This window comes from Ferrovum sp., from assembly GCF_027317285.1.
Classification (GTDB): domain Bacteria; phylum Pseudomonadota; class Gammaproteobacteria; order Burkholderiales; family Ferrovaceae; genus Ferrovum.
The window spans coordinates 1-57,164 of the sequence record NZ_DAHVHV010000007.1 but is presented as its reverse complement, the minus strand read 5'-3'; the positions used below and the strand labels follow the sequence as shown (position 1 = coordinate 57,164).

Sequence of the window (57,164 nt, the reverse complement as noted above, 5' to 3'; positions counted from 1 at the left end):
TGGTTACAGGATCGCCGCAATCTCGAGAAAGATTGTTGCATTTACACAACAAACCGCCAACCAATGAAAAGAAATGAAACACGGACCAGGACCATCCACCAACCCGCTAATTATGGGTTTCAGTCCTACGCAATGCCAGGGCATCCCGATCAAGAATCCTCACCCGTCGCCCCCGTACTTCCAGCACACCTTCATCATGAAAGCGCGAAAGAAGACGGCTGACCGTTTCCAGTTTAAGCCCCAGGTAACTGCCAATGTCCTCCCGCGTCATGCGCAGGGTCATTTCCACGGAGGACTGGTGACGCTCGGCATGGCGATCTGCCAGATCGATGAGAAAATTGGCCAGACGCTCCTCTGAACGCATGCTCCCCAGCAACATCATGACATGGTGTTCGCGGACGATTTCCCGGGACAAATCCTTGTTGAACCGGTGCCGGAGGTTGGTCATGACCTGTCCCAACTGTTCAAACTGGTCAAAAGGAATGGCGCACACGGCACTGTCTTCCAGCGCGATGGCGTCACAGACATGATGGTCGCTATGAATGGCTTCCAAGCCCAGCAACTCCCCCATCATCTGAAATCCGGTGATCTGCCCCCGACCATCCTCATGAAGCAATACCGTCTTGAAAAAACCGGAACTGACGGCAAAGAGCGAACGGAAAGGATCACCGACGCGGTAAAGGTATTCACCCTTGGGCACGGCCTGACGATGATTCATATGCTGGTCGAGCAGATGAACCTCCTCATCGCTCAACCCGGCGGGAAGACACAACTCCCGGATGGTGCAATGACCGCATACAGATTTCAAGTCATGAAGATTCATAAGAGAAATAGCACCTGATCCAAAAAATTATTGAAAACCCACCACAGGATTTTGACTTATGTCATTGTACCCTTCCCGCTCTTTGAAAGGGAAAGCTTTTATGCCATCCTGTCGCAGAATCCACCTGGACTTTCCACCACAAAACACTTGCATCGATGGTTGCAAACCTTTATATTGTACGTATTCGTACTATCTACCCTCAGGAGACAATTCATGAAAAAAGCACGACTCATTCTCGCCCTGCTCGCCCCCCTTTCCGCATCCGTTCAAGCGGCCATGGATACCTATGTCACCGACCCCCATCACACCTTTGCCCGTTTCTCCTATAACCACCTCGGATTCAGCACCCAGTTGAGCCGCTTTGACAAGGTATCCGGAACGATCATGCTGGATACGGTAGCCAGGAAAGGTGCGGCCGACATCACGATCGATACCCGTTCTGTGAGTACCGGTTCCGATCATTTCAACGAGCATATTCAGGAAGCCGATTTCCTGGATACCGAGAAATTCCCCACCGCCACTTTCAAGGGAGATTCTGTCAAATTCACCGGGGATACGCCCACTGAAATCGATGGAATTCTGACCTTGAAAGGCATCAGTCACCCAGTGGCACTCAAGATCACTTCGTTCAAGTGCATGCTTCACCCCCTCCTGCACAAGGATGCCTGTGGCGGCGATGCAGAAACCCATGTCAAACGTTCCGACTTTGGCATGAGCAAATACGTGCCCTACGTGGGTGACGATGTCACCATCACGGTTTCCGTTGAAGCAATCAAAAAATAAAGGCAAGATTCCCCCCTGGAGTTGGCTCCCCAGGGGGGATTCAAAATAGACCCTCATGAATCAATGTGGTCTCGTCCGTACAGCCCAGAGCATAGCGACGACCATCACGGCCACTGCACCCCAGACCACATAAATCCAGGCAGAACGTTCTTCCTCGGCAAAAGGATCGGTCAGCGTCCGTTCCGCGTTCGGTGGGAGTTGGGCCAGTTGGGTCAGGGAAGCCCCAAAGCGCAGGTTGATTTTTGCCCGGGCATTGATCGCCCACCCGTTGGCATCGAGGATCGGACCCAGGGTACGAGAACGCAACTTGAACCATGCCAGCAGAAGGGATGGCCCGGAAATCAGGAGCAAAACGCCCAGAAGAACAAACGGAATCTGCCAGAACGCCAGGGAAAACAACCCGACCGCCACCGATGCCAGGGCAGTGCCGATGGCCCCCACCGCCATGCCGATGGCCGCAAAAATACCCGCGAACTTGCCCACGTCAAAAGCCTGCTGAGCCGCAGCAGAAGGTCCTCCTGCCCCTTTTTGAAGCGCAGGGACCGCAGAACCAACCCATAGATCATCGGCAGCCTTGGCTCTACTGGAAGCAAATTTCTCGAACTGATCGCTGATGGTGCGTACCATCTTCTTGTAAGGCGACCAGAATGCCTGACGCAGACTGATGGGTTGCTCGATGATACGCGTAATGGTGGCATCCCAATCCTGTCCTTTGGCATCATAGAACACACCGTTTCGCCCCACCCGCAACTGATCGGAATCTCCATCGGTGAAAGCAGCCGCAATGGTGATCTTCTGACCAGCGCGCGCACAATCGCAATAAACCAGGCAAATATTCGACAAATTGGCCAATACTGCATGCCTGGCCGCGTCATTCACCGTGACACACAGTTCACAGGAGCGACTGTCCAGATAAAGCGTTCCCGCTTGAAAAATGGCTTGACCCGTACGCGTATAAAAAGCCCTGAACGAAACGAAATTGTTCGCCAGAATCATGAGGTCTCGCACCAGTCGGACCAGTTTTTCCAGATCCCGAACCGTTTCATTCTCTATCTCCACAGGACAAGCCCCTTGCCAGGCCGCGAATTCCGCAAAGATACCCTTGAGTTGTACCCATTCACGCTCACTCAGCATGGCGCACCCGCCCAGAAGTGGAACGACCACCTGGGTCCGAAAAGAAGCCATGGCTTCTGCCCAGGCAGGATTGATTCCTTCGATCAGAGGCAGACGCCCCGAACTGTCGATAGGTGCCAGAGGCCATTCCAGCAAAGCCTCCCTGGTCACACTGGATGAAGAGAAAACCGCCTGATGTTGCGCCTCCGTGACGACCTCGCCACTCTGTCTTCCTTCAAAGGCCAGAATACGACAGCGCAAGTAATAATCATCCAGTTTATCTGCCACCTTTCTCAGGATCAGGTACCCATCCGGAGTTCTTTCACCGAGCGGCAAGTTGGCGGGGCAAGCCTCCTCCCAGGCCGTTCGGAGTCGGGCCGTGAAACGCACCTGTGCCTGCTCGACATCAGCGACCGTCAGCGACTCGGACTCGGTCTTGCCCAAATCCGCGAGCAACTGACGCGCCTGTTCGGCCAGTGCGCGGCCTTTCTCATCCTCGCGCAGATGGCTCAGTCTCAGGCCCTCTGGGGACTCTGCCAGAATTTCCGGGGTAATCAGCCGATCCGTCGCCCAGTCGATGGCCGCCAAAAGTTCAGGAGCCCGCACGCGCCCATCCTGATCCGTATCGATCAGATTCAGTGTGCGTTCATCAAATTGCAGTCCCTTGACCGGACAGGACAAGGCAACCCATAACTTTTGGTCCAATTGCCTGAGTTCAAGCAAATCCGAGGCAGTTTCGATCTTGACCTGATCAAACCCGCCCGCCCGAAAAAAACGCCAAACTTTGGAAACCCCCGCCATACCCGCCTCCACTTTCATTCCGACCGGTCCAAAGATTGAGGCATGCTCCGGAATCCCGATCAGTTCTGTCCCATAGAGGGATGTTTGTCACGCACCATCCGGGCCAGCAAGTTCATCACATCCAGACTGGCTTGTTCGGCTTTTTCCATGAACAGAATGATGCGGTCATGGATATCGGGATCTTCCAACCATTTACCCGTCATCAGACGACAAACTTCATGAACATTGTCATGAACTTTGGCATGCGGGGTTTCCAACAGGCGAAAAGACTGGAGGGAACCAAAGTCTTTCTGGCCGATGCCTTCATACCACTGCCCCAGGCGGCAATGGTGATGATCCACCGCCACCGCCTGGGCTGCCGTTGGATCCTCAGTCTGATTGAGCATGACGTAGGCCCGTTGTTTGTAAATGAGGTGGTCCACCTTGATCAAGGAAGTAAAACTCAAATCATGGGCGTAGGTTGCATCGCTCAATGTCTTGTTGGCGGAATCATTGAAGGAGGCGAAACGCTCGGCCATCTGACCGATGACCTGTAGCGATTGCACCGCATTCGAACGCATTTCTTCGGAATCCGCCTGCATCTCGTGGGTTTCCTGCTGCAATGTTTCCATGATCTGGCCGATGGACCTCGAAGCATGTTTGGTATTCTCGGCCAATTTTCTCACTTCATCCGCCACCACCGCGAACCCCCTCCCAGCCTCACCCGCCCGAGCCGCTTCGATCGCCGCATTGAGCGCCAGCAGATTGGTTTGATCGGCAATGGAGGTGATGAGTGCGACTGCCTGACGAATGTCCGTACTGCGTGAATTCAATTGCAATAAAGTCTGGTTGGCAGAATCCACCCGACGGGCTATATCATCCAGGCGCTGAACGACTTCCGCCACGAGCGACTTCCCGACATCCGCATCGGTACAGGTTTGGGTGGCCTGGTCCGTAACCGCGCGCATGCGCTCCGTGATCAGGCGCATGTCCTCCTGGGTAGAGGCCAGGTTCGGAAGCAAATTACGCGTACTGAGGTCGTGAGCCCGCGAAATGAGCCCATGATAAATTGAGCGGCGCTTCTGATCTGCCATGGCAGCCAGCAAAACATTCTGGTTTTCCAATCCCTTTCGAAATCCCCCGTGCAACCCCGTGGAAAGAGTCGTACGGTAGTATTTACCTTCGAGGTTGGCCCGGAAGGTCGTTTCCTGCTCACGAAAAAACGCGCCCAACTGGTCGAGCATATCATTGATATTCCAGCACAGCCCGCCCAGTTCCCCCTTATCATCCACCCCCAGGATACGATTATTGAAACGTCCCTGGGCGGCCTCACGCACCACCGCATTGAGTTTGTCGAGCGGTCCCATCCATCGGGTCAGAATGCGCAACGAAAGCCAGGGCAAAAACAACATGGGGAGCAGGAATCCCCACAACCAGGGAGAAACCACCCCCAGGCCCGCCGTCAACACCACCATCAGGCCCATCAAGACAGCCTGTATCGAGTAAATCAAGGTCATCCTGCCAATCAAGGAGTGGGTCATGGTCCGAGATATCCCCAAAAATTTAGAATGCTTTTACTTTTAAAGGATCAGATCGAGAGAACGAACTCGTCATAACCCATTCCCTTATCCGCCAATATCTTCAACAGAACCTGAGTGGAGGCATCGATGGCATCCCGTGCGCCCGCCTTTCGTTCGATATCCAGCAACATCTGGTACAGGCCTGCCATCACCTTGACCCCTTCGGCCTTGGGTTTTCGCCGCACGGAAAAATATCCCTCGATTTGACCTGACGGATCAAAGAGTGGGGTAACGTTGGCAAAAACCCAATAAAAACTTCCGTCCTTGGCCAGATTTTTAACGTAGGCGTGGCATTCATTTCCTTCGGAAATGACATCCCACAGCAGTTTGAACACGCATCGAGGCATATCCGGATGACGAATGATGTTATGCTGCACGCCAACCAGTTCCTGCCAGGTGTAGCCGGAAAACTCGATGAAGATCCGGTTCCCGTAGGTAATGCGTCCCTTGATGTCGGTCATCGAAACGATAAAGTCATTATCACGCATGACTTTTTCCACCTGGGTTGGCGATAATTTGTTTTTCATGAATCAACCTCTGGCTGGCATGAAAGATTCTGGGTCGAGCGTACAGTCCGTGTGAATTCTAGCACGGTCTTTTTGATACAAACGCCGGATCAGAGCAGATTTTCCTGATTATTTTCTGCTATCCTGAGCGCTCATCGTGAACGCGATTTGAAAGTGTCTTTCCATCCTTGCCGGGTCAGTGTCCCATGCGCTTCAAAAATATTCTTGGTTTCAAGGGTCGCATCCTGAGAATTTACGGTTCCATGATCGACCTCATCGTCGTGTTCCTGATCATGGTAATGCTGATCACCTTGGGGGTGGCTCTGTTCAGCGTTCTGGTAGACCTCTATGACGCACTGCGCAACCTGCGCCACGAAATCGCCATTCAAACCCTGGTGGAGTCCATTCTGTCCGTCTTCGTCCTGATCGAACTGTTTCGCAGTTTTACCGATTATCTGGAGTTTCACCGCTTGCGTCTGCGCGTCATTTCGGAAGTCGCCATCGTCTTCGTGCTGCGCGATGTGTTCATAGGACTCTACAGCCACAGCCTGGAATGGCGCGACATTCTGGCGCTGAGTCTGCTGATCGCCGTTCTGGTGGGCACCCGGGTCGCCTCCCTCTTTTTCCCACCGCCCCAGGAGTGAGCATGGCATCGTCGTTTCGTTGGCTGGGACGTTCCCTGTACTGGATCTGGCGTGGATTGATGGGCTTGGGTCAATTGGGCGTCAGCCTCGTATTCGTGATTCTCCTGTCCGCCGGCCTGACGACCTATTTGAGCAATCGCATTCCGGCCCCCAAATCAAAAACCACTCTGGTCATCGATCTGAACGCTCACCTGGTAGAGCAGGCGGCCCCCCGCACCGATAACCTTCTGAGTGCCAGCCTGTTGCATCAGAACGATTCTGGAGATATCGAGTTGCGCGACGTTCTCGAAGCCCTGGATGCGGCGGCTCAGGATCCCGCCATCGACCGCGTGCTGCTCAAGACCGATGGCCTTCAAGTGTCGGGAATCGCCATCCTGCACGAAGTTGCCCACGCGTTGGACCGTTTCAGAAAAACCGGGAAACCTGTCATCGCCTGGGCAGACCACTACGATCAACGCCAATATTTTCTGGCGGCCCATGCCGACCGTCTCTACCTCGACCCCCTGGGGCAAGTGCTCTTCCAGGGTTTCGGACATTACCGCAACTATTACCGTGATGCCCTCGATCGCCTCGGGATCAAGGTCAACCTGATCCGGGTGGGCACCTACAAAAGTTTCGGCGAACCTTTTGTAGCCAATGGTCCATCGCCAGCCGCTCTGGAGGCGGATCAAACCCTCTACCACGCACTTTGGGCGGATTTTGATCGCTCCATCGAAAATGCGCGTCACCAACCCGCCGGCATGATCGACCAGTCCATCGATCACCTTCCCCAGGATCTCGTCACCATGCAAGGCAATGCCGCCAAACTGGCGCTTGCCCAGCATTGGGTCGATGCCCTGGTTACCCCCGACGAACTGACCAATTTGCTGAAAAAAAATGGTCACGAGGAGGACAACGCCAAGGATTTTCGCCAGATTTCCCTGGATGATTATGTCTCCCGGCTTCCTGATCCCAAAAGCGGCAATAGCGTTGCCGTGATCGTCGCCGAGGGAGAGATACAGGATGGGGAAGCGCCGGCCGGAACGATTGGAGGGGTCACTACTGCGGAATTGATCCGGACGGCGCGGGAGGATGAACAGGTCAAGGCCGTGGTACTGCGCGTCGATTCACCTGGGGGCAGTGCCCATGCCTCGGAACTGATTCGGCGCGAACTGGCCCTCACCCGGGCAGCGGGAAAGCCGGTAGTGGTATCCATGGGCAATCTGGCGGCCTCCGGAGGGTACTGGCTGTCCTTATCCGCCGATGAAGTCATTGCCGACCCGGATACAGTGACGGGCTCCATCGGCGTATTTGCCTTGATCCCCACCGCCGATGGCCTCATGAACAAGGCTGGCATTCATACAGGGGGGGTCACCACGACCTGGCTGAGCGATGCCGACAACCTGTTGCGCCCCCTCGATCCGCGCTTCACCCAGATTCTGCAAAGCAGCGTGAATCACCTCTACCAGGACTTCATCCAGCGCACTGCCAGCGCCCGCCACCTTTCTCCCCAAGCCGTCGATACCGTCGCCCAGGGCCGGGTGTGGACCGGAACGCAGGCCTTGGACTACCATCTGATCGATCATCTCGGCCTGTTTCAGGACGCCCTGAAAAGCGCCCGTCTGCGGGCACATCTCGCGGAAAACGCCCCCGTTCACTATTACGATCCCAACCCCAGTCCATGGCAACGGTGGCTCAACCTGATCGGACAAAGCCTGTTGCCCAATCCTCTGGTGGCCTGGTTATCCCGAGGAACCTCCGCCCTGCCCCTCGCCTCGTCTTTCCAAATGCGGACCGACCTGGGAGTCCTGGTCAGCCCGCTGCTGAAAGGAACCGCCTCTTTCGTTCCCCTCACGCACTGTTTCTGTCAAGTTCCCTGAGCCATGTCCCCGCATCGTAACGTCAGGGAATTTAACGAGTTTCATGTCACCGACCAATGGAACTGACCGTTGAATATGGCCCTCCCATCCTGAGCGAAATGCGCAGGATGCCCGCTGCGACTTACCGCTCATTTCACGTATTGGTCCAGCATTCGGATTCTCCGCTGTTTCTGCCCATCCGTGCCCTGCAGGTATTGGCCATCCTCGAACACCATGAAATCACCTTCCTCCATCAGGATAATAAACAACGTGCGCTTCTGCGCTGGTTTCACTTCCGCCCACAAGACCGTCTGGACCTTCTGGCCCCCGTTCCTTTCGAGGCGCATTACTATCACCGTCAGGGGCTGGAATTGAAGGTACGACTCCCGGCAGAATTCGAGCGGGCCCTGGCTCTGTTCGAAGAAAAAAATCCCACCCGCCCCCTCACCTCTCCTGTCTCGTCATTCCCCCTGAAAAAATAGCGTTTGATGCGCCATATTCCATAAAAACTGTTATACTTGCGGGATTGATAACCCTGCTGATTGAATCCGAGGTCTGAATGCCGAACATCCGCGTCAAGGAAAACGAACCTTTTGATGTTGCCATGCGCCGCTTCAAGCGCGCCGTTGAAAAAACTGGGCTGTTAACCGAATTACGCGCCCGCGAATTCTACGAAAAACCCACTGCCGAACGCAAACGCAAACTGGCCGCTGCCATCAAGCGCCGTTACAAGCGCCTGCGCAGCCAGATGTTACCCCCAAAGTTGTACTAAGGGACTCTCAATCATCTGATTTCTCCCATCTCGCCCACCGGCGGGACGGGTAACAGGGACGCGAATGATCCCCAACGATTTCATTCAAACCCTGTTGGATCGAACGGATATCGTCGATCTGATCGGGCAATCGGTTCCGCTCAAAAAGTCGGGCGTCAATTACGTTGCCCGTTGTCCCTTTCATCAAGAAAAAACCCCCTCTTTTTCAGTCAACCCCCAACGTCAGTTTTTTCACTGCTTTGGTTGTGGCGCCAGTGGCAATGCCCTGGGTTTCGTGATGCAACATACGGGAGCCGGTTTCGTGGAAGCGGTCCAGCACCTGGCAGACCAAGCCGGACTGACCGTTCCCTCGAGCACGGAACCTGTCCGTCAGGCCCCCTCCAGAAGCGGCCTCGACCTGTTGCAACAGGTTGCCCTCCTTTACCAGGAAAAACTGGCCCAGACCCCCCACGCCCTGGAATACCTCAGGAGACGCGAGGTAACACCGGAGACTGCACAACATTTTGGTTTGGGCTATGCCCCCGGCGCGTGGCATGGACTGGAAGAAAAATTCCCCCAGGTCACCATCGACACCTGGCTGGCCCTGGGAATGATGGTCCGCAACGAAAACGGCAAGTGTTACGACCGTTTTCGCGATCGCCTCATGTTCCCCATCCATGACCATAAAGGACAGGTCATCGGCTTTGGCGGACGGGTCCTCGATTCCGGAGAACCCAAGTACCTGAATTCGCCGGAAACCGAACTATTTGAAAAAGGCAAGGAATTATACGGCTGGCCCCAGGCCCGTCAGGCACTGCGGCAGAACAACCAGATTCTCGTGGTCGAAGGGTACATGGATGTCGTCAGCCTGTCCCAGGCGGGGATCGGCAATGTCGTCGCCACCCTGGGGACAGCCACCACTGCCGATCAGGCAAGACGTTTATTGCGCAGTACGGACCGGATCCTTTTTGCCTTTGACGGCGACAAAGCCGGTCGCAAAGCCGCCGAACGTGCCCTGCACCTGATTTTGCCCATTTTCGAAGAAGGCAAGGAAATCGGCTTCCTGTTTTTCCCGGAAGGCGAAGATCCGGACAGTTTCGTGCGCCAGAATGGCCCTGCTGCACTGCACGCCAAAATTTCCACGGCCCTCCCGCTCTCCAACTTTGTCATGGAACGGCTGACCCAGGGACTGATACGCAGCCAACCCGAGCATCAGGGTCAATTTCTGCGTCAGGCACGGGAACTCCTGGCCACGCTGACGTCCCCCTGGCTCACCTTCTCACTGAAGCGATTGATGGCCGCATGGCTGGAAATTACCCCGGACCAGTTGAATTCGTTTCTCGGAACCACCGCTGCTCCCGTGGTTCAATCCCCTCAAGCGCGGTCACGCGCCCCCCTTCGTCCGCGTCAGGCGCCCAGTTCCATTGCCCATCAGTTGATGGCCTGTCTGCTGGTCGAACCCGCCTTTGCCCAGCAGGTCGGCATTCCCGACCAGGATACCCAAACCCCGCTCCTTCCTGAGGCACGGGCTCTACACCATTTGGCCAGTTATCTGCGCCACCAGGACCCCGTTCCCAATCTATCGCACATTCTCGAACATTTCCGCGCCCAGGATGAAGAAAAGTTGATAGAAGCCGTACTGAAAAGGGAATTTTTGACCCTGCAGGATACTCCAACGGAGGAATTGGTCCTGGTCTATCAGGATGGCCTGAAACGCTGGCAGAGTATGGGGCGCCAACAGGAGGCCAAGATTCTGCTCCAGTTGGCGCAGAGTCGCCCTCTGAATCAACAGGAAAAGGAACGATTGCAATGGTTGACGCTCAATCGTCTGGCACAGTGACTGGAAGGGTTCCTGATAATGGGCTATAATCCTCTGTTATTTTAACGATTCTGCCTGACAGGAGTACGATCGCCTATGGCTGCAGATAAACCCGAAGCGCGACAGTCCGACGTCGACGCGCAACGCACCCGGCTCAAAAATCTCATCGTACTGGGAAAAGACCGAGGATTTCTCACCTACGCTGAAATCAACGATCATCTTCCCGATGAGATGCTCGACTCGGATCAGATCGAGTCCGTCATCGGCATGATCAACGATATGGGTATTGCGGTGTATGACGAAGCGCCAGACAGCGAGCAACTGCTCATGTCGGAGGCGCCTCCGCCCATGGCCGACGAGGATGTGGTGGAAGAAGCCGAGGCCGCATTGTCCACGGTGGATTCGGATTTTGGCCGGACCACGGATCCTGTGCGGATGTACATGCGCGAAATGGGCTCAGTGGAATTGCTGACCCGAGAGGGGGAGATCGAGATCGCCAAGCGCATCGAAGATGGCCTCAAGCACATGATCCAGGCAATCTCTTCCTGCCCTTCCACCATCGATGAAATCCTGGCCCTGGTGGACTCCGTGGTTGCGGGAACGTTGCGAATCGACGAGGTCATCGACGGGCTGATCGACAGCGATGGCGCCCTCCTTTCGGACGAAGAACTGACCGAAGATGCCGAGATCGACCTCACTCAGGATGAAGATGAAGAGGCAGACGAAGATGCCAATGCATCCAATGCCAATCTCGAACACCTGAAAACTGAAGCCCTGATCCGCTTTTCCCGAGTCCGGGAACTCAATCGGCAATTGCAGCAGACCCTTGCCAGCGCAGGACATGCCAGCGAAGAATACAGATCATTACAGCAATCCGTCTCGACGGAACTCATGGCCATCCGTTTCACAGCCAAACAGGTGGAATTTTTGTGCAGTAGCCTGCGCCGGTTGGTGGACAGGGTCCGGGCCCACGAACGCAACATCATGCACCTCTGCGTCAGTTCTGCGGGGATGCCACGCAACTACTTCATCAAATCCTTTCCCGGGAATGAGGTCAACCTGCATTGGCTGAGTGATGAAATCAGCGCCAAGCGGAGTCACAGCGCGGCCCTGGAGCGTTTCAAGTATGCGATCGTTGAAGAACAGGAACGAATCCTTGCGCTGCAAAGGGAAGTGGGCATCCCCATCCGCGACCTCAAGGAGATAGCGCGCCAGATGTCCACCGGAGAGGCTCGTGCGCGCCGCGCCAAGCGTGAAATGATCGAAGCCAACCTGCGTCTGGTCATTTCCATTGCCAAAAAATACACCAATCGCGGCTTGCAATTCCTTGACCTGATCCAGGAGGGGAATATCGGTCTGATGAAGGCAGTGGACAAATTTGAATACCGGCGTGGCTACAAGTTCTCCACTTATGCCACCTGGTGGATCCGTCAGGCCATTACCCGGTCCATCGCCGATCAGGCCCGCACCATCCGGATTCCGGTGCACATGATTGAAACCATCAACAAGATGAACCGCATCTCCCGCCAGATTCTGCAGGAAACCGGACTGGAACCGGACGCCTCCGAACTGGCACGAAAAATGGAAATGCCCGAGGACAAGATTCGCAAGATCCTCAAAATTTCCAAAGAACCCATTTCGATGGAAACGCCCATTGGAGATGACGACGACTCCCATCTGGGTGATTTCATCGAAGACAATGCGACCGTCGCGCCGGCCGACTCTGCCCTCTATGCCAGTTTGCGCGATGCCACCAAGGACGTTCTGGACTCTCTGACGCAACGGGAAGCCAAGGTGCTGAGAATGCGTTTTGGCATCGAAATGAGTACGGACCATACGCTGGAAGAGGTGGGCAAACAATTTGATGTGACGCGGGAACGCATCCGTCAGATTGAGGCCAAGGCCCTGCGCAAGTTACGTCACCCCTCGCGTTCGGAACGACTGCGTAGTTTCATAGAAAATTCGGAAAGTTGAGTTAACCGGGCCCCTAGCTCATGCCTGGTTAGAGCAGCGGACTCATAATCCGTTGGTGCTCGGTTCGACTCCGAGGGGGCCCACCATCTTTAGCGATGCAACCGGGACAATGAATCCTGAAATTCATCGATCGGTACGGGCTTGCCAAACAGGTAACCCTGGTGTGCATAGCAGCCATTGCGTTCGAGGAAATCGCGCTGCTTTTCCGTCTCTACGCCTTCGGCAATGACTTTCAGTCCAAGATTATTGGCCATCCCGATGATGGTTTGAACAATCGCTGAATCATGGGCATCAGTGGCGACGCCGCGCACAAAACTCTGGTCGATCTTGATCTGGTCCAGCGGCAGGCGCTTGAGATAGGACAAGGAAGATTGCCCCGTGCCGAAATCATCCAGCGAGAAACGGATCCCGACATCGCGCAGCGCCTGCATTTTCTCGATGCTGTCTGTAATGTCATACAACATCAGAGACTCGGTCAGTTCAAGTTCAAGTCCAAGTTTAAGCGGATCAACGCCAACTTTTTTCAGCACACCAAGCACCTGTGTGACAAAGTCGGGTTGACGGAACTGCCGCGCGCTGACATTGACAGCGAGGTGTAACTGATGGGCAAGTGGATCAGCCTGCCATGCCTTGAGTTGGGTACAAGCCATTTGCAACACCCATTCCCCGATCGGTACAATGAGACCCGTTTCCTCGGCGAGCGGAATGAATTCCACAGGAGAAACCAGCCCCCGCCTGGGGTGCTGCCAGCGCAGCAGCACTTCGGCACCCATCACACCATGTTCGTTGACCTGTACCTGATAGTAGAGTTCGAATTGCTGATGTGAGAGCGCCTGGCGTAGGTCCGCCTCCATCACAGCGCGCAATTCCAGTTCGGTCTGCATGGCAGGATCGAAAAATCGCAAGGTGTTGCGTCCCGAGGTCTTGGCCTGATACATCGCGGTATCGGCATATTTGAGCAGGTCGTCCAGACCAACACCATCGCCGCAAAACAGGCTGATGCCGATGCTGGATGAACTGTGATATTCGACCCCTTGAAGAACAAAGGGCTGGTTGATGGCTGCGAGTATTTTCTCCCCGACATCCCGTGCCGCCGCCGCCGCATGCTGGACATCTTCGTTCAGATCCTCGAGCAGGACGACGAACTCGTCCCCCCCCTGGCGGACAACCGTATCATCGCTGCGCACACAATTCTGGAGACATTTGGCGACCTCAACCAACAGTAAATCGCCGACATCGTGTCCTCGAGTATCGTTGAGTATCTTGAAATTATCCAGATCGATGAACAAAATTGCGCCATGGCTCTTGTGGCGTGCGCTGAACCCCAGCGCCTGCTGCAAACGGTCCCGCAACAAACGACGGTTGGGCAGCATGGTGAGCGGATCGTAGAAGGCAAGTTGGTAGATTTTTTCATCTGCCTCCCTGTGGCGCGTAATGTCTGAAAATACCCCGACATAATGCGTCACCTCTTCATTTTCATCGATCACGGCAGTAATGGTCAGCCACTCCAGGTAAATCTCACCATCCTTGCGCCGGTTCCAGATTTCCCCCTGCCAGTATTTGTCGCGAATGAGAGTTTCCCACAGACTGCGATAAAAAGCCGCATCCTGCCGCCCAGACTTGAGCATGGCCGGTGTCTGGCCTATCGCCTCAGTGTCGCTGTAGCCAGTCAAACGGGTGAAGGCGCGATTGACACGGATGATACGGTTGTTCCGATCCGTAATCACGATACCTTCCTGGGTGTCGAAAGCCGTAGCGGCGATATGCAGTTCCTGCTCGGCTCGCTTGCGCTCGTTTTCCCGATCGAAACTATCCAGCGCAAATGAGATATCGCGCGACATTTCATCGATAACCCCGGTCATTTCAGCGTCGAATGCGCTGGCATGGGAATGGTAAACGGTGAATACCGCGAACGGTTTTCCAGAGCGTGGAATCGGAAAGGAGCCACTCGACCCCCAGCCGTAGTGCAACGCGCGCGCGCACCATGGTGCCGAGATATCGTCCAACTTGAAGTCGTTGACGACCACATTGCGATTTTCTCGAAATGCAATGGCAGATGGTCCGCGCCCTTCAGGCCGATCCTCCTTCGAGGAAATCACGAGACCGTTCAGGTATTCGGCCTCCCCATAACTCACCACCGGCTCGATCACCCCATTGGCTTCATTCAATTGTCCAATCCAGGCCATCTTCATGCCACCAAAATCCACCGCCATCCTGCACACCAGCGGGAACAGGGAGGCCTCTTCATCCATCCGAACAATGGCCTGATTGACTTCGCTGATTGCCTTGTAAAATTTCGTCAGACGTTCGTTGCGCGCTTCCAGCATTCTTCGCGCACGGGCTCCCTGCTCTGCCAGCAACGCCCGCTGGACGGCAGGAGCCAGTCTGGCCAGTCGGTCTTTCAGCACATAATCCTTGGCACCGGCATGGATCAACTCCACCGCCTCGATGTCGGAAAGCGCACCGGTAACCATGACCACCGGCACTTCAGGATGACTGAACTGCACGATCTCCAGTGCTGCCATGCCATTGAAATTGGGCAGGTTGTAATCCGACAGGATAACGTCCGGATGGAATTCATCGAGCGCCCGAATGAATGCATCCCTCGTTTCCACACGCATCGAAGTAAAAACAATACCGGCCTTGCGCAGTTCACGCCCGGCCAATTCCGCGTCGGCAGGTGTGTCTTCCAGCATCAAGACATGCAACTCGCGGGTCATGTCCCCCACCTCCATGACTACTTCGTAACCGGCGGGTGATTTACCAGCAGCCAGTAAAGCCCCAACTCGGCTACCGTCTTGGCGAATTCGTTGAACTCCACTGGTTTGCTGATGTAACTGTTGACGCCGAGTTGATAACTCTCTGCCACATCCCTGTCTTCCTTGGACGAGGTGAGTACCACCACAGGAATCGTTTTGGTCCGCTCATCATCCTTGACCCGGCGCAGCACTTCCATGCCATCCACCTTTGGCAACCGCAAATCCAACATGATGACCTTGGGGCCATTCGCCACCTGACGCCCGCTATAGGCTCCAGTCGCAAAGAGGAAATCCAGCGCCTCCGCGCCATCCTTGACCCACACCAGTTTGTTGGTGAGATTTTTTTCCTTCAGCGCTCTGATCGCCAATTCGGCATCGGTTGGATTATCTTCCACCAGTAAAATTTCCACTTCTTCCATCATATGACTCATCCGCTCTCTCCATTTGTCGGCAAGGTAAAGTAAATGGTCGCGCCTTCATTGACCTTGCCCTCAGTCCATACCCGCCCACCGTGGCGATTGACGATACGCTTGACGATGGCGAGTCCGATGCCGGTGCCTTCGAACTCATTCACGCCGTGCAGACGCTGGAACACGCCGAACAGTTTGTCGACGTACTGCATGTCGAAACCGGCACCATTATCTTTTACATAGTAAGCGATTTCACCCTGACCGATGGAAGCGCCCACCCTGATCCTGGCAGGCTCTTTGGAACGGCTGAATTTGAGGGCATTGGACAGCAGGTTGACGAATACCTGGCGCATCATGGCGCGGTCACCCATCGAGGAGGGCAGGTGCTCGATCTCCACCCGCACCTCATGTCCATCCATGGCTGGTCGCAACTCCTCAAAAACCTCGTGGGCCAGCCTCTCCATGTCGACCTCGGAAAAATTTATTTCCACTCGTCCTGCGCGGGAAAATCTCAGGATGTCGTCAATCAGTTGTCCCATCCGGCCGGTATTGTCCCGCACCACATTGAGCAATCGACGACCTTCGTCATCCAACTTGTCGGTGTAGTCATCCAGCAGGATACGGGAGAATCCGTCTATGGCGCGTAAGGGCGTGCGAAGGTCGTGCGAAACCGAATAGGAAAACGCCTCCAACTCCTTGTTTGCGGCCTCGAGTTGCACCGTCCGCTCCGCGACGCGAATTTCCAGGTCGTCCTTGAGTGCGCGAAGTTCGGCCTCTGCCCGCTTGCGCTCCGTGATATCACGTCCAATGACCAACAATTCCTTACGTTGCCCCTCATCTCCGAATAGCGGCACCTTACGCGTTTCCACGACCACATGTTGATCCTCTACGGTAAAACTTTCTTCGCCGACCAATAGATGTCCGGCTTGCCATGCCTTTTCATCGCCCACCAGACATCCTTCATGCGCTGCGCGGAATGCCGGCTGCAGATCCGCCAACTCCATTTCGGTTTTGCCCTGCCAGGGAAGGTCATGCAATTGAAACATCTGCTTGGCCGAATCGTTGATAATCAGCCAGCGTCCTTCTCCATCCTTCAGAAAAATCGCATCGGGGATGGCTTCGATCAACGCGGTCAGTTGCCTCTGGGTCAATTCAAGTTGCTGTTGCTGGTTCTTGAGAGCGGCGATCCGTCCTATGATGAAAAACAGGAGGATCTGCAAAATAATCTGCCCAAAGACAAGTTCCTTCAGCACGGTATGCAGGATTTCGAAATTTTCCGACAAATCGATTCTGAGATCAGAGGCCCCGTTGGCCGAACCCACCGTGACATGATGGCAGGACAGGCAATCTGTGCCGTGGAAATCATGGCTTGCAAGATACGGCGTGATGACGCGCAGCATGGGTTTGCCGTTCACCTGCTCGATCGAAACATATGGGATTGATTTTCCGGCCCTGACTGAATCCTCGATCGTCTGTTTCACCAACGGGTCGTCCAGATGTTCCTCCGGCAATCCTGGGCCGAATTGCCTGACCACCTGATCTGAACGCAGCAGCCGTAGAGAATCCAACCGCTGCCCTTCTGCAATTTTTTTGATCATCAATTGACGGTCGCCAGAATTGCGAATCGCCCCGTCCACCATCATCATATTGGCACTATCGATGACCTGCATGGCAACGCCTTCTGCACGTTGCGTCCCGCTGGAAATGATATTCAATTTCATCTGTTGGTAGATGAAGAACGTTGCCGCAGACAATAACAGGAACAACAGGGGCTGAATCTGAAGTTGAATCTTGTTCTGTAGCGAGAGGTTATCGAACCATTTGCGAATCGGCAGTTTCCCTCGCCATGCAGCCTCAGGAACAGCCTCGACTCCCACCGCCGGAGGTTCCTCTTTGGTCATCTGGAGATACCAACTGTCCGCATGTGTCTATTCCCAGTGCACCGTTAACCCATGATGAGGAATGACTGCTCTTGAGTCTGGTTATCGGGAATCCTCCGGAAAACTTTAGCAGAAGGCTGAAAATTGATGATTGCCAAGCGGAGCGATCAGGTTTTCGCACCAAAAATAAAAACTCCTGACACTTACTGATCGCGGTTCAGGGCATGCAAGTGCGCGGCATCATTGAGCCGGAGTACCCTCATCTGCATCGTCGCATCAAAAGTCAGCAGGTTGATACAACAGGGCTCTTGCTGAATCCGCCAGTAGGCCGACAAAGGCAGATCGAGCGCCTGCATCAAAATGACACGATTGACGCTGTCATGGGCCACCAGAACCACCGTCTGGCCCTTGTGCCGGGCGAACAAGGCACGCAAAGCATCGGTGGTGCGCAACGCAACGGCCTGTAACGACTCGCCTTCCGGAAATTGCATCCATTGGGGAGCACGCTGCCAACGCTCCAACTCTGCCGGGAATTCCGCCCCCACCTCCGCATGTGTCTTCCACTGCCACTGGCCATAGTCGAAGTCATCGAATCCTTCATGGACCTGCGTGGAAACCCCACATACCCGTGCGACCTCGGCCCCCGTGGCTTGACAGCGTTTCCGGGGGCTCGTCACGACTGCATCCGGTTGAAACTGACTGGCAACTGCCCTGGCCAGGGCAGCGGCCTGTTGGCGTCCAACGGGGGTCAATTCCAACTCCATGCGACCTCTAAAACGCGGGGGATCGATACCTTCGACCTGACCATGGCGGGTGAGAATAATTTGCATCTCTCGTCTCCCTCAGAGGTTCTTGAATCATCCTGGTGGCGTAAGTTCAAAAACTCACAGTCGATCGGCCAATAACTTTTCCAACTTGATCTGATCCACCGTGAACCCGCGAATGCCTTCTGCCAGTTTTTCCGTAGCCATGGCGTCCTCATTCATTTCCCATCTGAATTCGGCTTCCGTCATCGAAGGAGGACGGGGTTTGACTTCTCCCACCGGTTTCAGACGGCGGGTCAATACGCCTCGGGTGTTCTGCAGTTCTTCCAGAAAATTGGGTCCGATCGTCAGTCGGTCACACCCAGCCAGCGCCACGATCTCGCCGACATTTCTGAACGAAGCCCCCATGACCGTGGTGGGATAGCCATGTTCCTTGAAGTATTGGTAGATCTTCCGAACCGATTGTACGCCGGGGTCTTCCTCCGGCGTAAAAACTGCGCCCTTACCCTTGTACCAATCCATGATGCGCCCCACGAAGGGTGAAATCAGCGTCACGCCAGCCTCTGCGGCCGCACGGGCCTGGGAAAAACCGAACATCAGGGTCAGATTGCAATGGATGCCCTCATGCTCGAGAATTTCTCCCGCCTTGATGCCTTCCCAAGTGGAAGCAATCTTGATCAGAACCCGCTGGTTGCCGATCCCGGCTTCGTTATACAGGCGGATCAATTTTCTTGCCCGGGCCAAAGTGGCTTGCGTGTCAAAGGAAAGACGCGCATCCACCTCGGTGGAGATGCGGCCCGGCACGATCTTCAGGACTTCCAGGCCGACATCCACCGCCAATTTATCGCTGGCATCGCGAAGTTGCTGCTCCGCCTGACTGCCCTGCGCTTTCGCCCAGGCGATCGCATCATCGATGAGTGGACGGTATTCGGGCAATGCAACCGCCTTCAGCAAAAGCGAAGGGTTTGTTGTCGCATCTTCCGGCTGGTGGTGTCGAATCGCTTCAATGTCACCGGTATCGGCAACGATGGCTGTCATGGACTTCAACTGATCGAGCAGTGTTTCTACAGTCATCAAGAAACTCCTTTCACTGATTGCCTAAACGATGGTAGGTCACGCTGACCAGACCAGCGTCGAATTGTAGGGTATTCGGGTTCAGGACTTTGTACCAAACTGTTTCGGTCCCGTCGCCCTTTTTAACGGAGACTCCGACTTTTTCCTGACCGTTCCCCTCTTTTTCGATTTGGTAACCACTCACCTTTTCCTCCCTGCTCTCGTCAACGCCAAAAGCGGTCGAGGTCGTGACCACAGAGTCCCGTTTGAATTCCAGCGTTCGGGAAGCACCCAACACGGCCTCCGATTTCCACTTTCCAAGGAGCGGATTGCTTTCCCCACAGGAAGACAGAACCAGCGCCAGCACCCCATACATGATCGTTTTTTTCACGAAACCTCCCTTTCCAGGATTCTCCGTCACGAAAACCAACGCAGAAACGCAGCGGCCGTCAACGCCAGACAGGCCAATCCGGTGGAACCCGCCCAGACCATCATCCGGCGAGAGGCCGACCAGGAGCCCCCCCACCCCAGGCAGGTGGCCATCAGTCCCGCTCCGCCGCACACGCAGGATACCTTGATCATGAGGGCAATCACGGCAATCCCGTGGATATCGGGAAATCGGTGATCCGAACGATAGGTCACCCAGCCAAAAGTAGCCCCCGTCAACCCCTGCACCAGCCATGCAGACAGGACGAAAAGCGCAAGAGTCCGGGAGGGCGACTGACGCAGCAGGGCAACCCGGAACCCGTATCCACTTACTCCGACCACCAGCAAGGCTCCAAAATTATGAAGCACTTGAATGAGTGCATACTCGAGCAGGGTGCCCATGCATCATCCTCATTTCACCGTAAAGGAAACACTGCTCTCTACCCCGGTCAAACTGTGACTCGCTGTGGCTTCCTTGATCGTGATCCGATGAGTTCCCGGTCCCAGGTCAGGCAACTGTTCCGAACAAGGGCAGTGACTCATCTGGTGACTGATGATGGGTTCATCCTGTTGGTCCACATACACATGCAAGTGGTTTCCATTGGCACTGGGGTGCACCTGATACTTCACCACATGGGCACCCGTGGTCCAGGTTTCTCCTTGTTTGGGGGACAAGATTTCAATACTCGCACCACCTGCTGCGTAGGACCCCAACGGCAAAACGCAGAGTGCGGCAAACAACATGCCATACATCCTTTTTCCTGTTTTGTTCATGACTGTCTCCTTGTGGGTGGTTACATCGCTATGTGTTATGGCTTCACCTGCCCGAACAAGTGGAACCCAAAGCGCGCCCACTTGTCAAGACCAATGATACGCGAGAAAACGAGGTTGACCCCATGCGCCCTGAAGCGAATATCGAACTGTATATTTCCCTGCTGGGCGGAACCGTCATTTCCCTTTTTCTCATCGTGGGCCAGGTGGTGGCCTTGCGTTCCCGCGTAGCCGCTGTACGTGAACGCTGGGCAAATTTCCATCGGCATAAAAACTGGTTTCCGCTGATTCTGGAAATTCTTGGGGTCAGCAGTTTTTTCCTGATGCAACCCTTCCTGATCGGTTATCTGATCGTGCTCTCCCTGGATGGATTTACGCCGGTCTTTTCCACTCATCTGATCCAGGAATTTCACCGGATTTTCAGGTAGAGCCCCCTATCTGACCTATTCCAGCGACACCCTTCCCCGGACTGCTTTCCTCCCCTGAAATCCTGTACCATGGAGGAGGGTTCCGGTACGCCTGCCCGCCAGAGTGGGTGAGGTCCGGCGCACGGTGACCCGGTTGATTACACTGGTCTTGATGCCCATGAAAAAGATATCCGTCGACAATCTGAGAATCGGAATGTTTGTCCATGAAATCTGCGGAAGTTGGATGGATCATCCCTTTTGGGCATCCTCGTTTGTGATCAGTGACCGAAACGACTTGATCTCGTTACAAAAAAGCAGCATTCGTGAGGTGTGGATCGATCCCGACAAAGGGAGGGATACGGACCCTTCCGTTCCGGTCTCTGCCCCCTCTCCGGTTCCGTCATCGTTGATGGAAACGATCAAGGAAGCCAGGGCGACCAAAGTTGCCACCCAGAAAACCAGTTTTGAGGATGAACTGGTTCTTGCGCGCGGCATTCATGCCCGCTCTCACGGTGTCATCCACAGCCTCCTGACGGAAGCCCGCATGGACATCCCGGTCAATCTGATGGCCGCTCACCAACTCGTCGAGGATATCTGCAATTCAGTCCTGCGTAATTCGGAAGCGCTCATCAGCCTTCTTCACGCCAAGACCAAAAAAACTTACCCCTATCTCCATGCAGTGGCCGTCTGCGCTTTGATGATTGCCCTGGGAAAACAGATGGGGTTTGACAACGGTCTGTTGAAACGACTGGGCATGGCCGGACTGCTTCTCGATATCGGAAAAACCCTGCTCCCCCTGCCCCTGCTCAACAAACAGGCCCGCCTGACGGACGAAGAATTCGAGATGATGAAGTCTCACCCCCTGCTGGGGTACCACCTCTTGCAAAACCTGGGCGTCGACGATGAAATCATCCTCGATGTATGTGCCCATCACCATGAAAGAATGGACGGAAAAGGTTATCCAGACTGGTTGCCCGGAGAAAAGATTTCGATCTATGCCAATATGGGCACCTGCTGCGATGTTTATGATGCCATCACCTCGGAACGCAGTTATCAGACAGGGTGGGCACTGGGTCAGGCCATCCGAAAAATGGCCGAATGGCAGGAAGGCCAATTCAATCGCACCGTCTTTCACGCCTTCGTCCGAACGGTGGGGCTATATCCCTCAGGAACGCTCGTCCAGTTGAAATCCGGACGCCTGGCCTACGTCGTGGAACAACATCCGGGCAGTTTGATGACACCTTTGGTAAAGGCATTCTATTCGACCCGACAGAACGTTTTCATCGAACCGCTCATGCTCGACCTGGGCAAATGCGGTGACGCCATCCTGAACGTCGAAGACCCTGCCAAGTGGCATTTCAAGGCAGCGCACCTCCTGTGAGGAGAACCGGGCTCAATCTCTTGTCTGCTGGTGAAAAACCAGATCCTCCACAGGCCTGCCTTCCACCAGATGTTGCTGGACGATCCGCTCGAGATTCTCTGAAGTGACGTTGTAATACCACACCCCATCCGGTTGCACGCAGAGAATGGGCCCTCCCTTGCAGGCTGCGAAACATGCCACCCGGGTGCGTTTGACGCGCAGCGCGCCCTTATCGAGTCCCGCCACCTTGAATGCCGTTCCAAGGCTGTCAAAGAGGGTTTGCGACTCTCCCTGCAGGGTACAGCGCGGACCCGTACACACCAATACATGGCGTTTGTAGTTCCCAATGGCGGGTTTGATCGGAGAATGCCCCGTATCTTCACTCATGCGCCTGCTCCTTCTTTTCCCTTGACCATTTTCGTTCCCATCGTCGCCGATGCACGGTAAAAACTTTTCACTTCCTCCGCCGACCACCGTCCCTCTCCATCCTTGGTCAGGAGGAAGGACACCACGAAGTCTCCGTGCGCATCCGTAAAATAGATCCCGGCCTGACGTGTCCCCTGCCGTACAAACCAGCCATGGGCCAGCGAGGACACATCTACATGTAGGTGAAAATACTCATGAACCAGATTCAGCCGACCTGACTCGAAGGTCAGATCCCGGGCGGAAATCAGGAGTTCCGCAACGGCCCCCCCATGACGCACCACTGCACGCAATTTCCCCCATCGATGCATTTCCTGCAGAAGAAGCTCGAGTTCCGTCGGCGCAAAGTGACAGGCCAGCACTCTATCCAGGGCATCGTCTTCCGGGTTTCCCGCCACCGCCTCCAGAATCTGGGCAAGCGGCGCATCGAAATGGTCCGCCACCTGACGCAGGGAGTGGTCCGGATAGGTTTGCAGATAAACCCGGACAAACTCCTTCCAGCCCTCCAACCCCAGGGTCAGGGAACGCCCGGCCTGTTCTCCGGGTTTTGCCTCTCCCGTCAATCCTTCGTATTTGTTGGTATACCCCCGCGGCGTCACCATCAGGCCAGCGCGCACAAAGGTACTGCTGTTTCCGATCAACACCGTGGTCAGCATGCCGATTTCCTGGTCTGCCATGGTTTCCAGGGTAACGAGTTGAATATGCTGGCGACGGCGGTAGGCGGATTTGACCACGGCCACGGGGGTCCCGGGGTCCCGGTATTCCAGCAGCAGGCGTTGGGCTTCCACGATCTGCTGGGTGCGGCGGCCACTTTTTGGATTATAGAGGGCGATGACGAAATCTCCCCGCGCAGCCGCCCGCAGGCGCTGGGCGATCACCGGCCAGGGGGTCAGGAGATCAGACAGGGAAATGGAACAAAAGTCGTGGGTCAAAGGGGCTCCCACCAGGGATGCACAGGCATTCAAGGCACTGGCACCGGGGATGACCTCCACCCTGATCTCGCTTTCCGGCGTCCAGCCTGCCTGAAGCAAGACTTCGTAGGTGGGGCCTGCCATCCCGTAAATGCCAATGTCCCCCGAGGAAATCAGGGCGACCGTCTTGCCCTGGCATGCCTGCTCGTAGGCTTCGACGCAACGATCGATCTCCTCCGTCATCCCCTTGCGAATGATTTCCTTGCCGACCAGGAGATCCTGCACCAGCTTGATGTAAGTGGAATATCCGATGACCACGTCCGCCTCGGCAATGGCCGCGCGCGCACGATAGGTCATATGTTCCGTGGCGCCGGGGCCAAAACCCACCATCAATATTTTTCCTGTTTTCATTCAATTCTCTTTCATGAGTGCAATGGACACCGTGGCATGTTTCCGGTCCGCGCCACGATGTTTGAATTTTTCCAGGATCAGACCTTCCAGTCCAACCCCCGCCGCCAATAATGCGGCGGCTTCAGACACCGCCGGGGTTCCCATATACCGGCGCACCGTTTCCGAAGGATTGGGGACGGTGACTCGGGACAGTTGTGCCGCATCAAAAAAGAATAACGGCCAGCCTTTCGCCTCGGCCAATGCCAGCACGGCCGCTTCATCGTTCTTTTTGTCGATGGTCGCCAGACCGACGACGGCACGTTCCGTCAGCCCAACCCGCTGGAGGCCCAACAGCACGCCTTCGCTCAGGGTGGCAAACGCCACGTCCCGATCGCATCCCACGCCCACCATGACTTTCATCCCGCTACGCCAGAGGCGGGCGATACACGACCAGCCGCTCCTTCAGACGATCCCACACCGACCCGGAAATTTCACGCCGGGTCACCCAGAGTACGGCTTTGAACGACGACAGGTCAACCTGTTCGAATTCATCGAATAGATGAATATTGGAAGGGAGGGGGGTGGGACGGGTCCACCATCGCCGGCTTCCGGCTTCCTGCACGAAAGCGATGGGTTCTCCGTTGACCACATGGGCCGAAACCCGGGTAATATTGATCTTGGGGGCCTCTACCTGCCAACCCAGTTCGCGCCCCAGAATATCCACGGGGATGGTTTTCCCCACATCGGATGCAGTGGTCAGGACGGCTTCGGCGCCCAGCAGTTCGGCCAGATGCAAGGCAAAAGCATTGGCCCCTCCTACATGCCCCGACAGGACGGGAATCACATAGCGGGCCGCATCATCGATCACCACCACCCCGGGGTCTTCATCCTTGGATTTGAGGTGAGGAGCCATCAGACGCACCACGGCGCCCAGGGAAATGAACAGGACCAGTTGACCGTAGTCAGAAAACAGGTCCGCCATATGACCGCTCAACGCCCCGGACAGGATCCTGACCGGATGGGACAACGCCGGCGGAAGATCTGGAGCAAATTTTTCCGTCACCACAAGATGGGCCTCGGGCAATCGGGGCAGCAGGGTCAGGGCGCGAGCCAGACCATGTTTGGTAATCGCAACAAGCGCGACAGGGGGCGCAGCCATTTCATTCATGGATAGAAGTCTCCGGGAGGGAAGTTTTTTTTCGGCAGCCACGCAGGATCGTCCCGCGCACCCGCGCCGGGTTACGCACCAGCATCAAGGATAGATAGTTGACCTTATGCCCGCGCAGGCGGCTGAGCGCCCGTTCCACTCGTTCCAGGGGCGTGCCCGCCTTTTCGATGAACGCCGCATGGGCCAACAAGTCACGCCGTTCGAGAAGATCCAGAATGTCGTCCAGCAGGGGTTTGACCTTGAGCAAAACCAGGGTATCGAAATCCAGCAACAAACGCTCGATCATATCGATCCCATAACTGGCCGGAATGATGGCGATGGTTTCATCCGTTTCGGCCAGCGGCATGCCCACAGTGGCCGCCGCCGCATGGTAGGAGGAAACCCCGGGCAAGGTTTCGATGACCACTTCCGCTTCCAGGGCCCGTACGGTCCGGGACAAGTGACCAAAGGTGGAGTAGGTCGAAGCATCTCCCTCGACCAGAAACACGACATCCTGCCCCGTTCGTAACTGCTCGAGTACCGCTTCCGCAGCCCGCAACCAGTAACCAGCCAGAATTTCCGGATCGTGGGTCATGGGAAAAATCAGCGCCCCCCCTGTGCCGGGTAACGCTCGTCCGGCACGCTGGACGATGCCGAGTGCATGACTGTCTGCGCCCTTGCGACGCACCGGATAGGTCCAATAGAGGTCCTCCCGTTGCAGCAACGCCCAAACCTGCCGGGTGATCAAACCCGGATCCCCAGGCCCCAGGGAGGCGCCATACAGCCGGCCGTAAGTCCGCGCGCTCATGGACTGCCCACCGCAGGCACCGACTTTTCGGCACACAGGATCCAGACCGGATTTTCGGCCTGCAAACGATGCATCTCCAGAATGGGGCGACTCCGCGCCGCCTGCAGTTGAGTGACGTCCCACACGGTGGCAGAAGCCGCCAGACAGTCCAGAGCCGTGCCCAAATTTTCCAGGGTGGCGAAGTTCATCACCAGATGCCCACCCGGACGCAGTCTTTCCAGGCAGAGCAGGATCAACTCGCGCAGTTCGCCCCCCGAACCACCGATGAATATGGCATCAGGATCGGGCCATTCCGCCAGGCCTGCCGGAGCCTTTCCCTGCCACAGGGTATAATTGGTCACCCGTAAACTGGCCCGATTCCTGAGGATGATGGCCGCATCCTCCGTGTTCTTCTCGATGGCATAAACGTGACCCTGGGCACATAGCCGGGCCGCCTCCAGCCCCACCGACCCCGAACCGGCACCGATGTCCCAGACCACGCTGTCCCGCTGCAAGGCCATCCGGGCCAGGGAAACCGCACGAACTTCGCGCTTGGTGATCAGCCCCTTGTCAGGTTTGCGTTGATCGAAGCGCGCATCCTCCAAACCAAACAAGGGATCCTCCGGAACGGCGCAACACCGCACCAACAGGACATTGGGCTCAGCAAAAACACGTTGGGACATGGTCGTGACGTCCATCCAGTCGTGAATGCACTCCCTGTCCTGCAAAAGACATTCCGCCACCGCCATCTCAAAATCTTCGGCCACTCCCTCCGCCAGCAACATGCGCGCGATCCGTCCGGGCGTGTTTTCCGGACTGGTGAGAATCCCCACCAGTTTTTCTCGAACGAGCACTTGCAACACCCCATGGAGCCCATGCTCGGGACCTGCCCCCACACGCCATTCGCCTGCATCACGACTGTGCACGGAGGCCATTCGCAACGTCTGCCAGGGTTGTTTCAAACGGGCGCAGGCGATCTGGATCAAGGAAAGGTTGGGTTCGATGAGGACCGCCGAGCGCCCCAATTTCTCCACCAGATATCCCCCGATACCGTGGCAAAGGGGATCTCCACTGGCCAGAATCACCACCCGCCGATGGCCTTGCCGAGCCTCGACGACCCACTGGGGAACCTGGGGCAAACGCCCCGTCAGATCCCGACACTCGGCATCGGCCCGGATCAGCGCCCGGAGCAATTCCAGGGTCCGCCCTCCCCCAATGACCAGATCCGCCTCCTGAACACCCTTGAGGGCGGCGGGGGTCAATCCCTCCACGCCGTTGTCCAGTACGCCGATCACCAGACAGGGTTCATCCATGCCAATCCTCTCCGGAGACCCGTGCCAGTTCATGACCATCAAAATCGCACATCAGTACCTGCAGGGCAAATTTCCCCGGATAACGGCCATACAAGGTCTGTATCACCCGTTGACCCAAGGCTTCGTAAAATTCTGCGGTCAACCCCAATTCCTCCATCCGTTCACTGGCATAACGCGCCATCTCCGATTGCCGAATGGCGCGGCACACGTCTGCCGGCGCTCCCACCGTGGCCGCAATCTCTGCCAGCAGATCCGTGTCCACCGGGTTGCGGTTCGCGTGGGTAATGGTTTCTCCCTGGGCGATCTTGGTCAGTTTTCCCACCATCCCGCCAATGATGACCCGTGCAATCCTGCACTTCACCACGGTATCGAGCGCATATTTCAAAAAATCCCCCATCTGCACGAAGCAGGCGGGAGCCAGATGGGGCAAGGCCCCCATGACAAACTTCTCGGTTCTCCCTCCGGTAGTCAGCACCACCGTGTCCTGTCCCTGATTGGCAGCCACTTCGATGCCCTGGATGACGCTGGCCCGAAATGCGGCCGTCGAGTAAGGATGCACGATGCCCGTCGTCCCCAGAATGGAAATCCCCCCCACAATGCCCAGACGGGAATTCAATGTCCGCTTGGCCAGAATCTCGCCCCCCGGCACGGAGATACAAACCTCCAGGCCCTGCTGCACCAGGACCGCCTGCGCCACCTGACGCACATTGGCCTCGATGTTGCGGCGCGGCACTGGATTGATGGCAGGCCCCCCCACCTCCAGTCCGAGTCCGGGCATGGTCACCGTACCCACCCCCTCGCCGCCCTTCAGGCGTACGGCTCCGGGCGCATCCGGCAACCACCGGACATCCGCGGTCAGTGCGGCCTTGTCCGTCACGTCTGGATCATCGCCGGCATCCTTGATCACGACCGCATGGGCCGAAAAACCGTCCGACTGCCCTTCGGATACGGCAAACCGGACCCTCTCCCCATTGGGCAAGTCACATTCCACTTCTCCCGGCACCGAACCCTGAATCAGCCCAAGTACCGCTGCCCGGGCGGCGGCAGCGGAGCAGGCGCCGGTGGTAAATCCCTTGCGCGTGCCCTTTGGTTTTTTGTCCATGGACGCAGTTCAAAAAAGATCGGCGTGGACTTCAGCCAGAGCCAACAAGGCATGGAGGACGGCCACCACCAGAGTGGATCCCCCCTTTCGGCCCTCGATGAGTATCCAGGGGCATTCCGTACTCTGACTCAACAGGTTTTTTGATTCGGCTGCAGAGACGAAACCCACGGGCATTCCGATGATCAGAGCCGGCCGGATCTGATCTTCCCGCACCATTCGCAAAATCTCGAGGAGTGCGGTGGGCGCATTTCCGATGGCCACGATACTCCCTTCCAGCAACTGTCGTGCCCGGGCTTTGCGCATGGCCTGAACCGCGCGCGTCGTGTGCTGGATTTGGGCCTGAATGATCACATCCTCATCAGAAATGAACTGGTGGGGCTGCATCCCGTAATGTTCCAGACGCGGTTTGGACAGACCCACGCAGATCATTTCCACATCGGCAACGATGGGCGCCCCGCTTCGAATGGCTTGAAGCCCCGCCTCGATGGCCCGAGGATGAAAACGGGTCAACCCGTTGAAGTCAAAATCCGCCGATGCATGGATCATGCGTCGAACAACCTGCCATTGAGCATCGGAGTAAGCATGGGGGCCTGCTTCACGATCCACGATGGCAAAGGAATCATGTTCGATGCGCCGTCCCGCATCGGTAAGTTGTTCGGTGATGATCGGAGTTTTCATGGCCCGGACCTACTGGACGGAAGCAACCACGGAAGGATGGTCGTGCACATGGCCACCCTGTCCATGATCCGCAGAAAATTCACGGTATTTGCAGCCATCGCATTCCATCATGTGCTGGGCGGCGGGATCCGTCGCCTCCCGGATTCGTTGCTCCAGCAGTGCATAGATCTCCTCCTCAAACCCGAAATAACTGGACAAGGCAAAACGCACCTGCGGATATTGTACTTCGAGCGCACCGACCTGACGGCGAATGCGCTCGATCAGCGTACCGGTGAACAGATAGAAAGGCAATACGACGATTTGCCGCGCCTCCAGTTTGACCTGCCGTTGGACCACCGATTCCAGACGGGGATAGGTAATTCCCGTAAAAGCGATGTCCACCCAGGGGTGAACGCCTTCTTCGTAGAGCCAGCGTGCCATTTTTGCCACCTCGCCATTGGCCACACGGTCCGAAGAGCCCCTCCCCAGAAGAACGATCCCCGTGTTGTGAGGATCCGGCATATCCAATTGGGCCAGGGCATGGGCCAGATTGCGTTTGAGAATTGCCAGGATTTTGGTGTTCGCCCCCAGATGCGGACAATAGATGAATTCCACCGCCGGATAACGCAGACGCGCCTGCTCGATATGCTCCGGAATCTCCATTTTGACGTGACCTGCCGCATTCAGAATGAGCGGAACGACCACGACCTGCCCGCCGCGCTGGGCTGCCCTACTCAATCCCTCTTCAACCAGAATCTCCGCAAATTCGATGAAACAGACCTCGATATTCCACTGAGGTTGGCGGCAGCGCCATTGTTCCGCAAAGGATTCGATTTCCTGGTTGCCGCTCCGTTCCCGGGAACCATGCCCCACCAGCAAAATGGTTTCATTCTTCATGAGAGATCTCCGGATTCCTTGCTTGCCTTGCGATAACGATGGGAAAACGCGCCATCGTAAAGTTTCGAACGTTTGATTTCGGCCCATCCCCGGGCCCCCAAGGCGGGACTGACGATGATCATGGCCTGACTGCCAATTTTTTCCCGCCGGCACCGCTCACGGATATCGGCCAACGTCCCCCGCACGATCTTTTCTTCCCCTGGCCAACTGGCTTTTTGTACCACCAGCACCGGGCTATCCTCCGCCCATCCTGCCGCGCGCAGGGCACGCTGGATCTCGGGAAAGAGGGTGATGGACAGAAAGAGGCATAAGGTACAATGATGTGCGGCCAGGGACTCCAGATCTTCCCCGGCAGGCATCGGCGTGCGTCCGGCCACCCGGGTCAAGATCACGGTCTGGGTCACCTCCGGCAGGGTCAGCGTCTCTCCTGCCGCGGCAGCAGCGGCCAATGCAGAAGAAACACCGGGCACCACCGACCACTCGACTCGAGCCTCGTCCAACGCCCGCACCATCTCCACCAATGCGCCATAGAGCCCGGGGTCTCCCGTCTGAAGGCGAATCACGGTGACGTGGCGAGCCGCCCGTTCGATCAGCCATGCGGTAATCTCTTCCAAAGTCATGCCCTTGGAATCCCGGATTTCGCAGTGGCTGGGCGCGTAACGGGTGGCCGCTTCATTCACCAGAGACCCTGCATACAGGATGGCATCTGCCTGCTGCAGCAACTTCACCCCCTTGAAGGTCAGAAGTTCGGGATCCCCAGGGCCCGCCCCAACGAACCATACTTTACCCGCCATGAGATTCCCAACCTTGCCTGAAAGAATCCGACGCCCCGGACAACGTCCAATGCTCAGCGCACGAGAGCTTCAACACGATACTCGAGACAGTGGCGGGCAATGGGGGAGTCCCGATGACCTTTGAAAGCAACCAGCAGGGTCCAGGTCACTACCGGCTCGATCAGGACCAATACCAGGTACGAAGCCGCAAAGGTGGCCCAGGCCGAAAGTGGCGTGGGAATCTCGCTGAGCGACAGCCAGAACCCCACCATCAAGGTCACGCCACTGTAATAAAGCGCATCGAGTTTGAGAATGGTTTTGAGATCGGCCGTTTTCAAACGGTGTCCCACCGTGCCATGCAGCAGCACCAGGGGTATGGCCAGCGACAGGGTATTCACCCCCAAATGCACGAGGTCCGTGGGAACGAACAGGAGCCCCTGCAGGAGCAGGCCCAGGCCGAAACCCAACAGGGTCGGCACGAAGCCGAAGATGAGGTAGATGGGCATGGCCCCAACGAAATGCAATTCCGAGGGGCCGACCGGGAGGTGGTACATCTGCATGAACAGAGTGAAAAAAACCGCCGCAATGGCGGTACGAATCACCATCGTGGGCTGGCGGAGCAGAGCAAGACTCTGACTGCCCAAAACCCCAAGTGCCGTCACGTTCGCCACGGCGATTTTGGCGGAAGAAATATAACCTGGTTCGATATGCATGACGATTCCCTTATATGATCAAGACAGTAAGGGAGTGAGGCAGGAATACCGAGTGATCGGCAGACATCCCTGATCTTCAAGCCATTGCAAAGAACCCAGCCTTCGCCTGACCCGTTACCGCCCACACCCCGTGGCTACAACACTTCAATGAATACAGGCCGGTCTTCTGGCTTACCTTCGACGAAGCACCCACCTTCCCACACCCTCAACGGCGCAGTGGCTCTCAGGTACTCCTCAGGATTACAGCAGCGGGGGCTACGCCGGAATCATGCAGGGTCTTCCCGCATTCACCGAACTTCCCGTTTCACCTCTGGACGCGATAACGCGCACAGTGGCACCTGTATCAATGGATGCAGTATAAACCATTCGCCAGAAGCCCGTCGGACTTCGTGCTGTGTCCCGAAAAGGATTTGATACAACTGGCACACCCCCCTTCTGAGATCATGGCGGGTAATCATTTTTCGGCAGGTGGCCTGTTAAACTCCACGAAGGCCAAGGGAGGAATCGATGAAGAAATGGATCATTCCATGGACAGGCGCGCTGTTGCTTTGCCCTTCCTGGTTATGGGCGTGTACCGGAAACTGCGGAGATCAATGGGCGGTGCTGACCCCGCGTGGCACGATTGCCGACCACGAAAAAACCCTGATTCTGACGGCCCTGGGCCTGATGCTGCTGGTGGTGGTTCCCGTCATTCTCATGACCTTTCTGTTCGCCTGGAAATACCGCGCCTCCAACCCGCGGGCAGACTACGATCCTGACTGGGATCATTCCATCCTCATCGAAGGGGTGGTCTGGACCATCCCGACCCTGATCGTAGCCGTGCTGGGCTATCTCGTCTGGACATCCTCCCATGCCCTGAGCCCCTATCGACCCATCGCTTCGCAGCAACCCCCGCTCGAAGTACAAGTGGTGGCCATGGACTGGAAATGGCTGTTCATCTACCCGGAGTGGCACATTGCCACCGTCAATCAACTGGTCATTCCCACAGGTGTCCCCGTTCACTTCAGCCTGACGTCCGATGCGGTGATGAGTTCTTTTTTCATCCCGCAATTGGGTGGACAGATCTACGCCATGGCCGGCATGAAAACCCACCTGCATCTGATCGCCGACCAACCCGGCGTCTTTCAGGGCTATAACACCCAGTTCAGCGGGCAGGGTTTTTCCGGCATGATGTTTGAAACCGTGGCGACTTCCGGTGAAGCATTTCAACGATGGGTTCATCAGGTTGAAACCGGCGGTCAGGTACTCGATCGCGCCACCTTTGCCGCCCTGGAAAAGCCTTCCATCAACGAAGCACCCCGCCTCTTCGCTCTGGCGCTACCGGACCTTTTCGACCGCATCCTATCCCAGGACAGCACGCTCCGGCCGATGACGATGACGTCTCATTCCCCCGCCCCCATGACTGCCATCGAGGATTGACCCCGTGGAAGAACTCATTTTCGGTCGTCTGACCTTGCGCGAAATCCCCTATGACAACCCCATCATCATGGCAACTCTGGGCGGTTCCACCATGCTCCTGCTGTGTATTACATTCCTGATCTGGTACCACGGCAAATGGTCCTATTTGTGGAAAGAATGGTTCACCAGCGTCGACCATAAGCGGATTGGCATCATGTATGTCGTACTGGCCCTGGTCATGCTCCTGCGCGGTTTTGCCGATGCGCTGCTGATGCGTACCCAGCAGGCCCTGGCCGAAGGCAGTGCGCAGGGCTACCTGCCCCCGGACCATTACAACCAGATCTTCAGCGCCCATGGAACGATCATGATCATTTTCGTCGCCATGCCTTTTTTCATCGGCCTGATGAATATCATCGTGCCGTTGCAGATCGGGGCTCGGGACGTGGCCTATCCGTTTCTCAACTCGGTGAGTTTCTGGTTGACGGCCTCCAGCGCCGCACTGGTCATGCTCTCTCTGGGATTGGGCAATTTCTCCCATGCAGGTTGGTCGGGATACCCCCCCCTCTCGGAAAAATATTACAGTCCGGGCCCAGGGGTGGACTACTGGATCTGGGGCCTGCAACTGGGGGGAGTGGGGACCCTCATGACCGGCATCAACTTCTTTGTGACGATCCTGCGCCTGCGCGCACCCGGCATGACCCTCATGAAAATGCCGATCTTTTCCTGGACCATTCTGGTCACCAATGTACTCATCATGCTGGCCTTTCCTGCCCTCACGGTGGTTCTTGCCCTGCTGGCCCTGGACCGCTATACGGGAATGCATTTCTTCACCAACCACGGGGGAGGAAACCTGATGCTGTTCACCAATCTGTTCTGGATCTGGGGGCATCCTGAAGTGTATATCGTGATCCTCCCGGCCTTTGGCATCTATTCGGAAGTGGCAGCCACCTTTTCCAGAAAGCGGCTCTTTGGTTACACCTCCATGGTCTATGCCTCCGTCGCCATTGCCATGCTTTCCTTCATGGTCTGGCTACACCATTTCTTCACCATGGGGGCGGGTGCCAACGTCAACGCCTTCTTTGGGATTGCCACCATGATCATCGCCATCCCCACGGGGGTCAAGGTATTCAACTGGCTCTTCACCTTTTATCGGGGGCGAATCGAATTCACCACGCCCGTGCTGTGGACCCTGGGTTTTATCGTCACCTTTTGTATCGGCGGCATGACTGGTGTCTTGCTGGCCGTGCCCGGCGCCGATTTCGAATTGCACAATTCCGAATTTCTCATTGCCCATTTCCATAACATGCTGATCCCGGGCGCCCTGTTCGGCTATTTTGCCGGCTATGCCTACTGGTTTCCCAAGGTTTTCGGGTTCAAACTGGACGAAAGCTGGGGCAAACGGGCCTTCTGGCTCTGGATCGTCGGCTTCTACCTTGCCTTCATGCCCCTGTATGCCCTGGGTTTCATGGGTATGCCCCGGCGCCTCCTCCACTATGACAATGCGCATTGGCAACCCTATCTGGTGGTGGCCTTGAGCGGAACCCTGATCATCTTCGGGGGCATCCTGTGTCAGATCCTGCAACTCACCTTCAGCATTCGTAACCGCGCCCAGTTGCGCGACGAAACCGGAGATCCCTGGGATGGACGTACGCTGGAATGGTCCGTTCCCTCTCCCCCACCTGCCTATAATTTTGCCCGGATTCCCCGAATCCACACACGGGATGCCTTCCTCACCATGAAAAAGCAGGCACGAGACACGGAAGAGGTGGATTATGAGGCCATCCTCCTGCCCCGCTCTTCCAGCCTGGGCCCCCTCATGGGGGGGTTGACCTTCGTTCTCGGCTTCTCTCTGGTCTGGTACCTGTGGTGGTCGGCCATCCTTGCCCTGGCAGGCCTGCTCGGCTGCGTCATCGCCCGCTCCTGGGACGAACACACCGAGGAGGAACTCCCTGCGTCGGCAGTTCGCGCCATTGAAACGGCATTGCGCCATCCTGGCGCTTCCGCCGCCGGTACGGAAGAACACCCGTCCCTCCAAAAATTCGCCTTTGAGAGGCCCCCCCTGCCATGACCCCTGCCATGACCCCTGCCCAGCCCCTCCCAGACCTCGGAAATCCCGTTCGGGAACACCCGGACCACGATTCGGTGGATCTCACAACCTTCGGCTTTTGGCTTTACCTGATGACGGACTGCGTCCTTTTTTCTGCGCTCTTTGCCACCTATGCCGTGCTTCACAAGAATTTCGCCGGCGGGCCGACCGGCAAGGATCTTTTCGATATCCCCTATGTCTTCGTCGAGACCCTATGCCTGCTTCTATCCAGCACCACCACCGGCTTTGCCCTGTTGTCCATGCAACGCCAGGACCGCACTCGTCTGCTCTGCTGGTTGGGATTGACCGCCTTACTAGGCCTGGGTTTCATCGGAATGGAGATCCATGAATTCATCCGCCTCGTGAGCGCAGGAAATGGCCCCCAGCGCAGTGGCTTTCTGTCTGCCTTTTTCACGCTGGTGGGAACCCATGGATTGCACGTCACCATCGGTCTGCTCTGGATGATCAACCTGATCCTGCAAATCGGGCGCCGCGGGATCACCGTTCCCATTCAGTCGCGCCTGATCCGACTCAGCCTGTTCTGGCATTTTCTTGACCTGATCTGGATCGGCGTCTTTACCCTCGTTTACCTCATGGGAGTCCGCTCATGAAGACATCCGTCGCCCGCCATGGCTCCCTGCGCGCCTATCTGGGCGGATTTGCCGCCTCCCTGTTCCTGACCCTGGCCTCCTTCGGACTGGTTCTCTATGGCCCCCCCCTGGAGTCTTCACTCCTGTTCGGAACACTCGCCCTGCTGGCCATTCTCCAGATCATCCTCCAGATTTATTTTTTCCTGCATGTGGATACCTCTTCCGAACAACTCTGGCACCTGCTTCCCCTCCTCTATACCCTCCTCATCGTCACCCTGCTGGTGGGCGGCACGCTATGGATCATGCACAATGCCAACCTGCACATGATGTCGGGGATGGACCCCTAGGAATGAACACCCTCGCCTTCGGGGCCGCCCCTTCCCGGCGGGACCTCCTGTCCCTGATCAAGCCGGGCATCGTGCTGGCCAATCTGGTTTCCGTGATCGGGGGATTTGGCCTGGCCGCTCGAGGACAGGTCACCTGGTCCCTGCTCGATGCCACCCTCTGGGGCGCCGCCCTGATCCTCAGCGCGGGCTGCGTCTTCAATAACCTCATCGACCGGGACATCGACTCCCTCATGCAACGTACCCGACAGCGCCCCCTGACGCAGGGGCGGATCACCCCCACGCAAGCCCTGACCTGGGGCACCCTGTTGCTGGGCAGCGGCGCCTGGGTGCTGGGATGCTATACCAATCTCCTGACCCTGGCGGTTTCCCTGACCGGCTTTTTCGTCTATGTTGGCTTGTACAGCCTGTACTTCAAACGTCACTCCTGGCTGGGTGTCTGGGTCGGCAGCATCGCCGGAGCCATCCCTCCCCTGATGGGCTATACGGCCGTCACCCACCACCTTGGGCCGGGCGCCTGGTTCCTGTTTCTGATCTTCTGCCTGTGGCAAATCCCCCATGCCCATGCCATCGCACTCCTGCACCTCGAGGATTACCGCCGGGCCGGGCTCCGTCTCCTGCCCCTCACACACGGCGAAGAGGTGGTTCGCCAGCGTATGCCCTACTACATTGGGGCCTTTCTGCTGGCTACCCTGCTGCCTTTCTTCCAGGGGCTGACCGGGCCAGCCTACCTGCTTGTGATGCTGACGGTGGGCGGGGGCTGGCTGGGAACCACCTGGAAAACCCGTCATCATCTCCACCTGAAGTCCTGGGCCCGGAGCCATTTTCTCTTCTCGATTCTGGCCATCATGATCCTCAACCTCATGCTGGTGCTCGACCCCACCGTCCTGTTTCGAGGCCCCTGAGCCGCCCGTGACCCGGACCAGGGAAGGCACTTGCCGAAGGGTGAAACTTCCGTCAAACCCGTCACAGAATGAAACACTTCTGCAGAAATGCTAGGATTACCATGAGGGCCGCTTCCCCCTATCCACAAGAGGTGTTCCATGGCAAAACGTGCTTCAACCCCGCCCCTTCCCCACGATCGCCCCGGACTGGACAAAGTGTCGCTCCAGCGCAGCATTTCCAATCATCTGCTCTTTACTGTCGGCAAGACCCGGGACAAGGCCTCTCACCATGATTGGTTCATGGCCGTTGCCCATGCCGTGCGCGACTGCATGACGGAAAACTGGATTCAGACCCAGGAGCGGCTTCACCAGCACGAAGGCAAACGGGTCTATTACCTCTCCCTCGAGTTTCTCCTCGGCCGAATGTTGGTCAATAGCCTCTACAATCTTGAATTGCTCGACACCTGCCGGGAATGTCTGGCCGATCTGGGGGTGGACTTCGAGTCGATCCGCGCCGTGGAAGAGGATGCGGGCCTGGGCAACGGGGGATTGGGACGCCTGGCCGCCTGTTTCATGGATTCCCTGGCCACCCTGGACTACCCGGCCTGTGGTTATGGCATTCGCTATGAATACGGCATGTTCCATCAGGACATCGAAAATGGCGAGCAAATCGAACGTCCGGACAACTGGTTGCGTTTTGGCAACCCTTGGGAATTCCGCCGTCCCGAAATCAGTTACGAGATTCACTTTGGCGGAAAAGTCACCCACTACCGCGAAGAAGACGGCGTAGCCCGCTATCACTGGGTGGATACTGAAGTCGTCCTCGCTCTGGCCTACGATCTTCCCGTCCCCGGACATGCCACCCCAACCACCAACAGTTTGCGCCTATGGTCAGCCAAAGGCACCCATGAATTCGATCTGCGCTACTTCAATGAAGGTGATTACATGGAGGCCGTCGCCAACAAGAACGACTCCGAAAATCTTTCCATGGTCTTGTACCCCGATGATTCCAGCATGGAAGGCCGGGTGTTGCGCCTCAAACAACAATACTTTTTTGTCAGCGCCTCCCTGCAGGACATCATACAGCGCCATTTGAATCATCATCCCGACCTGAGCAGGCTGGCCGACAAGGTAGCCATCCAGCTCAACGACACCCACCCCAGCCTGTGCATCCCGGAACTGATGCGCCTGTTGCTGGACGTGTATCACTGGGACTGGGATTCGGCCTGGAACCTCACAACCCGCCTGTTTTCCTATACCAACCACACCATCATGCCCGAAGCGCTGGAAACATGGAGCGTCGACTTGATGGAGAAACTGTTGCCCCGCCATCTGCAACTGATTTATGAAATCAACCACCGCCTGCTTGAAGAAGTACGCCACCATCATCCCGGCGACCCCAGCATACTGCAGCGCCTTTCGCTCATCGACGAAACAGGCGGGCGGCGTGTCCGCATGGCTCATCTGTCCATCGTCGGAAGCCATCATGTCAACGGGGTCGCCCAGTTACATACCCAGTTGCTCAAGACCACGACCTTTGCCGAATTCGATGCCCTCTATCCGGGCAAGATCCTCAATGTCACCAATGGGATCACGCCACGACGCTGGCTCAATGAAGCCAATTTCCGTCTTTCGGCCCTGCTTTCAGAGACTCTGGGCGAAGCCTGGAAAAATGATCTGTCCCAACTCTCGGCACTGGCCCATCGGGCCGACGATGAAACATTCCAGCATCGTTTCAGAGCGGTGAAACAGGCTAATAAAGAGGCCCTGACCACATATCTGCTCCACCGCCACGGCATGACGCTCGATCCCGAGACCCTGTTTGACGTACAGGTCAAACGAATTCACGAATACAAGCGTCAACTGCTCAATGTACTGGGGGTTATCACCCGCTACAACCGCTTGCGTTCGGGACAAGGTGATCACATGGTCCCCCGTACCGTCATCTTCAGCGGCAAGGCGGCCCCCGGCTACGTCGCAGCCAAGCGCATCATTGCCCTGATCCACGCCGTGGCCGAAGTCGTCAACAACGACCCCCTGGTTAACGACCGGCTCAAGGTCGTCTTCATTCCCAATTACAATGTCACCATTGCCCTGCGTCTCATTCCTGCCGCCGAACTGTCGGAACAAATCTCCACTGCCGGTACCGAGGCCTCAGGAACGGGCAACATGAAACTAGCGCTCAACGGCGCCCTCACCCTGGGGACCCTGGACGGAGCCAACATCGAAATTGGGCAAGCCGTGGGATGGGATAACTTCTTCGTGTTCGGAGAGACTGCCGAGCAGATCGCACAACTTCAAAAAAGCGGTTACCACCCACAGGAATTGGTCCATACCCACGATGAGTTACGCCAGGTATTGGACATGATAGGCCAGGGGTATTTTTCCCCCGACCAGCCCCATCGCTTCGCGCCCATCGTGGAAGAACTCACCACCCGCGACCGATTTTTCCTGCTGGCGGATTACGAAGCCTACATCGCCGCCCAGGAACGGGTGGACGATGTCTACCGAAACCCCACGGAATGGACCCGGCGCTCCATCCTCAATGTTGCGCACATGGGGGTTTTCTCCAGCGACCGGTGCATCCAGGAATACGCCCGAAACATCTGGCATCTGAACCACTGAACCGCCGGATTCCCGTCGAATCAGGCAGGGTCATGAAAGCGCTTTTTACGGGGGAGAGGCAGATGGGCAATGATATCAGCCATCAACTCTCCCGAGTGACCTGAACCGTAGATCTGGCTCCCGGCATAACTCTGTTGCAACTGGTAGGCCAGGGCCTGTGCCATAGCCTGGGGTTTCCAGGGGCTGTCGCGCACGTTGCTGGCACGTTCCCGCCCATTCTGACGCTCGCCCAGATTCACCACCGGCGTACCCAGAAAAGCGCATTCGCGGATCCCCACGCTGGAATTACCGATCAAGCAGCGCGCCTGACGCAATAAACGCAAGAACAGGCGCCCTTCCAGATTAGTGATCATTCCCATGGGCGCATGAGGATGATCGCGCCGGAAATCGGTCACTGCCCGGGAGGTGGCTTCCGATCCTGCATCGCTGTTGGGGTTGAAGACCACGAAAGGCAAACCACTGGCGCTGACCACCTGCAGGGTCATCATCATGTGGCGATAACTGGACTCATGCTCCGTGGTATCCGCATGCTGCAATACCATGATGAATTCGCCCTCGAGGTCGAAATGATCCAATCCCTCCTGCCCAACCAGCGCCAGTGCCAGGTCATCCAGAGAGATCTGGCAGGCTTCCCGCGCCAGATCGATGGAGGGACATCCGGTCACATAGATACTGTCCGGGTGTTCCCCCATGCGCATGAGACGCGCTGCCGCCTGGGCATTGGCCACCAGATGAATGTCGGATAACTTGGTCACGGCATGACGTACCCGCTCATCGATATTTCCGGTGATTTCCCCACCTTGTACATGGATCAGGGGGATCCCCAAATAGGATGTAGCCACTGCCGTCCCGAGCGTTTCATAGCGATCGGCGATGGTGATGACCCAATCGGGACGATGGGTCTCCAGGTGGCGCGTCGTAAATAAAATGGTCTGCGCCGTCGTTTCCGCCATCCGTCCAGGGTCATTTCCCGGAACCAGCGTCTCCCCTTCTGCGGCCACATGAAATCCGTCTTCGCGAATCAGGTCAGCCACCCGGCCATGTCGGTCAGAAAGTGCAGAACCGGAACAAAGGCAATGTAAATCAACCCGTTCCAGTCGATTCAAGGCTTGCAGGGTGCTTCGGATTCGGGAATAACTGGGACGGGCGGTGATGGCAACAAGAATTTTACGGGCAACGGACATCATTGAGTTCCATGAGATGATCTTTGGGAAGCGCGTGGGCCAGTACCTGGCCGAGAAGGCGAGGCAACGCTTCGTAACCCAACCCGCCTCCCGGTTTCTTGAAAGCCAGATCAGAACGTGTCAGGGAATGTCCGGCCGGCAGATCCTGGGTAGTCACCCAGGATCTGCCGAAAATGGCAGGATCAAAACCCAATCGTTCGAGTTGTACGGACTTCAGGACGGGCGAGGTACGCATACTCCAGGCGAAGAGCGCACCATCCACCAGCGCTTTTAGCCCGGGGGGGGTAAGGGAGGCCGGAACATCCGGTCCGAACATGCGTTCATGCAACGTCAGATGAACTTCCAGGAGTGAGGCGCCCAGATAAGTCGCCACGATCCCTGGAACAGGCGAGGCCGAATGATCGGACAACCCGACCGGAAAGGCAGGCTCCGCCTCGAGCAAGGTTTCCAGCAGATTGAGGCCCACCTCCTGCGGGGGGGTGGGATAACGGCTGGTACAGTGCATCAGCGCCACGGGTGAACCGTGCCGCTGGAATTCTTGTGCCAGGGTCAGTAAATCTTCGGAAGCCATCAGACCACTGGAGAGCAGGACGGGTTTTCCGGTGCGTCCCACCCATTCCAGCAATTCCGGGTTATGAACTTCACCGGAGGCGATTTTCCAGGCCACCATACCCAGGGCGTCGAGCCATTCACAGGCACGAACGGAAAAAGGACTGCTCAAAAACACCAAGCCATGACGCTCTGCGTGATGTTTGAGCATCTTCCACTGTTCAAACGTAAATTCCATACGCTGCCAGTAGTCATAACGAGAGCGGTCCTGCAGGCTGAAAGGAACGCGCCAGGGTTCGTGCACCGTACTTTCTTCTGCGGCCAGATGAGTTTGAAATTTGACGGCCTGCACCCCGCACTCGGCAGCCACTTCGATAAAAGCCATGGCCTGTCCCAGACTGCCCTCATGGCTTTGAGCGACCTCGGCGATAACGAAAGGAGGGTGATCCGGACCGATGTCATAGTCAGAAATTCTCATGAACGGGTCCTGTATGAGTGGTAATTTGTACCAGTCAATTATATCAACGGGCACTTTTGCGATTGTAACAAATGGTTCTTCCCGGCTGCGTCTCCTTCGGAAAAACGAACATCATGAACCCTCGATCTTAAGTCACAATTAGACTCGCCGGAGTCAGGGTGGTTACAGTACACAAGAAAATCTCGGCTTATAATGCCACCTCCTCCCCCTCTGGACCGATCTCCCTGTGACCACGACGATTCCCGAGCACCGCCCCACCCTTTCGGGCTCCCTCTGGATGCTGGTGGCGGGTCTGAACTTTGCTCTGATGGGAGTCTTTGTCAAGTGGGGCGCGCAGGATTTCAGTGCCTCGGAACTGGTATTTTACCGTTCACTGTTTGGCATGCTCTTCCTCCTGATCGTCGCCCGTCAGCCCCTCGGGGCCTACGCCACGGTACATTGGTTCCGCCACCTGGGACGCAGTCTATCCGGGCTGATTTCTCTCTGGCTATACTTCCTGGCCCTGGCCCATTTGCCCCTGGCCACCGCCGTCACCCTCAACTACACCTCTCCCCTCTTTCTGGCGGCCATCCTGCATTTCACCCATCCCCATGACTCCCGCCCGGGGTTACTGGGACTTCTGGGACTGGGGTTCGGGGGCGTGATCCTGCTATTGCAACCCCATCTGACTCCACAACAGTGGGCCTATGCATTGATTGGGCTTCTATCGGGCATGGGCGCCGGACTTTCCTACGCCCAGATTCGCAGCATGGCCCGTCTGGGCGAACCGGACTGGCGGGTCGTGTTTTATTTCACCACCCTTTCCACCGTGGTGACCGGCCTGACCCTGCCTTTTCAACCCACCCATGCCTGGTCCCTGCATTCCCTGTCCATCCTGGCCGGACTGGGATTGTTTGCCACGCTCGGGCAACTCACCATGACGCGCGCCTACCGCACCGGTGTGACCTTGGTGGTTGCCAACCTGGCCTATGGCACCATCGTCTTTTCCACCCTGCTGGGAATGGTATTTTTTACCGAACGTCCCTCCCTGACAACCTGGCTCGGCATCGGAGTGGTCATTCTGGCCGGCGTGGGGTCGAGTCTCTGGCGCTCGTCACTGCCCGCCAGATCCCTTCCAGCAGTTGCAGCGGAGTCGGGGGGCACCCCACCACCACCACGTCCACCGGAATGACCCGACGAACCCCACCCAGACAGGCATAGGATTCCCCAAAACACCCCCCATCGTGCCCGCAGTCCCCGACCGCCACCACCCAGCGAGGTTCCGGCAATGCCGCGTAGGTACGGCGCAGAGCCTCCTCCATGTGACGGGAAACGGGGCCCGTCACCAACAACAGATCGGCGTGGCGCGGACTGGCAGAAAAACGCAGACCCAACCCGGTCAGGTTGTACTGGGGAGCATTGAGCGCATGGATTTCCAGTTCGCAGCCGTTGCACGACCCCGCGTCCACATGCCGAATCACCAGGGCCCGCCCGAAGCGCTGCCACAAGGCCTGTTGCCAGGTATCCAGATCAGCCTGCGGCCAGGAAAAAGATTCACTGCGCAGCCCATGGCGTAAAATCTCGCTCAAAATATTGGCCATCATCCATCCTGTCCGCTGTAACTCAAGTTGAAGGATTTGTTGATCAAGGGAAAGTCCGGCACGATATTGCCCTGCACCGCATGTTCCAGAACGGGCCAGTTGCTCATCGACACGTCTTCCGGATGCCAGCGCCGCACCTGCCCTCGAGCCCCCATTTCCAGGGCGACGAATACCTCGCCGCGCCACCCCTCCACCCAACCCACCCCAATCCCCGCACACAGCGGGGGCGTGTCGTCCCAATGGCTCGGTCCGGACGGCAAATGTTCGACAAAATGACGGATCAGGCGCAAGGATTCAAAGACTTCATCGAAGCGCACAGCCACCCTTGCCGCCACATCCCCCTGGGTGCGCGTCGCCATGCGCACTTCAGCCTGCGCATAAGGTGGCGTGGGACAGGATACACGCAGATCCCAGGCCTGGGCCGAGGCTCGTCCCGCCAACCCCACCAGACCAAGACGGGCAGCCAACTCCGGGGACACCCGTCCCGTGCCCAAATAACGGTCCTGCACCCCCGCGTGCTCCTGTAACAGGTCCCGCAACCGGTACACTTCCCTCTCCAAAGTCACGCATTCCTCCCGCAGGGATTGGCAGTCGCTGGCAGTCAACGCCCGGGCCACACCCCCCAGTTGGATCTGGTCGCGCAGATAACGATGTCCCACCAGACTTTCGTGGGTGCGCAAGGCATTTTCCTTGAGCGCCCAGAACAGGGAAAACCCGGCACTCAATCCCACGTCGTTGCACAGGTACCCCAAATCTCCCAGATGGTTGACCAGACGCTCCCGTTCCAGCCAAAGGGCACGCAGCCACTCGGCCCGTTCCGGAACCTGCCGCCCCAGAATGGATTCCAGTGCCTGAGCCGTCGCCCAGGCACCGGCCACCGTACTGTCGCCGGATACCCTTCCGGCCAGATGAATCAACTCTGCTGGCGCAAGGGATTCGGCCCGTTTCTCGATCCCCTTGTGGGTATACCCCAATTGGGTGTCGAGGCGCAGTACCCGTTCTCCCACCACGGAAAAGCGAAAATGTCCCGGTTCGATGACGCCGGCATGCACGGGCCCCACAGGGATTTCATGCACCCCTTGCCCGCTCACCGTGACAAACGGATAGGGTTCCCGGACCCGTGGGGGGTAAGCCTGTCCGCCTTCTCCTTTCCGCAACGGGAAACGGTCGGGGGGCCAGGCGTTGTGGCGCAGCCACGGGCGCCCATCCGCGGCCCCCTGGGCAAGCAGGCCCAGCAGATCATGGGTGGCGCGTTGCAGACGATTGGCATTGGCGAACACGTCATCCAGGGCCGGGTAGGTGGGATCCCGGGCCGGAAGGGGCACACGCACCCAGCAGAGTCCCTCCTGCACCGCCAGGGCCAGATGCAGGTCAAAGGTTTCTTCCCCTTCGTCGCTGCCCCATAGAGAAACCAGGCGCGCCCCGCGTTCCTTTTGCCCCAGACAGAGATTCCGCAGATCCTCCCGGGATACTGTCTCCTGCCAGGCCGGCACAGTGCCCGGCAAGGTCCGCACGATGGGCATCGAGGTCGTCACGGTCCTAACCCAGCAACGCGGCAGCCTGACGGTACCAGATCGCCAGGGCCGGCGGCAGATAGAGGCCGAGGATCAAGACCAGAGTCAGGTGCAGAAACACCGGCAGGATGGCCGGAGGGTGGGGCAGGCGCTGTCCGGTGGCCGGGCCGAAGACCATGGGCTGGACTTTGCCCAGAATCGCCGCAAAAGCCACGCCCAGAGCACCCAGCAAAATGGGGGTGGCCCAGGGCTGTTCATGCATGGCCGTGGTCAGGATGAGGAACTCGCTGGCAAAGATGCCAAAAGGAGGCATGCCGAGGATGGCCAGTGCGCCCAGCAATAGCCCCCAACCGATGGTAGGACTGGTGCGGATCAAGCCGCGAATCTGCGCCATGAGTTGGGTCCCGCTCTTCTGGCTGGCGTGTCCCACGGCAAAAAAAATGGCTGATTTGGTGAGGGAATGCATCGTCATGTGCAGTAGTCCGGCAAAATTGGCCACCGCTCCCCCCATCCCGAAGGCAAACGTCATCAACCCCATGTGCTCGATGGAGGAATAGGCAAAAAGACGCTTGATATCCTTCTGACGCATCAGAAAAAGCGTTGCCACAACCACGCTGAAAACCCCAAACCCCATCATCAGATGCCCGGCAAAAGGCTGGTGCAAGGCACCATCCACCAGTACCTTGGTACGTAATATTGCATACAGGGCCACATTGAGCAACAAGCCGGACAGCACTGCGGAAATGGGCGTCGGACCTTCAGCATGAGCATCGGGCAGCCAGTTATGGAGCGGGGCAAGTCCTACTTTGGTGCCATACCCCACCAGCAGAAACACGAAGGCCAAAGAAACGATGGTGGGCTCCAGCTGCCCCTTGACCTGGGCCAGATGGGTCCAGAGCAGGGCATTCCCCCCTTCTCCCAGAACTTTTTCCGCAGCAAAATAGAGCAACAGGGTACCGAAGAGGGCCTGGGCGATGCCGACTCCGCACAGAATGAAATATTTCCAGGCCGCTTCCAGACTGGCCGGAGTTCGATACAGGGACACCAGCAATACCGTGGTCAGAGTTGCCGCCTCCATGGCCACCCACAGCAGCCCCAGGTTATTGGTGGTCAAAGCCACCAGCAACGTGAACAGGAAGGCCTGGTACATGCCGTGATAAAGACGCAACCGGTTTTCCGAAAGCCGCCCGTGCTGCACTTCATTTCGCACGTAGGGACGGGAGAACCACGCCGTGGTCGTGCCCACGAAAGCCGTCAACCCCACCAGAAAGACGTTGAAGGGATCCACCACGAACTGTTCATCCCAGGCGCTCACCCGCCCCTCCCGCAGCACCCGCATCGCCAGAAACGCTGCAGCCCCCAGGGTGGCGAGGCTGAAAAGAAGATTGGCCTGCGGTGCCCGCGCCCGTTGCCCCGTGACGCCCAGCCAAAGCCCGCCCAGCAATGGAAAACTCAACAGTACCCAAATCTCCATGTCATTCTTCCTTGAGTTTTTCCATGTGGCGGATATCCAGACTGTCGAAGGTTTCGCGGATCTGAAAAAAGAAGATCCCAAAAATGAACATGCCCACCAGCACGTCGAGGGCCACTCCCAGTTCCACCACCATGGGCATGCCATAAGTGGCCGAGGTAGCCGCCAGGAACAGGCCATTTTCCAGAGCCAGAAAACCAATGACCTGGGGCACGGCTTTACGGCGCGTGATCATCATCATGAAAGACAGCAACACGCTGGCCAGGGCAATGCCCAGGGTATTGCGCAAGATGGTGCTGGAAAAATGCGAGATGGGCAAAGCCAGGTTGAATGAGAAAATCACCAGGCCAATCCCGACCAGCATCGTGGTGGGAATGTTGATCAGGGTTTCCACGTCCCATACCACGTCCAGACGGCGAATCAGGCGATGCAACAGCAGGGGAAGGATCAGGACCTTGGTGAGCAGGGTCAAGCCCGCCGAATAGTACAAATGGGGCTGATGCGTCAGCCAGGCACTGTCCACAATGGACAAGGTCAGGATCAGTCCTTGCCAGGCGAAGAGGTGAATCAGGGTCAGGATGCGGCGCTGGGAAAGCATGGCAAAGGCGATCAGAAGCAGCAACGAGGCAAACAGATCGAGCAGTTGCTGTGCAAAGGGGGCCGGGTTCCAGTGACTCATGCTCACGAACCCAGCAGGTAATGCAACAGAATGGCCAAGACCGCCAGCAGAAAAGCCGTCCCCAGATATTCCGGGACGCGAAACAAACGTTGTTTGGCCGAAACGGTTTCCAGCACGGCCAGGCCTGCGCCCATCACCGTCAATTTCAGCAGAAACAGGATCAAGGCCCCCAGGATCCCCCATCCCTGCTGACTGTCGGTCAGGCCAAAGGGCAGGAAAAGCGCAAAGCCAAGACTAAAATAGATCAGCAATTTCAGGGCACTGGCCCATTCGATGAGGGCCAGATGACGTCCCGAATATTCCAGGATCATGGCTTCGTGGATCATCGTCAGTTCCAGATGGGTCTCCGGATTGTCTACCGGGATCCGTCCATTCTCCGCCAGCAGCACCATCAGGAAAGCAACCCCGGCAAAAGCCAGACTGGGATAGAGATAAAATCCACGCGCCGCGAATCCGGTCACCATGAAACGCAGGGAAGTACTGGCATTGAGGGACGCGATGGTAAAAAACACCATGAGGAGTGCGGGCTCCGCCAGAAAGGACACCAGCATTTCACGGCGTGCCCCCAGCGAGCCGAAAGCCGTCCCCACATCCATGGCCGCCAGTGCCAAAAACACCCGGGCCAGGGACAACAATCCCACCAGAGCAATCACGTCCACTGCACCGGCCAGGGGAAGATCGGTGATGACCATGGGAATCAGACTGGCGGTCAATCCCATGCACCCGAACAGGAGATACGGGGTCACCCGCAACAGGGGAGAGGCTGTTTCCGCCAAGACCACCTCCTTGTGAAACAGTTTGAATAACTGCCGATAGGGCTGCATCAGGGAGGGGGCCCGCCTGTTTTGCAACCAGGCCCGCCAGATTCCCACCCAGCCCATCAACAGCGGTGCCAGCAGGATGCCCAGAATCTCTTGCCCGCCCTGGAGCAACCAGTTTACCGGCGTCATGGCCGGGTCCCCGTGACAAGCGCCAGCAAGGCCAGCAGGGTGGTAAAACTGAACAGCAGATAGGTGGAGATGCGCCCTTGCTGCAACCCCCCCACCACCTTCACCAGGCGGGCCACGCCCCGCACCAGCGGCAGGTAGCAGAGGGCCCAAAGGGGGTCGCGCACCTCGCTGTGGTAATGCGGATGAGGATCGAAGGGACTGGGAATCTCCCGTGACAAGCCGAAGAATGATTCAAAAATCTGCTTGATCGGCTGACCAAACCCATCAGCACTGTCCTGCATGCGCGCAGTCTGGAAGGGGTAGCCGCAGTCCCAGGCCGGAGCCCGCCGCCAACGGCCATGAAAAAATCGTCGCACCCCCAGAAAAGTCAAACCCACACTCACCAGGATAACGGCAAACAGGATCAGCGGGCTGTAACTCGCCCGGCTGGCCGCGACCGGGGTGACCCATAACCAGCCGTGTCGGGCAGCACTGGCCCCCAATCCCTGCCCCACCAGCGCATGGGTCACCGTATCCAGTTGCAGGATGACCGAACTGGGAAACAGGCCCAACAACACACAACCCAGGGCCATCCACCCCATCCCGAAACGCTCCCAGAAACCGATGTCGTGTACCTCGCCAGGCACCAGGCCCCGCGCCTGCCCCAAAAAAATGATGCCGTAAAACTTGACCATGGCAAATCCTGCCAGAGCCCCGACCAATGCCAGCACGGCGGCACCCAAAGGCAGGACCATATTGAGCCAGGGCTGCGGCAGGTCGGGGCGCAGCAGATAGGCCTGCAACAACAGCCATTCCGAGACAAACCCGTTGAAAGGCGGCAACCCGGCCAAGGACAGGATGCCCACCAAACTCAGTCCCGCCGCCCAGGGCATGACCCGGATCAGCCCCCCCAATTTGGCCATGTTCCGCTCTGCCGTGGCGTGCAGCACCGATCCTGCGCCCAGAAACAACAGGCCCTTGAAAAAAGCGTGGTTGAGGGCGTGATACAACACTGCCGCCAGGGCCAGGGCAGCAACCGTTTCTTGCCCGGCTCCATGGAACAGCAAGGTCAGACCCAGCCCACTCAGAATCAACCCCATGTTTTCTACGGAAGACCAGGCCAGCAACCGCTTGATATCAGATTGAACGGCGGCGAAGAGCACGCCGAAGAGTGCCGTCAGGGAACCCAATCCCACCAGGAGCGCGCCCCACCACCACAAGGGCTGTCCAAGCAGATCGAAAAGTACCCGCAACAGGCCATACAGGGCCATTTTAAGCATGATCCCGCTCATCAGCGCCGATACCGGAGAAGGTGCTGCCGGGTGGGCTTCGGGCAACCAGGAGTGGAGTGGCAGCAGACCTGCCTTGGCGCCAAACCCGATCAATGCCAGAAAGAACGTCACGCTCGACCAGAAACTGCTCAAGGAATGATGCCGGAGCGTGGCAAATGCATAATCGCCGCCTGCGCCGCTTTGTAACAAGCCAAAACACAGCAGCAGGGCGATGGCACCCAGGTGTGCCATCAGGAGATACAGAAAACCCGCCTCACGAATCGCCGGAATCTCATGATCGGTGGTCACCAGAAAGTAGGAGGAAAGCGCCATGCCTTCCCAGGCCACCATGAAGAAGTAGGCATCATCCGCCACCAGCACCATCCCCATGCTGGCGAGAAAAAACGCATAAAGCAGGGTCAGGCGCTGAAAATCGCCCGCTTGAGTTTCTGCCATGCGCCGGAAATACCCCGTCGCATAAGCACTGATCCCACTTCCCGCCAGACCCAGCAGAGTCAGAAAAAACGCCGACAGAACGTCGAGACGCAAATGAAACGGCATACCCGGCAAGCCGATGGGCAGAACCAGAGTCTGTGCCCCCCCCTGCAGAGCCCAAAGCCCTGCCCCGGCCATGAGGACGGATAACCCCGTGATCAGGGGAAACAACAGGGACCGCCCCAACCGGGCGGGCAGTACCAGCCCCAGCAAGCCCAGCCCGCCCCACCCGGTCAGGATCAGTCCTACGAGATCGAGGGGCAGCAAGGTCATGGGTTCAATCCTGCGACAAGCGGCTGCGCGGCATGCGTGCCAATTGCTCGGAAGAACCCCGGGCGTGGATGAATTCCCGGATCATCTGGCGCACCACTTGGGAAGGCGTCAGATCATGCAAGCGACAGATCTCCTCAAAAATTTCCTTCTTGATGGGATCGATGAGAATGCTCAAACGAGCCGTGCGATTTTCCATGGCCTCTGAAATACAAATTGAATTCGTTTTTAATAATATTTGATTGTAACAAAAATCTCTTCCCGCATCCCGATGACTGAGACCACCTTACTCCTGCTTCCGGCACCGGGTCAAATGCGGCAAAGGCCCTCGCCTGGATTACAATGGCAGACGCAGGAAACATTGGAGGCTTCAACCATGAAATTGAATGATCGGGTCATTCTGGTCACCGGCGCCAGTTCCGGACTGGGACGCCATGCTGCACGAGCCCTGGCGGCGGCAGGAGCCACCACGGTCCTGCTCGGCCGCAACGAATCCCGTCTCGATGGGGTATACGACGATATCGTCGCCGCCGGGCACCCCCAGCCGGTGATCCTTCCCTTCGATCTGACCAAGGCCGACGATTCCCGTTTCGATGCCCTGGCGGACACCCTGAGCCAGGCTTTGGGCAGACTCGATGGGATCCTGCATAGTGCCAGTCAATTCGTAAGGTTAAGCAAACTTTCCCAGCAAAGACTGGATCATTGGAAAAAAGCTTTTACCACCAACCTGTTCGCACCCTTCGCGCTCACGCGCGCCTGTCTGCCCCTGCTGGAAGCGGCGCCGGACGGAGCGGTTCTGTTTACCGCCGAACAACACGGTTTGTCCCCGGATGTCTACTGGGGAGGGTTCGGACTGAGCCAGGCCAGCCTGATTGCTCTGGCACGACTCTTTGCCCAGGAGCATCAGGACTCCCCCAACCTGCGCTTCAATGTCCTGATTCCAGGCCCCGTCGCCTCTCCGATGCGCCATCGCACCCATCCGGGCGAAATACCGGAATCCCTGCCGAACATTTCATCCCTCATGCCCCATTACCGGTACTGGCTGGGACCGGACAGTCGCGGACGAAGCGGAGAAATCATCCAGTGCGAAAGTGGCTACGACCCATCCCGGAAAGCCTGAACCGCTTCTTCGACCCGTTCCACCACAATGAGACGAATCCCGTCCGGGGCCTGTCGGGGAGCATTGGCGCGGGGCATCAGGGCCACCGCAAACCCCAGTTTTGCAGCCTCGCGCAAGCGTTCCAGACCCCGCTGGACAGGACGCACCTCCCCTGCCAGCCCGACTTCACCAAACACCACCCAACCGGTCGGCAGAGGTCGATTGCGCAAACTGGAGACGATGGCCAGCAGGATGGCCAGATCCGCAGCGGGTTCGCCAATGCGTACCCCGGCCACGGCATTGACAAAAACGTCCTGGTCCCCGCAGGAGACCCCGGCGTGGCGATGCAGCACCGCCAGGAGCAGGGCCAGGCGATTTTGCTCCAGACCCACCGTAAGCCGGCGCGGGATACCCAGCCGACTCTCGTCCAGCAATGCCTGAATCTCCACCACCAGAGGGCGGGTGCCCTCCAGGGTCACTGTGGCGCAGGAGCCGGGCACCGGCTGGGCATGACGGGACATGAACAGGGCAGAGGGATTGCTGACTTCACGCAAACCCGTCTCGGTCATCCCGAAGACCCCCAATTCATTCACGGCCCCGAAACGGTTCTTGATCGCGCGAATCAAACGGTAACTGGAACTGCCGTCTCCCTCGAAATACAGTACCGTGTCCACCATATGCTCGAGGATACGCGGGCCAGCCAGGGTACCCTCCTTGGTGACATGTCCCACCAGGATCACGACCGGACCACCGCTCTTGGCCAGGCGGGTCAGTTGGGCCGCACAGTCACGCACCTGGGAGACTGAGCCTGGCGCAGCTTCCAGCGCATCGTTGTACAGGGTTTGTATGGAGTCGATGACCACCAGTTGCGGTTGGCGCTGCCGAATGACCGCCTCCACTGCCTGCAAGCGCGTTTCGGCCAACAGGTCCACTGCAGCCCCCGACAGTTGCAGACGATGCGCCCGCTCAGCCACCTGCTCCGCCGATTCTTCCCCGGTCACATACAGGACTCCGTGCTGTTTTCCTACCTGAGCCAGGGATTGCAGCAAAAGGGTGGATTTGCCGATCCCCGGGTCCCCGCCCAGCAACACCACCCCGCCCGGCACGAATCCCCCGCCCAGGACCCGATCAAATTCCGCCAGTCCGGAGGACAAGCGCTGCAAGGATTCGGCCTTGACCTGATGGAGGGGCTGAACCACGGAAGAAGGCGTCAGTGAAGAACGTTGGGCACTCCCTTTCCCCTCCCCGGTCCGAAACTCGGCCAGTGCGTTCCAGGTCTGGCAATGGGGACATTGGCCCTGCCAGCGCGGGGATTCCCCGCCGCATTCCCGACATACGAAGACACTTTTGGCACGGGCCATGCGGGGGTGCTCAGAATGGGCGGCCCGAGTACGTCTGGGCGAAATTTTCGAAGCGGGTGTAATGGTTCAGGAAGGTCAGACGCACCGTCCCGATGGGACCGTTGCGTTGCTTGCCGATGATGACTTCCGCCGATCCCTTGTCCGGACTGTTCTCGTTGTAGACCTCATCCCGGTAGATGAACAGGATCACATCGGCATCCTGCTCGATGGCGCCCGATTCACGCAGGTCAGACATGACCGGACGCTTGTTGGGGCGCTGTTCCAGACTGCGGTTCAACTGCGACAGCGCAATCACCGGAACTTTGAGTTCCTTGGCCAAGGCTTTCAGGGATCGGGATATCTCGGAAATTTCCGTGGCCCGGTTCTCCCCCGCCCCGGAACTGGACATCAATTGCAGGTAATCGATGACCAACAACCCCAGGCCCCCGTACTGACGATGCAGGCGACGTGCCCTCGCGCGCAGATCCAGGGGGTTCAAGGCCGCACTTTCGTCGATCTCCAGAGGGGCCTGGCTCAAATCTCCCAGGGCACGGGTCAGACGACTGAAATCCTCGGGTTGCATACGCCCCGTACGTAAACTCTGCTGATCGATGCGTCCATGCAGGCTCAGCAAACGAAGGGCCAACTGCCCCGCCGACATTTCCATGCTGAAAATCCCCACCGGCAATTTGGGACCCAGGGCGACATGTGCCGCCATGTTCAGTGCCAGGGCGGTTTTACCCATGGATGGTCGGCCAGCGATGATAACCAGATCCCCTGCCTGCAAACCAGCCGTCATCTTGTCCAGATCCACGAATCCCGTGGGGACTCCGGTCACCGGGTCATGATTGCCGGCCCGGTAAAGTTCATCGATACGCGTGACGGTTTCTGCCAGAGAAGTGCTCAGGGGGCGAAACCCCTGGGTACCCCGGGAGCCATGTTCGGCAATATGAAAGATTTTGGCTTCTGCATCATCCAGCAAGGTACGGGCGGAGCGTCCCGAGGGAGTGAAAGCACTTTCAGTGATTTCCGTCCCAGCCTGCACCAGACTGCGCATCAGGGCGCGTTCCCGCACGATTTCGGCATAACGCCGAATATTGGCGGCACTGGGCGTATTCTGGGCCATGGCCGCCAGATAGGCCATGCCGCCCACGCCTTCCAATTCCTGGCGTTGGCCCAGTTGGTCGGACAGGGTCAAAAGATCCGCAGGGCGATTCTGCTCCAGCAGCAACAGAATGGCGCGGTAGATGCGCCGGTGATCCTCGCGATAGAAGTCGGAATCGGCGATCAAATCGCCGATCTTGTCCCACGCCTGATTATCGAGGAGCAGCCCGCCCAATACCGCCTGCTCGGCCTCGATGCTATGAGGCGGAACCCGCAGGGAATCGAGCGCGCTGTCCATGAAGGAAGAACTATTCGGCCACGACCACCACCGTGATGTCCGCTGTCACATCGCTGTGCAGGGCCAAAACAACGGCATGATCCCCGATCATCTTGAGAGGACCATTGGGTAACCGGACTTCCGACTTGTGAGTGTCAAATCCCTGAGCCTGCAAGGCAGTGGCAATGTCATGATTGGTGACAGAACCAAACAGACGTCCATCGACCCCGGCTTTCTGGGCGATCTGCACCCGCAGCCCGGTCAATTTCTCGGCCCGCGCCTGGGCCTGGGCCAACAGTTCGGTCTGTACTCTCTCCAGTTCCACACGGCGTGCCTCGAAGGCTTCCTTGTTATGGGTCGTGGCACGCTTGGCCTTGCCCGTGGGGATCAGAAAATTACGCGCATAGCCTTCCTTGACCTTGACGATATCGCCCAGTTGACCGAGGTTGACCACTTTCTCCATGAGGATGATTTCCATTATCTTTCCTCTCCTTAATGCAAGTCAGTGTAGGGCATCAGGGCCAGAAAACGGGCACGCTTGATGGCGGTACCGAGTTGGCGCTGAAAACGGGATTTGGTGCCGGTGATACGGGCAGGAATGATCTTGCCGTTCTCATTGACGAAATCTTTCAGGATTTCCACATCCTTGTAATCCACCCATTCGATCTTTTCCACGGTGAAGCGGCAGAACTTGCGGCGGCGGAACATCCCACCGCGATTGCCGCCCCGGGTATCCTTCTTGGCATCCTTTTTATTCGCTCTCATGATCTCTATGTCCTTCAATCAATTGGTAAGTATCGGCCCTCAGGACCAACTGTCGGCTGTGGCGACTGGGGGGAGCCAAAAAGCCCCGACACACCAACCGCTGCCCGACGCAAAGTGTACTGAGACGGTGCGCCATGTCCCCGGCTACCCAGACTCTGATCTCGAATTCCGTGACCACCTCGTGCCCAACTTCCTGCTGGGCCGACCGATGGTGCAGAATCATCTCGATCACCGACAAACCGCTGGGCGTATAACGCAGGGGTTCGACCTTCACCACCGCGCCGCTCACTACGACGATATTGCGGTTCAACGAGGAGTCGCGGCTTCTGCACTCTCCACTTCACGATCTTCACGGGGAGCCCGTTTCTCTTCCCGCAACATGGGTGAGGGAGTGGTCACCGCATCCTTCATCAGAATGGTCAGATGGCGCAATACCGCATCGTTGAAGCGAAAGGCATTTTCCAGCTCGGCCAGAACCGCAGGTTCGCACTCCACGTTCATCAACACGTAGTGCGCCTTGTGAATTTTCTGGATGGGATAGGCCAATTGACGCCGCCCCCAGTCCTCGAGACGGTGGATGGCCCCACCGCCCTGCGTGATCAGGCCTCGGTAACGTTCCACCATGGCCGAAACCTGTTCACTCTGATCCGGGTGAACGATAAAGACAACTTCATAATGCCGCATAACATCTCCTTATGGATGAAATCGCCTGGAGCGATTCAATCGAAGACACTCACTGTTCTTCGACAAGGGGTTGAGGGAGGCTGGATTCTATCCCATTTTCCCCGGCGCATCAACCGGAACCGATGCGTCGCTACGCAGACGACGCCGACGCGTTTCATACAGACAGATCCCTGCTGCCACCGAAACATTGAGGGATTCCACCGAACCCAGCATGGGAATGCGCACACGCTGATCGCAAGCCTCGCGCGTCAGACGCCGCAAACCGCTTCCTTCCGCCCCCAGTACCCACGCCATGGGCTGCCCCACGTCGGTCCCCTCCAGATCCGTTTCTGCCTGATCATCCGTTCCTACCACCCAAACGCCATGGTCCTGCAAATCACGCAAGGTACGAACCAGATTGGTTACGGTCAGGTAGGGCACGGTATCCGCAGCCCCGGAAGCCACCTTGGCCACCGTGGCCGTCAGGGCAACGGAGCGGTCGCGCGGCGCCACGACCGCATGCACCCCCATGGCATCGGCCACACGCAGACAGGCACCCAGATTATGCGGATCCTGTATCCCATCCAGTGCCAGAATCAGAAGGTCCGCCCCAGCCTCGTCCACCACGGTATCGAGATCGAGAGCCGCATGGATGGGGCTCACCTCGGCCACCACCCCCTGATGACGACGAGTCCCTGCCATGCGGTCAAGCCGTTCGCCTGCCACCATGCGGGGATGATGACCCGCTGCCGTGACCTGGGCAAGAAACTCGCGCAAACGCGCATCCTGACGCTCGCCATCCACATACAAGGTATGGATGGAAGCAGGATGGTGGCGCAAACGACTGGTCAACGCATGAAAACCGTACAACAACTGAAATTTTGACATCACACTCTCTCGAACCGACCAAAGGTCGATGATAGTCTGCCGCCCTTACCCTCTATACCCAAGGGCAGAGTGTCGGACGACCCATACCGGTCCCGCTCAACGTTTGCGCTTTGCACGGGCCGGCTTGCCCGCAGGAATTTCTTCCTCTGCCGGCACGAAATCGATCTTGAGGGTTTCCATGTCGACGCGTACCAGGCGCACCCGCAGACGGTCTCCCAGGCGATAACGCTGACCCGTGCGTTCACCCAGCAACTGGTGGCGGGCCGCATCATGATGAAAATAGTCCGAACCCAGTTCCGAGATGTGTACCAATCCTTCCACATAGACTTCATCCAGCGCCACGAACAACCCGAAGTGCGTGACCGAACTGATGGAGCCATTGAACAACTCTCCAACCCGATCCTTCATGAAGAAGCACTTGAGCCAGCCCTCCACCTCGCGCGTCGCTTCATCGGCCCGTCGTTCCGTATAGGAGCAGTGAATCCCGATGTCTTTCCAGGCCGTGCGTGGCGTATACGTATGCCCGCCCAGTACCGCCCGAATGGCACGATGCACCAGCAGATCAGGGTAGCGCCGGATCGGCGAGGTAAAGTGCGTGTAAGCATCGTAGGCCAATCCAAAATGGCCGATTTTCTCCGGACTGTATTGCGCCTGTTGCAAAGAACGCAGCAGGACAGTTTCGAGCAGGCGTTGGTCTGGACGACCCGCGATGCGCTGGATCAGTTGCGCGTAGTCTGCTGCGCTGGGCTTCTCTCCGCCGGGCAAATGCAGACCAAATTCCCCCAGAAAGTCCCGTACTGCCTGGACCCGCTCGGGGGCGGGAGCCGCATGGATACGCAGAAGGGTGGCATGGTGATGCCGGTCCAGAAAGTCTGCCGCACACACATTGGCCGCCAGCATGCACTCTTCGATCAAGCGATGGGCATCATTGCGCTCCACCGGTTCGATGCTCTCGATTTTGCCGAAATCATCGAAGATCATGCGTGTTTCTGCGCTGGAAAAGTCAATGGCGCCGCGCTTCTGACGGGCAATCAGAAAAGCCCGGAAAACCCCATCCAAAGCCAGCAGATGAGGCACCAAGGAGCGTCGTGCCGGCGGGGGGGCCTGAGGATGCGCCAAAATCCCCG

At 57.4% G+C, this 57,164-nt stretch carries 57 protein-coding genes, 1 tRNA gene, 1 pseudogene and 1 riboswitch; of the genes and pseudogenes, 18 read left to right on the top strand and 41 right to left on the bottom strand.

The genetic code is table 11. The annotated features are described in order from the left end of the window. Window positions 1-106: 106 nt before the first annotated feature. A complete protein-coding gene (locus tag M6F29_RS03345) occupies window positions 107-823 on the bottom strand; it encodes a helix-turn-helix domain-containing protein (RefSeq protein ID WP_298157519.1) in 717 nt (238 codons plus the stop codon). Between the two features lie 213 nt (window positions 824-1,036). Between M6F29_RS03345 and M6F29_RS03340 the strand changes: the two genes are divergently transcribed. Continuing rightward, a complete protein-coding gene (locus M6F29_RS03340) occupies window positions 1,037-1,606 on the top strand; it encodes a YceI family protein (RefSeq protein WP_297456295.1) in 570 nt (189 codons plus the stop codon). Window positions 1,607-1,666: 60 nt separating this feature from the next. Here M6F29_RS03340 and M6F29_RS03335 read toward each other — a convergent pair whose 3' ends face one another. The 4 genes and pseudogenes from M6F29_RS03335 to M6F29_RS03325 all read right to left on the bottom strand — a co-directional run bounded on the left by M6F29_RS03335 (window position 1,667) and on the right by M6F29_RS03325 (window position 5,606). Further along, entirely contained in the window at window positions 1,667-3,520 is a 1,854-nt protein-coding gene (locus M6F29_RS03335; RefSeq protein ID WP_298157516.1) for a hypothetical protein, read from the bottom strand. Window positions 3,521-3,579: 59 nt separating this feature from the next. Next, a complete protein-coding gene (locus tag M6F29_RS12515; protein WP_524537702.1) occupies window positions 3,580-4,038 on the bottom strand; it encodes a CZB domain-containing protein in 459 nt (152 codons plus the stop codon). Between the two features lie 18 nt (window positions 4,039-4,056). Further along, a pseudogene (locus M6F29_RS12510) lies at window positions 4,057-4,467 on the bottom strand (methyl-accepting chemotaxis protein); the annotation flags it as partial. A 620-nt stretch (window positions 4,468-5,087) separates the two neighbouring features. After that, window positions 5,088-5,606, bottom strand: a complete 519-nt coding sequence (locus M6F29_RS03325; protein ID WP_298157514.1) for a PAS domain-containing protein — start codon at window positions 5,604-5,606, stop codon at window positions 5,088-5,090. A 185-nt stretch (window positions 5,607-5,791) separates the two neighbouring features. Between M6F29_RS03325 and M6F29_RS03320 the strand changes: the two genes are divergently transcribed. From M6F29_RS03320 to M6F29_RS03290, 7 genes are all read left to right on the top strand, one after another. Next, entirely contained in the window at window positions 5,792-6,229 is a 438-nt protein-coding gene (locus M6F29_RS03320) for a phosphate-starvation-inducible PsiE family protein (protein WP_031595720.1), read from the top strand. 2 nt (window positions 6,230-6,231) lie between these two features. Then, window positions 6,232-8,088, top strand: a complete 1,857-nt coding sequence (gene sppA / locus M6F29_RS03315; protein ID WP_298157512.1) for a signal peptide peptidase SppA — start codon at window positions 6,232-6,234, stop codon at window positions 8,086-8,088. A 56-nt stretch (window positions 8,089-8,144) separates the two neighbouring features. Continuing rightward, window positions 8,145-8,549, top strand: a complete 405-nt coding sequence (locus M6F29_RS03310; protein WP_298157509.1) for a hypothetical protein — start codon at window positions 8,145-8,147, stop codon at window positions 8,547-8,549. A gap of 77 nt (window positions 8,550-8,626) precedes the next feature. Beyond that, window positions 8,627-8,839, top strand: a complete 213-nt coding sequence (rpsU, locus tag M6F29_RS03305) for a 30S ribosomal protein S21 (RefSeq protein ID WP_297451279.1) — start codon at window positions 8,627-8,629, stop codon at window positions 8,837-8,839. A gap of 64 nt (window positions 8,840-8,903) precedes the next feature. After that, window positions 8,904-10,658: a DNA primase gene (dnaG, locus tag M6F29_RS03300; RefSeq protein WP_298157506.1), complete on the top strand. Its 1,755-nt coding sequence runs from the start codon at window positions 8,904-8,906 to the stop codon at window positions 10,656-10,658. A gap of 75 nt (window positions 10,659-10,733) precedes the next feature. Continuing rightward, window positions 10,734-12,611, top strand: coding sequence for an RNA polymerase sigma factor RpoD (gene rpoD / locus M6F29_RS03295; protein WP_298157504.1), 1,878 nt, complete (start codon window positions 10,734-10,736; stop codon window positions 12,609-12,611). A gap of 7 nt (window positions 12,612-12,618) precedes the next feature. Further along, window positions 12,619-12,697, top strand: a tRNA-Ile gene (locus tag M6F29_RS03290). A 3-nt stretch (window positions 12,698-12,700) separates the two neighbouring features. On the opposite strand, the gene M6F29_RS03285 is transcribed toward M6F29_RS03290, so the two are convergent. From M6F29_RS03285 to M6F29_RS03250, 8 genes are all read right to left on the bottom strand, one after another. After that, on the bottom strand, window positions 12,701-15,331 hold the full coding sequence (locus tag M6F29_RS03285) for an EAL domain-containing protein (protein WP_298157501.1): 2,631 nt from the start codon (window positions 15,329-15,331) through the stop codon (window positions 12,701-12,703). A 17-nt stretch (window positions 15,332-15,348) separates the two neighbouring features. After that, complete coding sequence (locus M6F29_RS03280) at window positions 15,349-15,792, bottom strand: response regulator (RefSeq protein WP_524537701.1); 444 nt, start codon at window positions 15,790-15,792, stop codon at window positions 15,349-15,351. A gap of 5 nt (window positions 15,793-15,797) precedes the next feature. Continuing rightward, window positions 15,798-17,681, bottom strand: coding sequence for a sensor histidine kinase (locus tag M6F29_RS03275; protein WP_298157495.1), 1,884 nt, complete (start codon window positions 17,679-17,681; stop codon window positions 15,798-15,800). A gap of 182 nt (window positions 17,682-17,863) precedes the next feature. Further along, on the bottom strand, window positions 17,864-18,490 hold the full coding sequence (locus M6F29_RS03270; RefSeq protein WP_298157492.1) for a histidine phosphatase family protein: 627 nt from the start codon (window positions 18,488-18,490) through the stop codon (window positions 17,864-17,866). 54 nt (window positions 18,491-18,544) lie between these two features. Next, complete coding sequence (tal, locus tag M6F29_RS03265; protein WP_298157490.1) at window positions 18,545-19,498, bottom strand: transaldolase; 954 nt, start codon at window positions 19,496-19,498, stop codon at window positions 18,545-18,547. A 13-nt stretch (window positions 19,499-19,511) separates the two neighbouring features. Continuing rightward, window positions 19,512-19,868: a hypothetical protein gene (locus tag M6F29_RS03260; protein WP_298157485.1), complete on the bottom strand. Its 357-nt coding sequence runs from the start codon at window positions 19,866-19,868 to the stop codon at window positions 19,512-19,514. 26 nt (window positions 19,869-19,894) lie between these two features. Next, entirely contained in the window at window positions 19,895-20,305 is a 411-nt protein-coding gene (locus M6F29_RS03255; protein ID WP_298157481.1) for a hypothetical protein, read from the bottom strand. 9 nt (window positions 20,306-20,314) lie between these two features. After that, entirely contained in the window at window positions 20,315-20,677 is a 363-nt protein-coding gene (locus tag M6F29_RS03250) for a hypothetical protein (RefSeq protein ID WP_298157478.1), read from the bottom strand. Between the two features lie 122 nt (window positions 20,678-20,799). Here M6F29_RS03250 and M6F29_RS03245 point away from each other — a divergent pair, with 122 nt between their 5' ends. Then, complete coding sequence (locus M6F29_RS03245; protein ID WP_298157475.1) at window positions 20,800-21,102, top strand: hypothetical protein; 303 nt, start codon at window positions 20,800-20,802, stop codon at window positions 21,100-21,102. A 151-nt stretch (window positions 21,103-21,253) separates the two neighbouring features. Then, entirely contained in the window at window positions 21,254-22,462 is a 1,209-nt protein-coding gene (locus M6F29_RS03240; RefSeq protein ID WP_366525928.1) for a cyclic di-GMP phosphodiesterase, read from the top strand. Window positions 22,463-22,474: 12 nt separating this feature from the next. On the opposite strand, the gene M6F29_RS03235 is transcribed toward M6F29_RS03240, so the two are convergent. The 11 genes from M6F29_RS03235 to M6F29_RS03185 are packed head-to-tail and all read right to left on the bottom strand — an operon-like array spanning window position 22,475 to window position 31,554. Further along, window positions 22,475-22,828 (bottom strand): (2Fe-2S) ferredoxin domain-containing protein, encoded by a 354-nt coding sequence (locus M6F29_RS03235; protein WP_298157469.1) that lies wholly within the window; start codon window positions 22,826-22,828, stop codon window positions 22,475-22,477. Further along, window positions 22,825-24,186, bottom strand: a complete 1,362-nt coding sequence (cobJ, locus tag M6F29_RS03230) for a precorrin-3B C(17)-methyltransferase (RefSeq protein WP_298157451.1) — start codon at window positions 24,184-24,186, stop codon at window positions 22,825-22,827. The genes M6F29_RS03235 and cobJ overlap by 4 nt, the downstream gene beginning before the upstream one ends. Then, window positions 24,187-24,585, bottom strand: a complete 399-nt coding sequence (locus tag M6F29_RS03225; RefSeq protein ID WP_297456685.1) for a cobalamin biosynthesis protein — start codon at window positions 24,583-24,585, stop codon at window positions 24,187-24,189. Window positions 24,586-24,589: 4 nt separating this feature from the next. Then, window positions 24,590-25,333 carry a cobalamin biosynthesis central domain-containing protein gene (locus M6F29_RS03220; protein WP_298157448.1) on the bottom strand — a complete coding sequence of 248 codons (744 nt, stop codon included), beginning with the start codon at window positions 25,331-25,333 and terminating at the stop codon, window positions 24,590-24,592. Continuing rightward, the gene (cobI, locus tag M6F29_RS03215) at window positions 25,326-26,120 is read right to left on the bottom strand and encodes a precorrin-2 C(20)-methyltransferase (RefSeq protein ID WP_298157446.1); all 795 of its coding nucleotides are present in this window, start codon (window positions 26,118-26,120) and stop codon (window positions 25,326-25,328) included. The genes M6F29_RS03220 and cobI overlap by 8 nt, the downstream gene beginning before the upstream one ends. Continuing rightward, complete coding sequence (cbiE, locus tag M6F29_RS03210) at window positions 26,117-27,412, bottom strand: precorrin-6y C5,15-methyltransferase (decarboxylating) subunit CbiE (protein ID WP_298157444.1); 1,296 nt, start codon at window positions 27,410-27,412, stop codon at window positions 26,117-26,119. The genes cobI and cbiE overlap by 4 nt, the downstream gene beginning before the upstream one ends. Then, window positions 27,405-28,514, bottom strand: a complete 1,110-nt coding sequence (locus tag M6F29_RS03205) for a cobalt-precorrin-5B (C(1))-methyltransferase (protein ID WP_298157442.1) — start codon at window positions 28,512-28,514, stop codon at window positions 27,405-27,407. Before M6F29_RS03205 ends, cbiE begins: the two co-directional genes overlap by 8 nt. Before the next feature lie 9 nt (window positions 28,515-28,523). Next, complete coding sequence (locus M6F29_RS03200) at window positions 28,524-29,192, bottom strand: precorrin-8X methylmutase (protein ID WP_298157439.1); 669 nt, start codon at window positions 29,190-29,192, stop codon at window positions 28,524-28,526. Between the two features lie 9 nt (window positions 29,193-29,201). Continuing rightward, window positions 29,202-30,068, bottom strand: a complete 867-nt coding sequence (locus M6F29_RS03195) for a sirohydrochlorin chelatase (RefSeq protein ID WP_298157436.1) — start codon at window positions 30,066-30,068, stop codon at window positions 29,202-29,204. Further along, window positions 30,065-30,862 (bottom strand): precorrin-4 C(11)-methyltransferase, encoded by a 798-nt coding sequence (gene cobM, locus M6F29_RS03190; protein WP_298157435.1) that lies wholly within the window; start codon window positions 30,860-30,862, stop codon window positions 30,065-30,067. The genes M6F29_RS03195 and cobM overlap by 4 nt, the downstream gene beginning before the upstream one ends. Before the next feature lie 53 nt (window positions 30,863-30,915). Next, window positions 30,916-31,554, bottom strand: a complete 639-nt coding sequence (locus tag M6F29_RS03185) for an energy-coupling factor ABC transporter permease (protein WP_297478210.1) — start codon at window positions 31,552-31,554, stop codon at window positions 30,916-30,918. 139 nt (window positions 31,555-31,693) lie between these two features. Next, window positions 31,694-31,911: riboswitch (cobalamin riboswitch) on the bottom strand. A 150-nt stretch (window positions 31,912-32,061) separates the two neighbouring features. Between M6F29_RS03185 and cyoA the strand changes: the two genes are divergently transcribed. The 6 genes from cyoA (at window position 32,062) to M6F29_RS03155 (ending at window position 39,481) form a co-directional block, all read left to right on the top strand. After that, window positions 32,062-32,973: a ubiquinol oxidase subunit II gene (gene cyoA, locus M6F29_RS03180; protein WP_298157433.1), complete on the top strand. Its 912-nt coding sequence runs from the start codon at window positions 32,062-32,064 to the stop codon at window positions 32,971-32,973. A gap of 16 nt (window positions 32,974-32,989) precedes the next feature. Beyond that, window positions 32,990-35,020, top strand: coding sequence for a cytochrome o ubiquinol oxidase subunit I (cyoB, locus tag M6F29_RS03175; RefSeq protein ID WP_366525927.1), 2,031 nt, complete (start codon window positions 32,990-32,992; stop codon window positions 35,018-35,020). Beyond that, complete coding sequence (gene cyoC / locus M6F29_RS03170; protein WP_298157428.1) at window positions 35,017-35,649, top strand: cytochrome o ubiquinol oxidase subunit III; 633 nt, start codon at window positions 35,017-35,019, stop codon at window positions 35,647-35,649. The genes cyoB and cyoC overlap by 4 nt, the downstream gene beginning before the upstream one ends. Next, on the top strand, window positions 35,646-35,975 hold the full coding sequence (gene cyoD / locus M6F29_RS03165) for a cytochrome o ubiquinol oxidase subunit IV (protein WP_297478202.1): 330 nt from the start codon (window positions 35,646-35,648) through the stop codon (window positions 35,973-35,975). Before cyoC ends, cyoD begins: the two co-directional genes overlap by 4 nt. Window positions 35,976-35,977: 2 nt before the next feature. Continuing rightward, the gene (cyoE, locus tag M6F29_RS03160; RefSeq protein ID WP_298157425.1) at window positions 35,978-36,877 is read left to right on the top strand and encodes a heme o synthase; all 900 of its coding nucleotides are present in this window, start codon (window positions 35,978-35,980) and stop codon (window positions 36,875-36,877) included. A 138-nt stretch (window positions 36,878-37,015) separates the two neighbouring features. After that, window positions 37,016-39,481: a glycogen/starch/alpha-glucan phosphorylase gene (locus M6F29_RS03155; protein ID WP_298157423.1), complete on the top strand. Its 2,466-nt coding sequence runs from the start codon at window positions 37,016-37,018 to the stop codon at window positions 39,479-39,481. Window positions 39,482-39,501: 20 nt separating this feature from the next. Here M6F29_RS03155 and neuC read toward each other — a convergent pair whose 3' ends face one another. Beyond that, the gene (gene neuC, locus M6F29_RS03150) at window positions 39,502-40,668 is read right to left on the bottom strand and encodes a UDP-N-acetylglucosamine 2-epimerase (protein WP_297478197.1); all 1,167 of its coding nucleotides are present in this window, start codon (window positions 40,666-40,668) and stop codon (window positions 39,502-39,504) included. Beyond that, a complete protein-coding gene (locus M6F29_RS03145; protein ID WP_298157419.1) occupies window positions 40,649-41,692 on the bottom strand; it encodes an N-acetylneuraminate synthase family protein in 1,044 nt (347 codons plus the stop codon). Before M6F29_RS03145 ends, neuC begins: the two co-directional genes overlap by 20 nt. Window positions 41,693-41,918: 226 nt before the next feature. Between M6F29_RS03145 and M6F29_RS03140 the strand changes: the two genes are divergently transcribed. After that, window positions 41,919-42,863: a DMT family transporter gene (locus M6F29_RS03140; RefSeq protein WP_298157417.1), complete on the top strand. Its 945-nt coding sequence runs from the start codon at window positions 41,919-41,921 to the stop codon at window positions 42,861-42,863. Here the strand turns inward: M6F29_RS03140 and M6F29_RS03135 are convergent. Genes M6F29_RS03135 through M6F29_RS03105 form a run of 7 tightly spaced genes read right to left on the bottom strand, consistent with a single transcriptional unit; the run spans window position 42,748 to window position 50,100 of the window. Then, window positions 42,748-43,272, bottom strand: coding sequence for an NADH-quinone oxidoreductase subunit B family protein (locus M6F29_RS03135; protein WP_366525926.1), 525 nt, complete (start codon window positions 43,270-43,272; stop codon window positions 42,748-42,750). The two genes, M6F29_RS03140 and M6F29_RS03135, sit on opposite strands and share 116 nt — an antisense overlap. Beyond that, complete coding sequence (locus tag M6F29_RS03130; protein ID WP_298157414.1) at window positions 43,272-44,807, bottom strand: hydrogenase large subunit; 1,536 nt, start codon at window positions 44,805-44,807, stop codon at window positions 43,272-43,274. Before M6F29_RS03130 ends, M6F29_RS03135 begins: the two co-directional genes overlap by 1 nt. A gap of 4 nt (window positions 44,808-44,811) precedes the next feature. Next, window positions 44,812-46,260, bottom strand: a complete 1,449-nt coding sequence (locus tag M6F29_RS03125; protein WP_298157411.1) for a hydrogenase 4 subunit F — start codon at window positions 46,258-46,260, stop codon at window positions 44,812-44,814. Window position 46,261: 1 nt separating this feature from the next. Beyond that, complete coding sequence (locus M6F29_RS03120; RefSeq protein ID WP_297478183.1) at window positions 46,262-46,936, bottom strand: hypothetical protein; 675 nt, start codon at window positions 46,934-46,936, stop codon at window positions 46,262-46,264. Between the two features lie 2 nt (window positions 46,937-46,938). Further along, window positions 46,939-47,886 carry a respiratory chain complex I subunit 1 family protein gene (locus tag M6F29_RS03115; protein WP_297478181.1) on the bottom strand — a complete coding sequence of 316 codons (948 nt, stop codon included), beginning with the start codon at window positions 47,884-47,886 and terminating at the stop codon, window positions 46,939-46,941. Continuing rightward, window positions 47,883-49,904 carry a hydrogenase 4 subunit B gene (hyfB, locus tag M6F29_RS03110; RefSeq protein ID WP_298157408.1) on the bottom strand — a complete coding sequence of 674 codons (2,022 nt, stop codon included), beginning with the start codon at window positions 49,902-49,904 and terminating at the stop codon, window positions 47,883-47,885. The genes M6F29_RS03115 and hyfB overlap by 4 nt, the downstream gene beginning before the upstream one ends. Window positions 49,905-49,908: 4 nt before the next feature. Beyond that, window positions 49,909-50,100 carry a ribbon-helix-helix protein gene (locus M6F29_RS03105; protein WP_297454407.1) on the bottom strand — a complete coding sequence of 64 codons (192 nt, stop codon included), beginning with the start codon at window positions 50,098-50,100 and terminating at the stop codon, window positions 49,909-49,911. Window positions 50,101-50,277: 177 nt separating this feature from the next. Between M6F29_RS03105 and M6F29_RS03100 the strand changes: the two genes are divergently transcribed. Next, a complete protein-coding gene (locus M6F29_RS03100; RefSeq protein ID WP_298157405.1) occupies window positions 50,278-51,021 on the top strand; it encodes an SDR family NAD(P)-dependent oxidoreductase in 744 nt (247 codons plus the stop codon). On the opposite strand, the gene radA is transcribed toward M6F29_RS03100, so the two are convergent. From radA to M6F29_RS03060, 8 genes are all read right to left on the bottom strand, one after another. Further along, a complete protein-coding gene (gene radA / locus M6F29_RS03095; protein ID WP_298157401.1) occupies window positions 50,997-52,361 on the bottom strand; it encodes a DNA repair protein RadA in 1,365 nt (454 codons plus the stop codon). The two genes, M6F29_RS03100 and radA, sit on opposite strands and share 25 nt — an antisense overlap. Window positions 52,362-52,371: 10 nt before the next feature. Further along, window positions 52,372-53,742: a replicative DNA helicase gene (gene dnaB, locus M6F29_RS03090; protein WP_297454398.1), complete on the bottom strand. Its 1,371-nt coding sequence runs from the start codon at window positions 53,740-53,742 to the stop codon at window positions 52,372-52,374. A 10-nt stretch (window positions 53,743-53,752) separates the two neighbouring features. After that, complete coding sequence (rplI, locus tag M6F29_RS03085) at window positions 53,753-54,199, bottom strand: 50S ribosomal protein L9 (protein ID WP_297478169.1); 447 nt, start codon at window positions 54,197-54,199, stop codon at window positions 53,753-53,755. A 14-nt stretch (window positions 54,200-54,213) separates the two neighbouring features. Continuing rightward, on the bottom strand, window positions 54,214-54,486 hold the full coding sequence (gene rpsR, locus M6F29_RS03080) for a 30S ribosomal protein S18 (RefSeq protein WP_031595076.1): 273 nt from the start codon (window positions 54,484-54,486) through the stop codon (window positions 54,214-54,216). Further along, window positions 54,473-54,796 (bottom strand): primosomal replication protein N, encoded by a 324-nt coding sequence (gene priB, locus M6F29_RS03075; RefSeq protein ID WP_297454392.1) that lies wholly within the window; start codon window positions 54,794-54,796, stop codon window positions 54,473-54,475. The genes rpsR and priB overlap by 14 nt, the downstream gene beginning before the upstream one ends. Then, window positions 54,793-55,170: a 30S ribosomal protein S6 gene (rpsF, locus tag M6F29_RS03070; RefSeq protein WP_297454389.1), complete on the bottom strand. Its 378-nt coding sequence runs from the start codon at window positions 55,168-55,170 to the stop codon at window positions 54,793-54,795. Before rpsF ends, priB begins: the two co-directional genes overlap by 4 nt. An 87-nt stretch (window positions 55,171-55,257) precedes the next feature. Continuing rightward, complete coding sequence (gene rlmB / locus M6F29_RS03065) at window positions 55,258-56,037, bottom strand: 23S rRNA (guanosine(2251)-2'-O)-methyltransferase RlmB (RefSeq protein ID WP_298157397.1); 780 nt, start codon at window positions 56,035-56,037, stop codon at window positions 55,258-55,260. A gap of 96 nt (window positions 56,038-56,133) precedes the next feature. Further along, a partial coding sequence (locus tag M6F29_RS03060) for a ribonuclease R family protein (protein WP_298157394.1) occupies window positions 56,134-57,164 on the bottom strand: 1,031 nt, incomplete at its 5' end.

Bases quoted from the DNA above. Each gene is read 5' to 3' on its own strand.
- M6F29_RS03345 (WP_298157519.1), bottom strand. From the start codon at position 823: ATGAATCTTCATGACTTGAAATCTGTATGCGGTCATTGCACCATCCGG.
- M6F29_RS03340 (WP_297456295.1), top strand. From the start codon at position 1,037: ATGAAAAAAGCACGACTCATTCTCGCCCTGCTCGCCCCCCTTTCCGCA.
- M6F29_RS03335 (WP_298157516.1), bottom strand. From the start codon at position 3,520: ATGGCGGGGGTTTCCAAAGTTTGGCGTTTTTTTCGGGCGGGCGGGTTT.
- M6F29_RS12515 (WP_524537702.1), bottom strand. From the start codon at position 4,038: ATGGCCGAGCGTTTCGCCTCCTTCAATGATTCCGCCAACAAGACATTG.
- M6F29_RS03325 (WP_298157514.1), bottom strand. From the start codon at position 5,606: ATGAAAAACAAATTATCGCCAACCCAGGTGGAAAAAGTCATGCGTGAT.
- M6F29_RS03320 (WP_031595720.1), top strand. From the start codon at position 5,792: ATGCGCTTCAAAAATATTCTTGGTTTCAAGGGTCGCATCCTGAGAATT.
- sppA (WP_298157512.1), top strand. From the start codon at position 6,232: ATGGCATCGTCGTTTCGTTGGCTGGGACGTTCCCTGTACTGGATCTGG.
- M6F29_RS03310 (WP_298157509.1), top strand. From the start codon at position 8,145: ATGGAACTGACCGTTGAATATGGCCCTCCCATCCTGAGCGAAATGCGC.
- rpsU (WP_297451279.1), top strand. From the start codon at position 8,627: ATGCCGAACATCCGCGTCAAGGAAAACGAACCTTTTGATGTTGCCATG.
- dnaG (WP_298157506.1), top strand. From the start codon at position 8,904: ATGATCCCCAACGATTTCATTCAAACCCTGTTGGATCGAACGGATATC.
- rpoD (WP_298157504.1), top strand. From the start codon at position 10,734: ATGGCTGCAGATAAACCCGAAGCGCGACAGTCCGACGTCGACGCGCAA.
- M6F29_RS03285 (WP_298157501.1), bottom strand. From the start codon at position 15,331: ATGACCCGCGAGTTGCATGTCTTGATGCTGGAAGACACACCTGCCGAC.
- M6F29_RS03280 (WP_524537701.1), bottom strand. From the start codon at position 15,792: ATGATGGAAGAAGTGGAAATTTTACTGGTGGAAGATAATCCAACCGAT.
- M6F29_RS03275 (WP_298157495.1), bottom strand. From the start codon at position 17,681: ATGACCAAAGAGGAACCTCCGGCGGTGGGAGTCGAGGCTGTTCCTGAG.
- M6F29_RS03270 (WP_298157492.1), bottom strand. From the start codon at position 18,490: ATGCAAATTATTCTCACCCGCCATGGTCAGGTCGAAGGTATCGATCCC.
- tal (WP_298157490.1), bottom strand. From the start codon at position 19,498: ATGACTGTAGAAACACTGCTCGATCAGTTGAAGTCCATGACAGCCATC.
- M6F29_RS03255 (WP_298157481.1), bottom strand. From the start codon at position 20,305: ATGGGCACCCTGCTCGAGTATGCACTCATTCAAGTGCTTCATAATTTT.
- M6F29_RS03250 (WP_298157478.1), bottom strand. From the start codon at position 20,677: ATGAACAAAACAGGAAAAAGGATGTATGGCATGTTGTTTGCCGCACTC.
- M6F29_RS03245 (WP_298157475.1), top strand. From the start codon at position 20,800: ATGCGCCCTGAAGCGAATATCGAACTGTATATTTCCCTGCTGGGCGGA.
- M6F29_RS03240 (WP_366525928.1), top strand. From the start codon at position 21,254: ATGCCCATGAAAAAGATATCCGTCGACAATCTGAGAATCGGAATGTTT.
- M6F29_RS03235 (WP_298157469.1), bottom strand. From the start codon at position 22,828: ATGAGTGAAGATACGGGGCATTCTCCGATCAAACCCGCCATTGGGAAC.
- cobJ (WP_298157451.1), bottom strand. From the start codon at position 24,186: ATGAAAACAGGAAAAATATTGATGGTGGGTTTTGGCCCCGGCGCCACG.
- M6F29_RS03225 (WP_297456685.1), bottom strand. From the start codon at position 24,585: ATGAAAGTCATGGTGGGCGTGGGATGCGATCGGGACGTGGCGTTTGCC.
- M6F29_RS03220 (WP_298157448.1), bottom strand. From the start codon at position 25,333: ATGAATGAAATGGCTGCGCCCCCTGTCGCGCTTGTTGCGATTACCAAA.
- cobI (WP_298157446.1), bottom strand. From the start codon at position 26,120: ATGAGCGCGCGGACTTACGGCCGGCTGTATGGCGCCTCCCTGGGGCCT.
- cbiE (WP_298157444.1), bottom strand. From the start codon at position 27,412: ATGGATGAACCCTGTCTGGTGATCGGCGTACTGGACAACGGCGTGGAG.
- M6F29_RS03205 (WP_298157442.1), bottom strand. From the start codon at position 28,514: ATGGACAAAAAACCAAAGGGCACGCGCAAGGGATTTACCACCGGCGCC.
- M6F29_RS03200 (WP_298157439.1), bottom strand. From the start codon at position 29,192: ATGAAAACTCCGATCATCACCGAACAACTTACCGATGCGGGACGGCGC.
- M6F29_RS03195 (WP_298157436.1), bottom strand. From the start codon at position 30,068: ATGAAGAATGAAACCATTTTGCTGGTGGGGCATGGTTCCCGGGAACGG.
- cobM (WP_298157435.1), bottom strand. From the start codon at position 30,862: ATGGCGGGTAAAGTATGGTTCGTTGGGGCGGGCCCTGGGGATCCCGAA.
- M6F29_RS03185 (WP_297478210.1), bottom strand. From the start codon at position 31,554: ATGCATATCGAACCAGGTTATATTTCTTCCGCCAAAATCGCCGTGGCG.
- cyoA (WP_298157433.1), top strand. From the start codon at position 32,062: ATGAAGAAATGGATCATTCCATGGACAGGCGCGCTGTTGCTTTGCCCT.
- cyoC (WP_298157428.1), top strand. From the start codon at position 35,017: ATGACCCCTGCCATGACCCCTGCCCAGCCCCTCCCAGACCTCGGAAAT.
- cyoD (WP_297478202.1), top strand. From the start codon at position 35,646: ATGAAGACATCCGTCGCCCGCCATGGCTCCCTGCGCGCCTATCTGGGC.
- cyoE (WP_298157425.1), top strand. From the start codon at position 35,978: ATGAACACCCTCGCCTTCGGGGCCGCCCCTTCCCGGCGGGACCTCCTG.
- M6F29_RS03155 (WP_298157423.1), top strand. From the start codon at position 37,016: ATGGCAAAACGTGCTTCAACCCCGCCCCTTCCCCACGATCGCCCCGGA.
- neuC (WP_297478197.1), bottom strand. From the start codon at position 40,668: ATGATGTCCGTTGCCCGTAAAATTCTTGTTGCCATCACCGCCCGTCCC.
- M6F29_RS03145 (WP_298157419.1), bottom strand. From the start codon at position 41,692: ATGAGAATTTCTGACTATGACATCGGTCCGGATCACCCTCCTTTCGTT.
- M6F29_RS03135 (WP_366525926.1), bottom strand. From the start codon at position 43,272: ATGGCCAATATTTTGAGCGAGATTTTACGCCATGGGCTGCGCAGTGAA.
- M6F29_RS03125 (WP_298157411.1), bottom strand. From the start codon at position 46,260: ATGGAGATTTGGGTACTGTTGAGTTTTCCATTGCTGGGCGGGCTTTGG.
- M6F29_RS03120 (WP_297478183.1), bottom strand. From the start codon at position 46,936: ATGAGTCACTGGAACCCGGCCCCCTTTGCACAGCAACTGCTCGATCTG.
- M6F29_RS03115 (WP_297478181.1), bottom strand. From the start codon at position 47,886: ATGACGCCGGTAAACTGGTTGCTCCAGGGCGGGCAAGAGATTCTGGGC.
- hyfB (WP_298157408.1), bottom strand. From the start codon at position 49,904: ATGACCTTGCTGCCCCTCGATCTCGTAGGACTGATCCTGACCGGGTGG.
- M6F29_RS03105 (WP_297454407.1), bottom strand. From the start codon at position 50,100: ATGGAAAATCGCACGGCTCGTTTGAGCATTCTCATCGATCCCATCAAG.
- M6F29_RS03100 (WP_298157405.1), top strand. From the start codon at position 50,278: ATGAAATTGAATGATCGGGTCATTCTGGTCACCGGCGCCAGTTCCGGA.
- radA (WP_298157401.1), bottom strand. From the start codon at position 52,361: ATGGCCCGTGCCAAAAGTGTCTTCGTATGTCGGGAATGCGGCGGGGAA.
- dnaB (WP_297454398.1), bottom strand. From the start codon at position 53,742: ATGGACAGCGCGCTCGATTCCCTGCGGGTTCCGCCTCATAGCATCGAG.
- rplI (WP_297478169.1), bottom strand. From the start codon at position 54,199: ATGGAAATCATCCTCATGGAGAAAGTGGTCAACCTCGGTCAACTGGGC.
- rpsR (WP_031595076.1), bottom strand. From the start codon at position 54,486: ATGAGAGCGAATAAAAAGGATGCCAAGAAGGATACCCGGGGCGGCAAT.
- rpsF (WP_297454389.1), bottom strand. From the start codon at position 55,170: ATGCGGCATTATGAAGTTGTCTTTATCGTTCACCCGGATCAGAGTGAA.
- rlmB (WP_298157397.1), bottom strand. From the start codon at position 56,037: ATGTCAAAATTTCAGTTGTTGTACGGTTTTCATGCGTTGACCAGTCGT.